This window comes from Flaviaestuariibacter amylovorans (assembly GCF_039541815.1).
GTDB lineage: Bacteria > Bacteroidota > Bacteroidia > Chitinophagales > Chitinophagaceae > Flavisolibacter > Flavisolibacter amylovorans.
The window spans coordinates 229,902-271,150 of sequence record NZ_BAABGY010000005.1 but is presented as its reverse complement, the minus strand read 5'-3'; the positions used below and the strand labels follow the sequence as shown (position 1 = coordinate 271,150).

Annotated in this window: 29 protein-coding genes (1 of these 29 only partly in view); 18 read left to right on the top strand and 11 right to left on the bottom strand. The window is 59.4% G+C overall.

All coding sequences use genetic code 11. The annotated features are described in order from the left end of the window. Positions 1-245: 245 nt before the first annotated feature. From ABD937_RS06380 to ABD937_RS06370, 3 genes are all read right to left on the bottom strand, one after another. Positions 246-1,397: an alpha/beta hydrolase gene (locus ABD937_RS06380; protein WP_345254367.1), complete on the bottom strand. Its 1,152-nt coding sequence runs from the start codon at positions 1,395-1,397 to the stop codon at positions 246-248. Next, positions 1,390-2,292: a 4-hydroxy-tetrahydrodipicolinate synthase gene (dapA, locus tag ABD937_RS06375; protein ID WP_345254365.1), complete on the bottom strand. Its 903-nt coding sequence runs from the start codon at positions 2,290-2,292 to the stop codon at positions 1,390-1,392. Before dapA ends, ABD937_RS06380 begins: the two co-directional genes overlap by 8 nt. 124 nt (positions 2,293-2,416) lie before the next feature. Beyond that, complete coding sequence (locus ABD937_RS06370) at positions 2,417-3,409, bottom strand: acetyl-CoA carboxylase carboxyltransferase subunit alpha (protein ID WP_345254363.1); 993 nt, start codon at positions 3,407-3,409, stop codon at positions 2,417-2,419. A gap of 386 nt (positions 3,410-3,795) precedes the next feature. Between ABD937_RS06370 and accD the strand changes: the two genes are divergently transcribed. The 3 genes from accD to ABD937_RS06355 all read left to right on the top strand — a co-directional run bounded on the left by accD (position 3,796) and on the right by ABD937_RS06355 (position 6,320). Further along, positions 3,796-4,710, top strand: a complete 915-nt coding sequence (gene accD, locus ABD937_RS06365; protein WP_345254361.1) for an acetyl-CoA carboxylase, carboxyltransferase subunit beta — start codon at positions 3,796-3,798, stop codon at positions 4,708-4,710. Between the two features lie 182 nt (positions 4,711-4,892). Next, complete coding sequence (smpB, locus tag ABD937_RS06360; protein WP_345254359.1) at positions 4,893-5,348, top strand: SsrA-binding protein SmpB; 456 nt, start codon at positions 4,893-4,895, stop codon at positions 5,346-5,348. Positions 5,349-5,375: 27 nt separating this feature from the next. Further along, a complete protein-coding gene (locus tag ABD937_RS06355) occupies positions 5,376-6,320 on the top strand; it encodes a hypothetical protein (RefSeq protein ID WP_345254357.1) in 945 nt (314 codons plus the stop codon). A gap of 41 nt (positions 6,321-6,361) precedes the next feature. On the opposite strand, the gene ABD937_RS06350 is transcribed toward ABD937_RS06355, so the two are convergent. Then, positions 6,362-7,099, bottom strand: a complete 738-nt coding sequence (locus tag ABD937_RS06350; RefSeq protein ID WP_345254355.1) for an XAC2610-related protein — start codon at positions 7,097-7,099, stop codon at positions 6,362-6,364. Between the two features lie 167 nt (positions 7,100-7,266). Here ABD937_RS06350 and ABD937_RS06345 point away from each other — a divergent pair, with 167 nt between their 5' ends. The 7 genes from ABD937_RS06345 (at position 7,267) to tsaA (ending at position 14,881) form a co-directional block, all read left to right on the top strand. After that, the gene (locus tag ABD937_RS06345; protein WP_345254353.1) at positions 7,267-8,115 is read left to right on the top strand and encodes a class I SAM-dependent methyltransferase; all 849 of its coding nucleotides are present in this window, start codon (positions 7,267-7,269) and stop codon (positions 8,113-8,115) included. A gap of 56 nt (positions 8,116-8,171) precedes the next feature. Then, entirely contained in the window at positions 8,172-8,789 is a 618-nt protein-coding gene (locus ABD937_RS06340) for an HD domain-containing protein (protein ID WP_345254351.1), read from the top strand. Between the two features lie 175 nt (positions 8,790-8,964). Beyond that, positions 8,965-9,948 (top strand): ABC transporter ATP-binding protein, encoded by a 984-nt coding sequence (locus tag ABD937_RS06335; RefSeq protein WP_345254349.1) that lies wholly within the window; start codon positions 8,965-8,967, stop codon positions 9,946-9,948. A gap of 70 nt (positions 9,949-10,018) precedes the next feature. Then, positions 10,019-10,885 (top strand): SDR family oxidoreductase, encoded by an 867-nt coding sequence (locus tag ABD937_RS06330; RefSeq protein WP_345254347.1) that lies wholly within the window; start codon positions 10,019-10,021, stop codon positions 10,883-10,885. Between the two features lie 163 nt (positions 10,886-11,048). Then, positions 11,049-12,197, top strand: a complete 1,149-nt coding sequence (locus ABD937_RS06325) for a hypothetical protein (protein WP_345254346.1) — start codon at positions 11,049-11,051, stop codon at positions 12,195-12,197. A 209-nt stretch (positions 12,198-12,406) separates the two neighbouring features. Then, entirely contained in the window at positions 12,407-14,332 is a 1,926-nt protein-coding gene (gene acs / locus ABD937_RS06320; protein WP_345254344.1) for an acetate--CoA ligase, read from the top strand. 90 nt (positions 14,333-14,422) lie between these two features. Beyond that, positions 14,423-14,881 carry a tRNA (N6-threonylcarbamoyladenosine(37)-N6)-methyltransferase TrmO gene (gene tsaA / locus ABD937_RS06315; protein ID WP_345254343.1) on the top strand — a complete coding sequence of 153 codons (459 nt, stop codon included), beginning with the start codon at positions 14,423-14,425 and terminating at the stop codon, positions 14,879-14,881. A gap of 70 nt (positions 14,882-14,951) precedes the next feature. Here tsaA and ABD937_RS06310 read toward each other — a convergent pair whose 3' ends face one another. From ABD937_RS06310 to ABD937_RS06295, 4 genes are all read right to left on the bottom strand, one after another. Next, positions 14,952-16,907, bottom strand: coding sequence for an alpha-L-fucosidase (locus ABD937_RS06310; RefSeq protein ID WP_345254342.1), 1,956 nt, complete (start codon positions 16,905-16,907; stop codon positions 14,952-14,954). 229 nt (positions 16,908-17,136) lie between these two features. Continuing rightward, positions 17,137-19,644, bottom strand: coding sequence for a DNA gyrase/topoisomerase IV subunit A (locus ABD937_RS06305; RefSeq protein WP_345254341.1), 2,508 nt, complete (start codon positions 19,642-19,644; stop codon positions 17,137-17,139). 99 nt (positions 19,645-19,743) lie between these two features. After that, the gene (locus ABD937_RS06300) at positions 19,744-20,619 is read right to left on the bottom strand and encodes a DUF1835 domain-containing protein (RefSeq protein ID WP_345254340.1); all 876 of its coding nucleotides are present in this window, start codon (positions 20,617-20,619) and stop codon (positions 19,744-19,746) included. 95 nt (positions 20,620-20,714) lie between these two features. Then, entirely contained in the window at positions 20,715-22,622 is a 1,908-nt protein-coding gene (locus ABD937_RS06295; RefSeq protein ID WP_345254337.1) for a DNA topoisomerase IV subunit B, read from the bottom strand. A 433-nt stretch (positions 22,623-23,055) separates the two neighbouring features. On the opposite strand from ABD937_RS06295, the gene ABD937_RS06290 reads away from it, so the two are divergent. Next, entirely contained in the window at positions 23,056-23,328 is a 273-nt protein-coding gene (locus ABD937_RS06290; protein ID WP_345254335.1) for a hypothetical protein, read from the top strand. A 319-nt stretch (positions 23,329-23,647) separates the two neighbouring features. Here ABD937_RS06290 and ABD937_RS06285 read toward each other — a convergent pair whose 3' ends face one another. Continuing rightward, positions 23,648-25,297, bottom strand: a complete 1,650-nt coding sequence (locus tag ABD937_RS06285; protein WP_345254333.1) for an ABC transporter substrate-binding protein — start codon at positions 25,295-25,297, stop codon at positions 23,648-23,650. A gap of 56 nt (positions 25,298-25,353) precedes the next feature. Between ABD937_RS06285 and ABD937_RS06280 the strand changes: the two genes are divergently transcribed. Together ABD937_RS06280 and ABD937_RS06275 are read left to right on the top strand one after the other, a co-directional pair. After that, a complete protein-coding gene (locus ABD937_RS06280; RefSeq protein WP_345254331.1) occupies positions 25,354-27,090 on the top strand; it encodes a M1 family metallopeptidase in 1,737 nt (578 codons plus the stop codon). Between the two features lie 298 nt (positions 27,091-27,388). Next, entirely contained in the window at positions 27,389-28,888 is a 1,500-nt protein-coding gene (locus tag ABD937_RS06275; protein ID WP_345254329.1) for a lipopolysaccharide biosynthesis protein, read from the top strand. A 230-nt stretch (positions 28,889-29,118) separates the two neighbouring features. Here ABD937_RS06275 and ABD937_RS06270 read toward each other — a convergent pair whose 3' ends face one another. Continuing rightward, positions 29,119-29,886, bottom strand: coding sequence for a C40 family peptidase (locus tag ABD937_RS06270; protein ID WP_345254327.1), 768 nt, complete (start codon positions 29,884-29,886; stop codon positions 29,119-29,121). A gap of 146 nt (positions 29,887-30,032) precedes the next feature. On the opposite strand from ABD937_RS06270, the gene dnaE reads away from it, so the two are divergent. From dnaE to ABD937_RS06250, 4 genes are all read left to right on the top strand, one after another. Further along, positions 30,033-33,659, top strand: a complete 3,627-nt coding sequence (gene dnaE / locus ABD937_RS06265) for a DNA polymerase III subunit alpha (protein WP_345254325.1) — start codon at positions 30,033-30,035, stop codon at positions 33,657-33,659. A 257-nt stretch (positions 33,660-33,916) separates the two neighbouring features. Then, positions 33,917-34,234, top strand: a complete 318-nt coding sequence (gene trxA / locus ABD937_RS06260; protein ID WP_345254323.1) for a thioredoxin — start codon at positions 33,917-33,919, stop codon at positions 34,232-34,234. A gap of 124 nt (positions 34,235-34,358) precedes the next feature. After that, on the top strand, positions 34,359-36,179 hold the full coding sequence (locus tag ABD937_RS06255; protein WP_345254321.1) for a carboxypeptidase-like regulatory domain-containing protein: 1,821 nt from the start codon (positions 34,359-34,361) through the stop codon (positions 36,177-36,179). 216 nt (positions 36,180-36,395) lie between these two features. Then, complete coding sequence (locus ABD937_RS06250) at positions 36,396-38,159, top strand: carboxypeptidase-like regulatory domain-containing protein (RefSeq protein ID WP_345254319.1); 1,764 nt, start codon at positions 36,396-36,398, stop codon at positions 38,157-38,159. Between the two features lie 180 nt (positions 38,160-38,339). Here ABD937_RS06250 and ABD937_RS06245 read toward each other — a convergent pair whose 3' ends face one another. Next, positions 38,340-39,707: a nucleoside permease gene (locus tag ABD937_RS06245; RefSeq protein WP_345254318.1), complete on the bottom strand. Its 1,368-nt coding sequence runs from the start codon at positions 39,705-39,707 to the stop codon at positions 38,340-38,342. Between the two features lie 122 nt (positions 39,708-39,829). Here ABD937_RS06245 and ABD937_RS06240 point away from each other — a divergent pair, with 122 nt between their 5' ends. Continuing rightward, on the top strand, positions 39,830-41,249 hold the 5' portion of the coding sequence (locus ABD937_RS06240; protein WP_345254317.1) for a T9SS-dependent choice-of-anchor J family protein. It continues 1,742 nt past the right edge of the window; the window shows 1,420 of its 3,162 coding nt (coding positions 1-1,420); the start codon lies at positions 39,830-39,832; the stop codon falls past the right edge of the window.

Sequence of the window (41,249 nt, the reverse complement as noted above, 5' to 3'; positions counted from 1 at the left end):
GCAAGACTGTAATCCTTACAAGTCCGCCTACGATAATCACTAACTCCTGTATCTAACATATAAGTCAACTTTTGTGTCAACCTATTTTAGGACGAGGCAAAGGCATAAGGTAGAAAGCCCCGACATCGTCGGGGCTTTCGTACAAAAGTGCTTTGAGAAAAGATCGATCCAGGTAAAGTTTGATCCACCTAAGTTCCCCCTTCGGGGGACAGGGGGCCGGGGACAGGGGGCCGGAGCGTGCGTGCTTAAAACTTCGGCATCGGGCGCACGGGCGGGCGCTTCATCAGCCATTGGTAAAAGAGCGGGAACTCACGGCGCCAATCGGCCTCGCGGTGCTGGCCCTCGGGGCGCACGACGGTAGCCATGGGTCCTTTCGAAAGCTGGCGCAGCAGCCGCGCGATGCGCTCCATGTCCGGAACCATCTCCTTGCTCTCTTTCTCCCCTGCGTAGAAATACAGCCGGCCGCGTACGCGGCTGCCCTGGCGCAACACGTCTTTCTGGATATCCGGGGCCACCCAGAAGGCAGGTGAAAACACCCCGGCGCCGCCGAACACATCGGGGTAGCGCAGGATGGCATACATCGAGATCAGGCCACCCATCGAGGAGCCGGCGGTATAGGTCTCGAGCGGACGCCGGCTCGTGCGGTAGCGGGCGTCGATCCAGGGCTTCAGCGTCTGCACCAGGAAGTCGACATACTGGGCACCTTCTCCCTTGCCGAAGCGCGCCATATCATAAGGGCTGTACTCGTTGATCCGCGTGGCGCCGCCGTGGTCGATGCCCACCACGATCGCTTCGCCGTACTTCCGGCCCAGCGTATCGAGCGCTTCGTCTACGCCCCACTCGCCGGAGAAGCCGGTGCTCTCGTCGAACAGGTTTTGCCCATCGTGCATATACAGTACCGGGTAGCTGGCGCGGCTCGTGGCATAGGAAGGCGGCAGGTAGATCCAGATGCGGCGGTGGCGGTTCAGCTGCGGAATATAAAAAGCGGTGTCGAGGATGCGCACATTGGCGGAGGCAGTGCTCACTTTGGGCTTCGGCGCAAAGCGGTGCTTCCACCCTTCCACCCGCAGCTCGACGAGTGTATCCCCGGCGATCAGGATCGTACGGTTGGGGCGGTCTTCACCTGCGGCGCCGGTTTCTACGCGGTCCCAGGAGCCGTTGGTAAGCTTGAAGCTCAGAGGCCCCGGAGGCAGGGTGAGCATGATCCCCTGCGATCCGCTGTCGACCTGCCGGAGCCGGTAGCGCTCGTCGGACGGGTTCCAGTTGTTCTGCGGACCGGCAAAGTAAACAGAGTCGCGGCTTTGCGCGGGCGTGGTCATGAGGCGGAGAAACACCTTGTGCTGGGCCGATGCGGAAAAGCTGCCGGCGAGCAGCAAGATGGAAAGAAGCTTATGCATGGATACCGGATTCACGGAGCGTGCCCAGATAGGTACGCACCTGTTGGTGAAGGCCCTGCGAGAGCGGTACTACCGGCAGGCGCAAATAGTTCTTGATGATGCCGAGCTCCGCCAGGAACGCCTTCACCCCTGCCGGGTTGTTCTCGGCAAAGAGCAGGTCGTAGCCCACGAGCAGGCGGTTGCTGAGGGTGCGCGCGGTAGCGAAGTCGTTGCCGAGCGCGAGGCTGATCATCCGGCTGAAGTCTTTCGGGAAGCAGTTGGCGGCCACCGAGATCACGCCGTCCATGCCGAGCGCCACCTGCGCCATCGCCAGGTTGTCGTCGCCGCTCACCACCATGAAATCGGCCGGTGCGTCGCGGAGGATCTGCATGCACTGGGCGAGGTTGCCGGAGGCTTCCTTGATGCCGTTGATATTGGCGAAGTCGCGTGCGAGCCGCACGGTGGTTTCGGCCGTCATATTGGAGCCGGTTCGGCCCGGTACGTTGTACAGGATGATGGGGCGCGTGGTGGATTCGGCAATGGCCTTATAGTGCTGGTAAATGCCTTCCTGCGAGGGCTTGTTGTAATAGGGCGATGCCGAAAGGATGGCAGCGGCCTTCTCCACCGGGAAGGAAGCGATCTCCTCGATCACATGGGGCGTATTGTTGCCACCGGCGCCGATCACTACCGGCACGCGGGCCGCCACCGAGGAAAAGGTGCACTGGATCACGTCGCGCTTCTCCTCCTTGCTGAGGGTCGGCGTTTCACCGGTCGTGCCGAGGGTCACCACGTAGTTGACGCCCCCGTCGATCACGAAATGAACAAGGCGCTCGAGGGCCTTGAAATCGACGGCGCCTTGCTCGTCGAAGGGCGTCACCAGGGCCACGCCTGTGCCGCGTAACAAATCTTTCAACATATAGAGGTCGTTTCTTGTTTCGAAGCGTACTAAATCAAAAGTCAAAATTCAAAAGTCAAAATGCACTCGCTGTACCGGCTTTTGACTTTTGAATTTTGACTTCCGTAGGTAAAGCAGTTAACTATCAGGACGAAGCCTCCTCCAAAGGAAGCTCTTCCCAGAAGCCCATCTTGCCGAACTTCTCGATGCGGTCGTCGATGCGCTTTTCCGGGTCGAGGTCGCGGATCTCGGAGAGGGTGGTCAGGATCTGCTGCTTGAGGAGCTGCGCCGCCTCGTCGTAGTCCCAGTGGGCGCCACCGGCGGGCTCGGGCACGATGGTATCGACAAGTCCGAAGGATTTCATGTAATCGGCCGTCAGCTTCAGCTGCTCGGCGGCGATCTCCTTCTGGGCCCAGGAGCGCCACAGGATGGTGGAGCAGTTCTCGGGGGAGATCACCGTATACCAGGCATTCTCCATCATCAGGATGCGGTCGCCGACACCGATGCCGAGGGCACCGCCGGAAGCGCCTTCGCCGATGATCACTACGATCACAGGCACCTTGAGGCGGATCATCTCGTAGATGTTGCGGGCGATGGCCTCGCCCTGGCCACGCTCCTCGGCCTCAAGGCCGGGGTAGGCACCGGGCGTATCGATGAGGGTCACGATCGGCTTGTTGAACTTCTCGGCGAGGCGCATGAGGCGCAGGGCCTTGCGGTAGCCTTCGGGGTTGGCCATCCCGAAGTTGCGCAGCTGGCGCGTCTTGGTGTTGGTTCCTTTCTGCTGGCCGATCATCATCACGGTCTGTCCCTCGATCTGGGCAAAGCCGCCCACCATCGCCTTGTCGTCCTTCACGTTGCGGTCGCCGAACAGCTCCACGAAGTTGGTGGTCATCTTCTCGATGTACTTTAAGGTGTAGGGACGGTCGGGGTGCCGGCTCAGTTGCACCTTTTGCCAGGAGGTGAGGCTCCGGGTGATGGCCGTTCTGCGCTCCAGGATCTGGGCCTCGAGCTTTACTATCTGTTCGGAATAGTCGATCTTTTTCTGTTCACCGGAATGTTTCAACTTCTCGATCTCGTCGATCAGGTCTTTGATCGGCTTCTCAAAATCGAGGAATTGGCGGTTCGCGTTCGTGGGCATAGTCGGAAAATATGGCGATAAAAGTAGGAAATGATCTCAGATCTGGGATCGCGGATCTCAGATGTGCCTGAATAAGGGTTTCTCCAGCTGCCTGCGCCAGGATAATTTCACGCAGCGGCGCGGCGGTGAACGGCGCAGCGAGCCTGGTGGGTCTGAATAGATGCCCGGTAGCGTCAATTGGGAGGCAGGTGCCTGATTTGATGGTCATCGACCGGTACCGTGACGGGCCTCGAGTGGCGGTGCGCAAAAAGAAATTGTCGCTGCGCCGCCGTGCCGTTGCGCCGCTGCGTGCAACAGTGAGCATAGCGAACGCTTCCTGCAGGCAGATCCCAGATCCGACATCCGAGATCTGAGATTCCCTTTATATTTGCCGCAAACGTTGGCTGATGTCCAAACAGATTGAAGACTTTGACGCGAACCTGGCCGGTGAGGAGGGCAAGACCGAGGAAACGAAGACCAGCTGGTTCAAGCGCCTGAAAAAAGGGATCACGACGCCCTCTTCCGAGAAAAAGGAAACCCCCGAAGGCCTCTGGACCAAATGCCCGGAGTGCAACTATATCAGTACGGTGAACGACCTGCACGAGCAGCTCTTCGTATGCCCGAAATGCAATTTCCACCACCGCATCGGGTCCGACGAATACTACGAGATCCTCTTCGACGAAGGCCAATATACCGAGCTATTCGAGAACATCCGCTCCAAGGACTTCCTCGGCTTTACCGACCTGAAGCCCTACCAGAAGCGCCTCGAGGAGACCTGGTCCAAAACCGCGCTCAAGGACTCCATGCGCGTCGCCACCGGCACCGTGGACGGGCAGGGGCTCGTGGTGGCCTGCATGGACTTCGAATTCATCGGCGGCTCGCTCGGCTCGGTAATGGGAGAAAAGTTCTCCCGCGCCGTCGACTATTGTATCGAGCACCGCCTGCCGTTTATGGTGATCTCCAAGAGCGGCGGCGCCCGCATGATGGAAAGCGCCTTTTCGCTGATGCAGCTCGCCAAGACCTCCGGCAAGCTCTCCCGCCTCTCCGACGCGAAGCTCCCTTATATCTCCCTCCTTACCGACCCCACCTTCGGCGGCATCTCGGCCTCCTTCGGCATGCTGGGCGACCTCAACATCGCCGAGCCCGGCGCCCTTATCGGCTTCGCCGGCCCCCGCGTGATCAAGGAAACCATCAAGAAGGACCTTCCCGAAGGCTTCCAGCGCTCCGAGTTCATCCTCGAGCACGGCTTCCTCGATTTCATCGTAGGGCGTAAGGAGCTCCGGCAGAAGCTATCGACCGTGCTGACGCTGTTCAACAACTAATCCCCGGACTTTTTCGGACGCAGGCTACGGCCTGCGTTTTTTTATCAGACCGGGGCAAAAGGCAGAGCTCTGGCACGGGCTTTGCCCCACCGCCCGTACCACCGATTTTTCTATCTCGCCGGATGCAGCTAATTTGGCCCCTTTTCAAAGGCGCCCGGTGACCCAAATCCGGCGATTTCCCAATGGCACGAAAGAACAAAGCAATCGAGATCCGCAACCGCTCGGCCTGGCACGAGTACTTCGTGGACGACACCTGGGTGGCGGGCGTAGCCCTGCTCGGTACCGAGGTGAAGTCGCTGCGCGCGGGAAAAGCCTCCTTCAACGACAGCTACTGTCTCTTCAATGATGGTGAGCTCTGGCTCAAAAGCCTGCACATCGCCGAATACGTTCACGGTACCGTCAACAACCACGACCCGCTGCGCGACCGCAAGCTGCTGCTAACGAAGCGGGAGCTCAAAAAGATGGAAGGCAAGCTGAAGGAGAAGGGGTATACCGTGATCCCGCTGCGGATCTTCACCAACGACAAAAGCCTCATCAAAATGGAGATCGGTCTCGCGCGCGGCAAGAAGCTGTACGACAAGCGCGAAAGCATCAAAGCACGCGACACCGACCGCGACCTCAAACGCTACCTGAAATAAAACACCCGGCAAACCGTTAGAAACACCATGATCCGTATCTGGCCCCTGCTCTTCCTGCTGTTCCTCTCCCTGCCCGGGCGCGCCCAGGACGTCAACGGCTATTGGTACGGCACCGGCAACGTCGAGAACGGCGGATCCTCCAACAACTATATGTTCGAGGTGCTGCTGGAGCAGAACGGCTCCTCGCTCAAAGCCATCGTCAACTATTATTTCAAGAATTCCTTCCGCTCCTTCCGCATCAACGGATCCTTCAACCGGCAAAGCCGGCAGGTGGAGCTGTTCAACATCCCCATTACTTACTTCAACTCACCGGTGCACCTCGAGGTCGACTGTCCCATGGACTTCGTAGGCCAGCTGCGCGTGTCGCAGGTAAGCTCCAACATCCGCGGCTCCTTCCAGGGCCGCAAGGGCTACCAGAACACCTGTCCGCCGATCGTCTTCGACCTGAAGCAGAACAAGGACGCCGGCAACCGCGACTCCGTGATCGCTGCCATCGCACAATACCGCGAGCAGCACCAGTTCTGGACACCCACTGCCTACGATACGCTTGTGGCCGCCACGGTGATCCAGCGACCGGTGGTCAACTACGTGGTGGCTAACGAGTTTCTGAAGCGGCAGACCGAAGTCGCGGGCCAGGCCGACGTGCAGCGCGACACCGTCTCCGTCGATTTCTACGACAACGGCGAAGTGGACGGCGACTCGATCTCCGTGTTCTTTAACGGGCAGCTCCTCACCTTCAACCGGCTTCTGGGTACCAAGGCCATCCACTTCGACCTCGTGCTCGACCCGAACCGCGAGGTAAACGAGATCTCGATGTTTGCCAACAACCTGGGGCGCTACCCGCCCAATACGGCGCTGATGGTGGTGTGGGACGGCAAGAAGCAGCACGAGATCCGGCTGGCCTCCTCGCTGGACCGTAATGCTACGGTGCGCATTAAGAAGAAACGAAAGCCGGATACGGCTCCTAAATAACAAGAAGCCCCGGCCGCTGCGGCCGGGGCTTCTTCGTGACCTCACTTGCAGATATCGTGGTAGCGATAAGCCTCCTTACGGTAGCTGCGGGTAGCCGGATGATAGCGGTACCGGTGCTCGCCCACGCCGCAGGCGCCGGCATGTCCGAAGGTGATGAGCCGCTTCCGGCGCGCGTCGATCGTGCCCGGAAAGAGAGAGACCGAGTCGGTCAGATAATCGCTCTTCTCGAATCGTCCGGTGCCGCCCTGCAGGAAATAAGTATAGTAGCTGCCGCTGGTGCCGCCCTCGTTGGTCTTCAGGGCTACATCCTCCCGGCCATCGAAATTGAGGTCGGCAACCACGAGGTCGCCGTAGTCGTTGTCGAGGGCTTCCTTCTCCTGATTGACTCCCGTTATGAAGGATCGGACATGGCCCGGCGTGGGTACGGTATCGTAAAACAGGGGCCCGGTACAGCGCTGTGTGAAGGAGTCGCGAAGTGCCCCCGTTCGCGCATCGTATACCGCGAGGCGCCATTCGTCGTCGGTATCCTCCGGGGAGCGCCGCGTCCGGTGGAAATACAATACGTAGCGGCAGACGTCCGAAAGATGGTCGTAGCGATAGGCACGCTCCAGCACCGGCCCTTCGGGCGCCGGGGCCGTAGCCCGCAGGGCCGGGTGCTCCGCCGGCGTACCGGCCTCCCCGCCTTGCTCATGGCACGAGCTCAGCACCGGCAGACCACCGCACAGGAATAAAAGAAGGCCGGTGGCACTTCGGGAAAACGACCGGAACATCATACCCATATATTCTTCGGAAAGGTAGCGTGCCGCCGATCGGCTCGGGCAGGCCGCTCGCTAAATCCGGGAAAATGGCACCGGCCGGCCCAACCCTTTTTGGCGCACCGCAGTATATAAAGTTACTGACGCAGGAAAACACCAATCCGGCGGCGACTCCTAACCCGACACTGCCTATGTTCGCCTTCCACCACGACCGTAAACGGTACTTCGACATGCAGTACCGCGTAAGCACAGAAAGTATCCTTCCGCTGATCGAGGGGAGCATGCGCCTGCGCCCCGGCTTCCGCGTGCTGGAAGTGGGTTGCGGCGAGGGCGGCGTGCTCAAGGCCTTCGCCCGCAGGGGCTGCAGCTGCGTGGGCGTAGATCCCGACGGCGCGCGTATTCGCAACGGACGGCGCTGGCTGCAGGCCGAAGGCGACCCCGTGCTGCTGTTGGAGCAGAATATCTTCGCCGTGTCGTTGGAGCAGCTTGGCGGCGCTTTCGACCTCATCCTCCTCAAAGACGTGCTCGGCGAGATCCGCGAAAAAGAGCGGCTCTTTGCAATGCTCAACACCCTGCTAAAGCCCTGGGGACAGGTCTTCGCCTCCTTTTCGCCCTGGCAAATGCCCTTTGGCGGGCAGCAGCAACTATGCAGCAGCGGACTTTCGCGCCTGCCCTGGCTGCACTTGCTTCCACGCGCCCTGTACCGATACCTGTTGCAAAAAAACGGGGAGCCCTGCGAATCCCTGCTCGCGCTCCGCGATGCCCGCATCAGCATTGAAGGGTTCCGGCAACTTGCCCGGCAGCACGGCTTTTCAAGCGTCCGCGAAGTGCCCTACCTGCTCAACCCGATGTATACGCAGAAGTTCGGCTGGCCCGGATGCCGGCAGCCCTGGCCGCTCAGGCACCTCCCCTACCTCCGCAACTTTCTGACTACGAGCGCGTATTTCGTGGTACGCAAGAACGTGGCCGCCGCACAGCCTGCAGCGCCGCGCGCCTGGAGCCGGGGGCTCTTCGAAAGGTATTGGCAGCTACCCGCGTAGGTCCGGGCAAACCGGCGCGCCCGGAAAGCCCGTAATTTACCGGGCAAACGCCGCCTATGTTCCGCACGCTCTTCTTCCGCACGCTCCCGGGCCTTTCGCTTCAGCCCGAATCACTCTGGCACGAGTTGGAGGCGGCCTACCAGGAGCCGCAGCGGCACTACCATACGCTGGCGCACCTGGATGCGCTGGCGGAGGTACTGGCACCGCTGTGGACAGAGGTCGACGATGCCGCGACGCTGGTGCTGGCCATCGCCTATCACGACGCCGTGTACGACCCGGCCCGGCCCGATAACGAGGAGCGCAGCGCCGAACTGGCGGCTGCGCGCACCGATGGTTTCCTGGCAGCGCCGCAACAGCAACGCCTGCGCCGCCATATCCTGGCCACGAAGGCCCACCAGCCTGCCGGAGACCCGGATACCGACTTGTTCACCGATGCAGACCTGTCGATCCTGGGCGCTCCTGCCGATAGCTACGACCGCTACGCCGCCGACGTGCGCGCCGAATACAGCATATACCCGGATGCCCTGTACCGGCCCGGGCGGGCCGCGGTGCTGCGCAGGTTCCTGGCGGCAGACCGCGTCTTCAAGACACCGTATTTCTACAATCAGTACGAAGCTTCGGCCCGGGCCAACCTGCAGCGTGAGCTAAGCCGACTGGAAGCACCTGATTCCTGAGCAACCATGGTGCAGGAACGAATCCACTCCTCCCGAGTACTTCGAATAGGACGCAACGCCGGGAAAAATTACCAGGAAGGAAAGCCTTCTTCCCTCCGGATACACCACGTCAACATTCGATATTCCTTGTTCGATATTCGATATTCATTATTCCCCCTCCGTACCTTGCGCCCCGATGCCCTTTCTTGAAGTAAACGGACTGACCAAAGCGATCGGAACTTCCTTCCGGCTGGAGCCGATCGACCTGGTGCAGGCAGCAGGACAGCGCCTGGCCATCGCGGGCGCCACGGGCTCCGGTAAAAGCACGCTCCTGAAGCTTATCGCCGGGCTCGCACAGCCCGACGCCGGCACGGTACACCTCGAGAGCGCCCGGGTGTTGGGCGCCGACGAAAAGCTGCTGCCCGGTCACCCGCGCATCGCCTATCTCTCCCAGCATTACGAGCTGCGCCACCATTACCGGGTGGAGGAACTGCTCGAGTACGCCAACAAGCTGCCCTACCGCGAAGCCCTCTGGATCTACGACGTCTGCCGCATCACGCACCTGCTGCAACGGAAAGAGCACGAGCTCTCCGGAGGCGAAAAGCAACGCGTGGCCACCGCCCGCCTGCTCATCCAGCAGCCGGCGCTGCTCCTCCTCGACGAGCCCTTCTCCAACCTCGACCGCGCCCACAAGACCGTGATGCAGCAGGTGCTGCATGATATCGGCTCGGAGCTGGGCATTACCTGCCTCCTCGTGACGCACGACCCGCTCGACTCGCTTTCCTGGGCAGAAGAAATACTGGTACTGCAGGAAGGCCGCCGGGTGCAGCAGGCGGCGCCGCAACTCCTTTACCGGCAGCCTGCCAACGAGTACGTGGCCGGTCTCTTTGGGCCGTACAATCTATTTTCGCCCGGCCTGGCCGATGCGTTTGCCGGTACGATGGCGCTTCCTGCAAGCGGCCGCAAGGCCTTGCTCCGCCCCGAGCACCTGCGCCTCGCCCCGGTGTCGGAGCCGGGGGCCCGCGGTATCATCCAACGCCTCCGCTATTTCGGCGCACACTGGGAAGCCGACGTGCTGGTGGGAAACGCCACCCTAACGGTTCATTGTGCCCAGGAGCAATGGCGCACGGGCGACGAAGTAAGCGTGGTGCCGCAACCGGATACGTTGTGGTTTCTGTAGCCTGAACTGCGTCTTTCATGTCCTGGGCCACCGGCCAGCAGGAGTACCTTTGGGGCTGCAAAAGATCGTTATGAAAAACATTCTGCTCGCCGGCGCTACGGGTCATACCGGGCGCGCCATCGCTACCGAGCTGCACCGCCGGGGCCTTCCTTTCACCGCACTCGTTCGCAACAGCAGCCGCGCAGCGCTGCTCAGGGGTCTTACCGACAGCTTCCGCTATGCCGAGGCCACCGACCCGAACGCATTCACCGGTATTTCTACGGGACACGAAGTGGTGATCTCCGCACTGGGCAAATCGGTATCGCCTTTCGACCGGAGCAAACCTACTTTCGACCAGGTTGACCTCGCCGCCAACCGTGCGCTCATCAACGACGCGGCGCAGCAGGGTGTGCGCAAGTTTGTATATGTCTCGGCCTTCGGCGCGCAGAAGCACCCGGGGCTCCGGTACTTCCGCGTGCATCAGCAGGTGGAGGAGCAACTAAAAACTTCCGGGCTCGATTGGAGCATCGTGCGCCCGCCGGCACTGTTCAGCGCCTTCACCGACCTGCTGACGATGGCCCGTAAGGGACGCTTGATGCACCTGGGTGCCGGCGACAGGCAGACCAACCCGATCTGGGAGGGCGACCTCGCGCGGATCGTGGCCGACAGCATCGACACCCCTTCTTTCGAATGCGACCCCGGCGGTCCCGAGGTACTGACGCGGCGCGCCATCAACGAGCTGATCCAGCGGGTGGCAGCACCCCACAAAAAAATCCGGCAAGCGCCCCTGGGACTCATTAAGGCACTGCTGCCCCTGGTGAAACTAACGGACCGCAACAGCTACGACAAGCTGGCGTTCTTCACCGAAGTATACGGGGCCGATAATATTGCAACGCCGGTCGGGAGCAAACGGCTCGAGCAGTACCTGCGCGAGCAGGCCGCCGGCGCCGGCAGGTGAAGCCGGGCAAGCGCCGGTGGACAATGGGATCCTTTTGCGTGTTGCCTCCAACCATGCGCGGCACGGGGCCAGGGAACGCTGCTCCGGGCAGGATGAAAACGGACGCCGTGCAAAATTTTGCAGCGCGTTGCGGTAAACTTAGCTTTACGCAAACTGACTGATTATGAAATGGACGCGGCTTGTCTCCTGCGCTTTATTGTTCCTCGGCATGTCCGCGTGCTCGAAAAACAACAGTGGCGATCCCGACCCGGGCAGCGTTCCTACCGTGCAAACCAACCCCGTTCCTGCGCCCGCTACGGCCACGGTCAGCTTTTCCGGCACCGTCACCAGTGAAGGCACGAGCGCCGTCACGTCGCGGGGCTTTTGCGTGTCGCCCAGCCCCAACCCGACCATCAACGACATGACGGTGCCCGGCACGGGCGCCACCGACTTCGCGGGCAGCTCCGACAACTTTTCGCCGTCCACGCTGTACTACATGCGCGCTTACGCCACCAATGCCAGCGGTGTGGGCTATGGAGCCGTTCAGACCTTCACTACACCCACCGCCTGGACCGTTTCGAATACAGCAGCCTTCGAGATCCTGAGCACTACTGCCCGCATCCGCGGAACCTTCACGCCACTCTATCCCAATTCGGAAGCGCGGATGAACATCGTTTATGGCACGCAGCCGGGTCCTACGCCCGCAAACTTCAACTCGGTGATGAGCACGACCACGGCCGGCAACTTCGACTATGAGCTATCCCCGCTACAGCCGGCCACTACGTATTATGCGCGGGCAGTATTCACCCGCGCCGGGATCATCCAGGGATATGGACCCGAGATCAGCTTCAAGACGGCCGGGTGGACCAATACCACCGGCGGCATCGTGTTCTACGACAAGGGCGCCGCCAGCGATGGCTGGCGTTACCTCGAAGCAGCCCCGCAAGGCATCAATTTCGGCAGCAGCACCGGCGCGCAATGGGGTTGCTCCGGAACGCTGGTTTCGCAGACGCAACCCGAACTCGGCGCCGGCCCGGCCAATACGGCGCGCATTATGGCCCAATGCGCGGCTGCCGACTGCGCCGCGCGGCTCTGCGCAAATTATCAACTCAACGGCGTGAGCGGCTGGTTCCTCCCCTCGTCGGAAGAACTGCTCCGGATGTACAAGAGCCTTTCCCAGGCCCAACTGCACCCGGCCTACCATTGGTCGTCCACCGAACTCAATGGTATGAATGCGTATCTCGGCACCCTCGGCAGCGGCGGTAATAGTCCGGCCATCACCTCCACCGGGAAGTTCTCCAATGCACTCGTGCGGCCGGTACGGCGGTTCTGAGGCTAATTTTCGATTCCTCACGATCCGGTAGCGGTACCAATCCGCGAACAGTTGTGAAGGCCGTTCCCATGATGCAGCGGTGATGTCGATAACCACGGACGCTTCTGAAAAGGGGGGCTCCTGTATCACCGTGCAGCTGTAAGCGGTAGCGCATGCCGTCAAAAACATGCAATCCCCTAACTTCAACGCCAAACCCAAATTGCAGCGCCATGCACTACCCCTACCAGATCACCTCTCTTGAGCAATACCACCGCGACTACCGGCGCAGCACTGAGGATCCCGAGGGATTCTGGTCGGAAGTAGCGGAGCAGTTTCAGTGGCGCCGGAAGTGGGACCGCGTGCTGCAGTGGAACTTCCGTGAGCCGAAAGTGGAATGGTTCGGCGGGGCACAGCTCAATATCACCGAGAACTGTATTGACCGGCACCTCTCCGGCAAAGGGGAGCAGCCGGCTTTTATCTGGGAGCCTAACAACCCCGAGGACCGTGTGCGCGTGGTGACCTACAACCGCCTGCACAAGCGGGTGTGCCAGTTTGCACAGGTGCTGACGAACCTGGGCGTTAAAAAAGGCGACCGGGTGTGCATTTATATGGGCATGGTGCCCGAGCTCGCCTATGCCGTGCTGGGCTGCGCGCGCATCGGGGCCATCCACTCCGTGATCTTCGGTGGTTTCTCGGCGCAAAGCATCGCCGACCGCCTCGAGGATGCGCAGGCCGAGTATATCGTAACGGCCGATGGCGCTTACCGCGGCGAAAAAGTGATCCCGCTTAAAAGCGTGATCGACGATGCGCTCATCGGCAACCGCACCGTGAAGAAGGTGATCGTATATACGCGCACACGTACGCCGGTGTCGATGATCAAGGGCCGCGATGTGTGGTGGGAAGACGAGATGGAGTATGCCGAGTCACAGGTGGAGAAAGACGGGATCGTATCCTTCCCCGCGGTGGCCACCGACGCCGAAGACCCGCTGTTCATCCTGTATACCTCCGGCTCCACCGGCAAGCCCAAGGGCGTTGTGCACAGCACGGCCGGGTATATGGTATGGACCAACTATACCTTCGTCAATACCTTCCAGTATAAACCCGGGCAGGTGCATTTCTGCACGGCCGACATCGGCTGGATCACCGGGCACAGCTATATCGTGTACGGACCGTTGAGTGCCGGCGCCACTTCGCTGATGTTTGAAGGCATCCCTACCTGGCCCGACGCCGGCCGCTTTTGGGACATTGTGCAGAAGCATAAAGTCAACATTCTCTACACCGCCCCTACCGCCATCCGCTCGCTCATGGGCTTTGGGCTGGAGCCGCTTAAGGACAAGGACCTTTCTTCCCTGCAGGTGCTCGGCACCGTCGGCGAACCCATCAACGAGGAAGCCTGGCATTGGTACGACGAGCACGTCGGCCACAAGCAAAGCCCGATCGTGGATACCTGGTGGCAGACGGAGACGGGCGGCGTCCTGATCTCCAACCTCGCCGGTGTGACGCCTGCCATCCCCAGCTGGGCCTCGCTGCCGATGCCCGGTGTGCAGCCGCTGCTGGTAGACGAGAACGGCGCCGAGATCACCGGCAACCCGGCCTCCGGCAACCTCTGCATCCGGGCGCCCTGGCCGTCCATCCTGCGCACTACCTGGGGCGACCACGAGCGCTGCCGGCAGACGTATTTCTCGACGTACGAAGGACTTTATTTTACCGGCGACGGCGCCCTGCGCGATGAGCACGGCAACTACCGCATCACCGGCCGAGTGGACGATGTGCTCAACGTGAGCGGACACCGCATCGGTACGGCCGAAGTGGAAAACGCCATCAACATGCATTCCGATGTAGTGGAGAGTGCCGTGGTAGGCTACCCGCACGACATCAAGGGCCAGGGCATCTATGCCTACGTGATCTGCACCAACCTGCGCGGCAGCGAGGAAGACACCCGCAAGAACATCATCCAGACCGTTTCGCGCATCATCGGCCCCATTGCGAAACCCGACAGGATCCAGTTCGTAAGCGGCCTCCCCAAGACCCGCAGCGGCAAGATCATGCGCCGCATCCTCCGCAAGATCGCCGAGGGCGAAACGGCCAACCTGGGTGATACCACGACCCTGCTCGACCCGGGTGTGGTGGAAGAGATCAAGAACGGGAAGCTCTGATCCGAACCAAGTCAAAAGGCTACATTCAAAAAGCAGACGGAACTCTTTTTGACTTTTGCTTTGTGCTTTTTGACTCCTAATACGCGCAGCATGACCATCGAAATGAAGCCGATCGCGTTTGTGCGGAATGACCGCACAGCGCCGGTCGACGATAACTGGGGCGGAATCATTTCCCGCATAGAGCTAGCTGATGAACTGCCGGAGGAGGCCTTTAACGGCATCGAGGCCTTTTCACACCTTGAGATCATTTACTGCTTCAACCAGGTGGCCGACACCGATTTTCCGTATGCCCGCCACCCGCGCGGGAATACGGCGCTTCCGCGCGTCGGCATTTTTGCGCAGCGCAACAAGGACCGGCCGAACCGTATCGGACTCGTTACCGTAGAATTACTGGAGCGCACCCATCGCTCGCTTCGCGTGCGGCGGCTTGATGCGCTCGACGGTACGCCCGTGCTCGATATCAAACCCGTATTCCGGGAGTTCGGTCCGCAGGGCGAGGTGTGCCAGCCCGATTGGGTGAGCGAGATCGTGAAGGATTACTGGAAATAATATTTGCCGGTCGACGCACACCCGCCGCCTCATCAGCTAAAGCAGCACGTCCTACGGGTTCACTCTCTGATCATGGATATACAGGCTCCGTAAGGGTGATCTCCAGGATCGTCGTTGCCGGACTCCGGCTGTAATCAACACCACTGATGGTGATCGTCCTGTTCGTATTCTTAGTCCAGCGCAGTGGTTTTCCATCGAACAGATTCACCACCTTGGCTACTTTCTTATTGCCTAACGACTGTGTGGTAAAGGTGCCGGAACTGAAAGCGCGGTATCCTTTATAAATGTGGCAGTAGATCTTATTATCTCGGAATGTAAACCCATACTCGCCGAAAAGTGGCTGCCAAGGCCCGCCCGTAGTGCCATAAATCGCTTTCCCCATTTTCGACAGCCAGTCACCTGTTTTCAGCAGCACGTCTTGTTGATTTTTCGGTATCACCCCTTCCCGGTCGGGTGCTACATTCAGGAGCAGGTTGATGTTCCGGACAACGCAATTCGACAAAAAGACCACCACTTCCTCGAAGGGGTATACCTCCCTGTTCGGGCGGTAGCCCCAACCTCCCTTCTGTAGGCTCACACACTTTTCCCCGTATTGCAGAAAGCGGATGTCGCCCGACGTAGCGCTGCCTCCTTCCTCGGCGTGTACATCACCCACCCAGGCAAAGCGCTCGTTCACCACCAGGTCGGGCTGAAGTTTGCGCACCAATCCCATGATGCCAAGCGGCTTGCCGGTGCCGGGCTCCCTGGTGACATACTTTTCCCGTACGGGCCACTCGCTGGCGGGGTTCTGGTATCGACCGGGATCCCAGAACGCCTTCTCCAACGAGTCATTTACGATCTGGCCCAGCCAGCCGCCGTCCCAGAACATATAATCGATGTTGCCATAGTCCTTCAGGATCGTCGTCACCTGCTCATACACTTCTTCCTTCATGTCGCGTGCATCCGCGTTGTGCCATGCCGCCGTTGTGTATCCCCACACATTGGGCTTACAGTCCCTGCCCGTTACATCGTAATAACCCGGGTACCGCCAGCTCATCGGGGAGTAATACAGGCCCAGGCGAAGCCCCGAAGCACGCACCGCAACGGTATACTCCCTGATCAGGTCCCTGCCCAGGTCCTTCTTGCTGGTCCAGCCAGACGGGTGCTTGCTGTCGAACAACGCATACCCATCGTGATGCCGGGTCGTGAGCACCATATATTTCATCCCGGCCTTCTTTGCGAGGGCGGCCCACTCATTCGGGTCATACCGGGCGGCCGTAAAGCCGGTCTCCGGATCTCTTGCTCTTCGTTGATAATATTCGTGGCCCCATTTCTCCTGGTGGCGTACCCACTCGTTGCCTTCGGGCATTGAAGCATACACCCCCCAATGAATGAACATGCCGAACTTATCCTGCTGAAACCAGTTCATCTTCCCGTTCGGCAACTGCAAAACGCCACCGTCTTCCTTCTGTATTCTTATGGGTATCTGCACAAACTCCTGAAGTTTCGGCTCCGGTGCTTCGCCCAGGTATTTAAGTTCGACCCCGTCGGCATAAGCGCTGCCCTTCCCGGAGGGATGGGTGAACGAGATCAGGAGTTTTTCCGTGCTGTAGGCGGTTTCAAAGTCGATACTGACCTGTGTATAACTCGTGAGGGCGCTGGATACCGATCTTGCGGTGCCGCCAAAGTCACTGACCATGAACTGCACTTCTTCGGCGCCCGACTCCACTTTTACAAAGGCGGAAATCCGGTACCGGCTGTTGGACCGCACCTTGGTCTCCTGTACGCAGAAGCCACTTTCCGGACCGATCTTCACCGCGAATTCCCCGGAATGCGCATCGCTGGTGATGGCGGCGCTTTTCGTCTTCCAGTGCTTCCACCCGGCAAGATCGCCTGACTCAAAATCCGCATTCACAATGAAGCGGGTGCCATCCGGTGCAGGCTGCGCAAGAAGCGCACCGGGCAGCAACAACGAGCCAATGTAGTATAGACAGAAGTAGATCCTGAACTTGCTCGCCCACAGGCGGCGGTCGCGACGAATGTGCATGGAATGAATGTAGCAGATTCCGCTGCCCCGTAACCGCCTGCGCGGATCAGATTAGACGGTCAAATCATTCAGGTTCTGCCGGCTGCAAGCGGCGATCAGCCACCTCGTACACCGGATTGCCGCAGCACCGGCTGCATTCCTGTTGCTATAAAAAAGAAAGCCGCACTTGGTGCGGCTTTCGAAAATCTACTTTGCTTTGGTGGCGTAGGTTGCGCCTTCGCGGGATCCTTTAAAACAGGCCAGCCTGTTTTGCCGGCTCTTCCTTCACCTCCCACTCCAGGAGCGTGTTCTTGGCAAAGTCCACCAGCTTGGCGCCGACTGCTTTCCAGCCCATGACCTCTACGAGGTTGGCCACCTTGTAGCGGCTTTTGCGCACCTGCGTGCCTTTGCCAACATGCACCACGAGTACCGGGTCGGCCTCCGTGGAAACGCACTCCAGCACGTTGTTCTTGCCTTCCTTGATGAAGAGGAACTTCGTTTTGAGGGTCGTGGTCTCGATCCGGAAGCGCTTCACGTTGTATTGCAGCTTGTCGTTGTCGAGGTAGGCCGCGGTAATGACACGGTCCGGGGCGAATTTCTCCACCAGCATCACCTCCTCGGGGTTAAAGCGCTGCGTGAGCTCCTGGTCCACGATCTCGTAGTGCCCGTCGGTGTAGATCACGAGGATGCGGTCCTCCGCGTCGAAGTCACCGAGCTCGATGCCCTTGCCCTCGTGGTTGAGGCGCCCGAAGCGGTCATCGAACCAGAGCTTGATGGAGCCAAGCGTAGCCACACCGGCCTCCTTGAACTTCACCTGGCGCACCGGGTACTTCGTTACCTGGTTGCCGATGGAGGAGCGGCTCTTGATCTCGAGCTCCTCGAAAAAGAAGTCGAGCTCCTTTTTCTTGGCCGAGCAGTTCGGGCTCAGCAGGATGCGCACCACCTCCGCTTCACCGTTGGGGTTCACCGAGAAGTAATGGACCTTGCTCTTGTCGTGTCCTTTCGTGAGGTCGTATTCCTTGTCGCGGGTAATACCGGTTACGTTGAAGCGCTTGGCGAACGTGGTTCCCGATTCACCGTCTGTATACATCATGTTGTAGGTCGTGCGCTCGTCGCCCTTGCGGAATACAGCGGCATGAATAATGTCCTTACCGATGAACACCTTGTCGGCAACCTTCACCACTTTCATCGCGCCACGCTTCGTAAAGGCGATGATGTCGTCGAGGTCGGAGCATTCCACCAGGAACTCGTCCTTCTTCAGCGAAGTGCCGATAAAGCCCTCGGCGCGGTTGATGTAGATGCGGGTGTTGGCGATCGCTACGTGCTTGGCTTCGATCACCTCGAACACCTTGAGCTCCGTTTTGCGCTCGCGGCCCTTACCGTATTTCTTCAGCAGGTTCTCGTAGTAGGTGATGGCGAAATCGTTGAGGTTGGCCAGGTCGTGGTTCACCTGCTTGATCTCGGCTTCGAGGCCACGGATCTGCTCGTTGAGCTCGTCGATGTCGAGCTTGTAGATGCGGCGCACCGGCTTCTCGGTCAGCTTCAGGATGTCTTCGCGGGTGATGGCCCGGCGAAACAGCTTTGCAAAGGGCTGGAACGCCTTGTCGATCGCCAGGATCACTTTATCCCAGGTCTCGTGCTTCTTCTCCAGTTCCTTGTAGATCTTCTCCTCGAAGAAGATCTTTTCGAGCGAGGTATAGTGCCACTTTTCCTGCAGCTCGCCGAGGCGGATCTCGAGCTCTTTCTGCAGCAGGTCCTTCGTGCGGTCTACCGAAAGGCGGAGGAGCTCCTGTACGCCGAGAAACACGGGCTTCTGGTCCACGATCACACACGCGTTGGTGGCTACCGACACTTCGCAGTCGGTGAACTTATAGAGCGCGTCGATGGTGATGTCGGGAGAGATGCCGGGTGCAAGGTCCACCTGGATCTCCACTTCGGCGGCCGTGTTGTCGGTCACCTTCTTGATCTTGATCTTTCCGGCGTCGTTGGCCTTCACGATGGAATCCATCAGCGAAGACGTGGTGACACCAAAGGGCACGCTCTTGATCAGCAGTGTCTTCTTGTCCAGCTCCTCGATGTGGGCGCGCACTTTCACGCGGCCGCCGCGGAGGCCCTGGTTATAGTCGGTCACGTCGGCCATGGCGCCGGTGAGGAAGTCGGGATAGAGGTCGAACTTGCGGCCCTTGAGGTACTTGATGGCGGCCTCGCAGAGCTCGCAGAAATTGTGCGGCAGGATCTTGGTGGCGAGGCCTACAGCGATGCCTTCGGCGCCGTGCGCAAGCAGCAGCGGGAACTTCACGGGAAGCGTCACCGGCTCGTTCTTACGGCCGTCGTACGACAGCTGCCAGTTGGTGGTCTTCGGGTTGAAGACGATCTCCAGCGCCAGCTTGGAGAGGCGCGCCTCGATGTAGCGGGATGCCGCGGCGTCGTCGCCGGTACGCACGTCGCCCCAGTTGCCCTGGGTCTCGATGAGGAGGCCTTTCTGGCCCATGTTCACGAGGGCATCGCCGATGGAGGCGTCGCCGTGCGGGTGGTACTGCATCGACTGGCCGATGATGTTGGCCACCTTGTTGAAGCGCCCGTCGTCCATTTCTTTCATGGCGTGGAGGATGCGGCGCTGCACGGGCTTGAGCCCGTCTTCCACGGCGGGTACGGCACGTTCCAGGATCACGTAGGAAGCGTAATCGAGGAACCAGGTCTTGTACTGGCCGTTGATGCCGTGGTCGGACTGCACGTGTTCGAAATTCTTGTTCTTCATAGTCTGTATCGTAGTACTCGTTTATTGGTCTATTAGTCTATAGGTTGAGACGCATCATGATGCGTCTTTACGATCGCTCACTTATAGAGCGTCGCGTCGTTACGGAGTATCCGGCGTGGAACCCTCTTCGCCCCCCGCCCCTTCAGCGGCTACTGCTACGGGGCCGCCGGGCAGGCGTACGTCGAAGTCCTTCCAGCCCTTGGTTGTGTCGCCGGTGATGACGAGGTCGCCCATCTCGGCGAGGTGGCGCATGCGCCAGAGCAGGAACACGTCGCCGGTCTTGATCTTCATCTTCGAGAGGATATCGAACATCACTTTGTTGCCTTTTCTCGGCTCCTTGGTGAGCGCCTTCAGGATATCGGCGTCGTAGTGGTTATCCGGCTTGCTGGCGATCTTCTTCCCCCCTTCCAGGATGCGCACCTTCGCGCCTTCGGCGCAGAGGCGCTTCCATTCGTCGGGGTCGACTTCCATTTCCGACAGCGTCACCTTGCGGCACAGCTTCTTGGCCTTGCGGTATTCGGCCGGCTGGATCTCGAAGAGGTACACCGGGTAAAAGATGCCGCCCTTTTCGTTGATGAAAGGCAGGTTGTTCATATAGAGCACGAACACGCGCCCCTGGTAGGATTGCATCTGGGAGATGAGCCAGTAGTAGCCGCAGACGTCGTGGCCGTTCTGTCCCATCCAGATCCAGAGTTCCTCTTTCGGGTGCTCGTCGAGGGTTCGCTTCAGGTTGTGGAGGGTCATCTTGTCGTCCACCATCGGCAGGTTCTCGGTAGCCACGTAGGGCGAGGCCTCCCAGAGTTCCTTCCACCAGTCGCGGCGCTGCTGCCAGGTCTCGGCGTCGTCCGACACATAGAGCGGGCCTACGGCGTAGTCGTCCTTTATTTCAACAATATCTCCCTGCAGGGTCTCATCCAGCTCCATGGCCTTCCGGAGGGTGTCCGCGTCAGCCGGCTGGAATACTAAGTGAATCATCTGTTCTGGTTGTTTAATCGGGATGCAAAGATGCAGGTTTCGGCGGTCGCGGGCGAAAACGGGAGCAGCGCGCCGGGCGCCCCGCTCCATTTTCCTTATACGGCGGCCACGGCTTCGGCATCCTCCACCACGTCGAGCTCCACGCGCAGGTTGTTGATGATGAACTCCTGGCGCTCCTGGGTATTCTTGCCCATGTAATACTCGAGGAGGTGCTGGATGTGATCGCCATGCTCGAGGATGACCGGGTCGAGACGGATCTCGTCGCCGATAAAGCGGCCGAACTCGTCGGGCGAGATCTCGCCGAGACCCTTGAAGCGGGTGATCTCGGGCTTGCCGCCCAGCTTCTTCACGGCCTTCTGCTTCTCGGCCTCCGAGTAGCAGTAGTGCGTCTCCTGCTTGTTGCGCACGCGGAACAGCGGCGTCTGCAGGATGTATACGTGGTTGTTCTTGACGAGGTCAGGGAAGAACTGGAGGAAGAAGGTCATGATCAGCAGGCGGATGTGCATGCCGTCCACGTCGGCGTCGGTCGCGATCACGATGCGGTTGTAGCGCAGCCCGTCGAGGCCTTCTTCGATGTTGAGGGCATGCTGCAGCAGGTTCAGCTCCTCGTTCTCGTACACGATCTTCTTGCTCATGCCGAAGCAGTTGAGCGGCTTGCCCCGGAGCGAGAACACGGCCTGCGTTTCTACGTTGCGGGCCTTGGTGATGGATCCGGAAGCGGAGTCACCCTCGGTGATGAAGATGGTCGTATTCTGCTTCACGATGTGAAACTCGGGCTTTGCCTTCGGCGGCGTCTCGTCGTTGAAGTGGGCACGGCAGTCGCGGAGCTTCTTGTTGTGCAGGTTAGCCTTCTTGGCGCGCTCGTTGGCGAGCTTCTTAATGCCGGCGAGGTCCTTGCGCTCGCGCTCGCTCTGCTCGATCCGCTTCTTGAGCGCGTCGGCCACGGCGGTGTTCTTGTGCAGGAAGTTGTCGAGCTGCTTCGAGAGGAAGTCGTTCATGAACTGGCGCATCGACGGGCCGCCCTCGTCCACGTTGAGGGAGCCGAGCTTGGTCTTTGTCTGCGACTCGAACACGGGCTCCACCACGCGCACCGACACGGCGGCCACGATGGATTGGCGGATGTCGGAGGCATCGTAGTCTTTTTTGAAGAACTCGCGGATCACCTTTACGAAGGCCTCGCGGAAAGCGGCCTGGTGGGTGCCGCCCTGGGTGGTGTGCTGGCCGTTGACGAAGCTGTAGTAGTCTTCGCCGTAGTCGTTGTTGTGAGTGATCGCCACCTCGATGTCCTCCCCTTTGAGGTGGATGATCGGGTAGCGGAGCTCGTCGGCATTGGTGTTACGCTCGAGCAGGTCGAGCAGGCCGTTGCGGCTGATGTAGTTCTTGCCGTTGAACTGGATCTTAAGGCCCGCGTTGAGGAAGCAATAGTTCCAGATCTGCTTCTCGAGGAACTCGGGGATATAATGGTAGTTCTTGAAGATGGTATCGTCGGGTGTAAAGGTCACGAAGGTGCCGTTGGCCTCGGTGGTGGCGGCTTCCTTGTGCTCCTTCACGAGGTTGCCCGCGTTGAACTCGGCGGTCTTCTGCTTGCCGTCGCGGAAGGCGGTGACCTTGAAATAAGAGGAAAGGGCGTTGACGGCCTTCGTACCGACGCCGTTGAGGCCGACGGATTTCTGGAAGACCTTGGAGTCGTACTTGGCGCCGGTGTTGATCTTGGACACCACGTCCACGACCTTACCCAGGGGAATGCCGCGGCCGTAGTCGCGCACGGATACCAGTTTTTCGTTGATGGAGATCTCCACGGCCTTGCCGTAGCCCATCGTGTATTCGTCGATACAGTTGTCGATCACTTCCTTCACCAGCACGTAGATGCCGTCGTCGGGACTCGAGCCGTCGCCCAGCTTGCCGATATACATGCCCGGGCGGAGACGGATGTGCTCCTTCCAGTCGAGCGATCGGATGCTGTCTTCGGTATACTCGAAGCCGGTTTTCTTAGGTTCTGCCATCTCTTGGTCCATTCACTTTTTTGGTAAAAATAAAGGTTACGGCCGTATCCTGCCGGCCACCGGCTCCGGAGGCCCCAAATGGGCGCTGAAGGGCGCAAAAAGGACGGGGAATGCGGTGACAGGGGTGGGAAGAGCGGTCCGTAAATCAGCTCCCAAATATACAGCTAAATTTCGTTATTTGTGCTAAAAAGTTTAGTTTTGAAGCGCGGCCACCAAGGCAGCTCTGGCTTTATAACTGATTGATTAACAACATTTTAAAAACGTTTCCTTGATACTGCAAATTTTTATGAATTCAAAAATTATTTCCTCCCGAAAGATGCTAATTTTGACCCCGAGAAGCGCCTGCTAACCCCCTGACGCGACCCGCCCCATTAGATTCGTTTCGTACTTACTAACCCATACATCGTGTGAACATTAAAAAGGAGAAGAGCGTATGTATTCGTATGGCTTATTGGAACCCGGCTGCTATTACCTCGTGCAGGAAAAGAAGGATGATTCCATCAAACTGATCAAGGTCGCCACCGAGACCGACCACTGTCTGTATGTCTTTTATTACGAGGACCAGCTCGTCACGGGCTGGCGGAAGAAGGGCGATCCCATCCACGACATCGTGGAGTGCCTGACCGACGACCACGTGGCGTCCTGGGAAAAGGCGTATAACGACAACCAGGAGCAGGACTCCTACCAGGAAGAGGATGAGGAATAGGCCCCCGGCTCCGGCCCCCTGCTCCCCGTAGGGGGAACTTAGGTCGGACTTTTCTTCTGGTAGGGAACCTGTTGAAAGCATTAGGCAAAGGCCGCAGCTGTGCTGCGGCCTTTGCTGTCGAATGTTCGATACTCAATTTTCAGGCAGGCCCGGATTTGACCTTTGAGTATGGAACATTGAAAATTGAACATTTTAAATAGAAAGCCCCCGCGATGCGGGGGCTTTCGTATGAAGTGCTTTGAAAAAGGTCCAGGAAAGAAAAGCTTGACCTGCCTAAGTTCCCCTACCGGGGGACAGGGGGCCGGGCTTCGCCATTTCCTTATTCCCTGTTCCTTATTCCCTGTTCCCTGTTCAGAACGGTTCTCCGCAGCTCCAGCAGGTTCAGCGCATTGGCCGGGAAGTTCCGGATGCCGGGCTGTACGAGGCGCACGGCCATATCGTACCAGAGCGGCACGATGGGGGCGTCCCGGAGCATGATGCGGTCGGCCTCGCGGTAGAGGCGGTAGCGGAGCGAGTCGTTGGTCTCGGCCAGCGCCCGCTCGAACACGGCGTCGAACTCGGGGCTGTTGTAGCGGGTATAGTTGGGCGGGGCCGGGTTCTTCGAATAAAATACCGACAGGTAATTCTCCGCGTCCGGGTAGTCGGCGATCCAGGAGCCGCGAAAAAAGAGGGTCTTGCTGTTGGCCGTGAGGTCGAGCAGGAGCGATTTCTGCACGACGTCTACCTGCACCGGGATGCCCACCTCGCCCAGCTGCCGCGCGATGTAGTTGCCGATCTCCGCATATACCGGGATCGTCTGCAGCTTGATGGGCGGCAGCGGCCTGCCCTCGAAACCGGCTTCTTTCAGGAGCGCCCGCGCCTTTGCCGGGTCATAGCTGTAGCCTTTCACTTCCTCCGCGCTGAACGAGGGCAGCCCCGCGGGCACGAAGCCGCTCTCGGCCGGGATGCCGAGCGAATTGCGGAGGTAAAGCACCAGCTTGCGCCGGTCGAAGGCCCAGTTGATGGCCTGCCGCACAAGCCGCTGCCGCGTCGGCGACGCCTTCAGCAAGGCATTGGTGGTATCGACCAAGAGCCCGAGGTACTCCGTATTCAGATAAGGATGCGTAATGAGCTGCACCCTTCCCTCCCACTCTTTCCGCAACGTGCCTTTGCGCGAGAGCACCTCGTCTTTGAAAGAGGCGTCGATATCGTTCAGGAAATCGAGCTTGCCCTGGCGGAACAGTAGAAATTCGGTCGCCTTTGAATCGTAGAAAGATACGCGGATGCCCTCGAGATAAGGTAGGGCCTTGCCTGCGGCATCACGTTCATGGTAGCGCCCATGGCGCTGCAGGATCAGGGCCTGTCCTTCTTCCCAAGCTACGAAGCGGAACGGGCCCGTGCCCACCGGATGCCGGCGGAAGTCTGCGCCATATTTTTCGACGGCTTCCCGCGGCACGATGGAGCAATACTGCATCGAGAGGATGCCGATCACCGGCTGGTAGGGCTGGCGCAGGTGCAGTTCGAAGGTGGTATCGTTCACCGCCACGAACGGGCGCAGCGAATCCACCTTGTCCTGGAAGATCCAGGCGCCGGGCGAGGCCGTGCGCTCGGCTATGATCCTTGAAAAGCTGTAGACGGCGTCGTGGGCGGTCATCCTCCGGCCCTGTCCACCCGGGAAGCAGGGATCATCGTGGAAATACACGTCGCTGCGTAACGTGAAGGTATAGGTGCGGCGGTCGGGCGACACGGCCCAGCGCGTGGCCAGCGAAGGCACGAGGTGCAGGGCCGAGTCCACTTCCACGAGGGTGCCGTACAACTGATGAACGGCCCACATGATGCTCTGGTTCTTGGCAAAGGCCGGGTCGAGCGAGGCGATGCCCGTGGCCTCGTTATACCGGAACACGTTATCGGCATCCTTCCGCTCGTGGTAGCAGCCGGCGGCCAGCAGGCAAATGCCAACAAAAAGGCAATATTTCGATAAGCGGAACATGGGGTTGGTAAAAGGAGTCTAAATTAGACACTTCAAGACGAAAACGGCATACCTGAATGAAACAAGCTCCTTGCCTCCTCTTAGCCGCAGCGCTGCTGGCCACGGCCACCGCGAGCGCGCAGCCCCTGCAACGCAAACGCAACTTCACCCACCAGGACACCCTCCGCGGCACCGTCAACGAGCACCGCGCCTGGTGGGACGTACAGCGCTACGACGTATCCGTAACGCCCGACTTCACCACCCGCACGGTCAAAGGCCACGTCGATCTTTACTTCCGTACCAAGACCGCTCCGGGGAGCAACTTCCTGCAGATCGACCTGCAGCAGCCGATGCAGATCGACACCGCGGTGCTGCACCCGGCAATGGGTGCAAATTTGCCGAAACCCGGAGGGTCCAAAAAAGCCGACTACCGGCTTGTTGCCGTCACCGGCGGAGACCTGCTTCCCGACCAAACCTTCCGCCGCGAGGGCAATGCCTACTTCATCGCCCCCGGTAAGCTGGAGGCCAACAAAACCTACCGCCTTCGCCTCTCCTACAGCGGCGTGCCGCGCCCCGCGGTGAACCCGCCCTGGGACGGCGGCTGGATCTGGAAGAAAGACCGTCAGGGCAACGCCTGGATGTCGGTAGCCTGCCAGGGCCTGGGCGCCTCGGTCTGGTACCCCTGTAAAGACCACCAGAGCGACGAGCCCGACCTCGGCGCCTCCCTGTCGATGACGGTTCCCGACACGATGAGGGCCATCGCCAACGGCCGGCCCACGGGCGAGCGGAGCAACGCTGATTACAAGCTGCGCACCTATAGCTGGGAGGTCAACAGCCCGATCAACTCCTACAACATCGTGCCCTATATCGGCAAGTACGTCACCTTCTCCGACACGCTGATGGGCGAAGGCGGCAAGCTCGATCTCAACTACTGGGTACTCGAGGCCAACCTCGAAAAGGCGAAGAAGCAGTTCGAGCAGGTAAAGCCGATGATGCGCGCCTTCGAATACTGGTTCGGCGCCTATCCCTTCTACGAGGACGGCTTCAAGCTCGTGGAGTCGCCACACCTGGGCATGGAGCACCAGAGCGCCGTGGCCTACGGCAACCAGTATAAGAACGGCTACCTCGGCATGGACCGCTCCGGCTCGGGACACGGTAAGGATTGGGATTACATCATCGTACACGAGAGCGGGCACGAGTGGTTCGCCAACAATATTACCACGAAAGACATTGCCGATATGTGGGTGCACGAGGGCTTTACCACCTACTCGGAGGCACTGTTCATCGAGTACTTCAAGGGCAAGGAAGCGGCCGACGCCTATGTGCAGGGCCTGCGGCGCAACATTTCCAACGACAGGCCCATCATTGGCTATTACGGCGTGAACCAGGAAGGCTCCGGTGATATGTACGACAAAGGCGCCAACATGATCCACACGATCCGCACCGTGATCAACGACGACAAGCTGTTCCGCGAGATCCTGCGCGGCATGAACAAGGATTTCCACCACGGCACCGTCACCACGCAGCAGGTGGAACAGTACATCTCCAAAAAAAGCGGCAAAGACCTCTCGAAGATCTTTGACCAGTACCTGCGCACCACGCAGATCCCCGAACTGGAGCTGAAGGCCGATGGCGACAAGGTGAAGTTCCGCTGGGTCAACTGCATCGATGGCTTCAATATGCCCGTACGTCTCTCGAACGGACAGTGGATCAAGCCCACCACCGCCGAGGGCAAGCTGAAACTCGAAGGCGCCAACTTCGACGGCGTTACCGTAGATAAGAACTTCTACATTCAGGTGGCGAAGGGATCGTGAGCCCATCTCCCAACCCAGCGCTACGCGCGCCACCTTCGCCTTCGCTCGGTTGTCCGAAGGGAAAGGGAGTGAGAATCGAATATATCAAAAGCCCCTCTTCATCGAGGGGCTTTTGATTATCGCTGGCGCACGAATTACGGCGGGGATACCGCGCACGAGAGGGCCGGGCTCCGGTACCGACAGCTGCACAGAAGCGACCCTTGTACCGGCGCTCCGGCCGGTATCCCGACAAGCTTCGCTTCGTCGGGACCAATAAACCAATAGATCAATAAACCAATAGACGTTTACCTTCGCCGCCATGAGCACCATCCGGAAACAAAGCCTCATTTCATCGGTCATCGTGTACCTCGGCTTCGCCCTGGGCATGGTGAACGTATGGCTTTTTACACGGGTGGGCGGCTTTACCAAGGAGCAGTTCGGGGTAACGGCTACCTTCCTTGCTTTTTCGTCGGTGCTGTTCTCGCTTTCCTCGCTGGGCTCGCTGACCTATGTTACCAAGTTCTTTCCGTACTACAACGCCCACCTCGATCGCAAAAAGAACGACCAATTCACCTGGGCGCTCCTCTTCCCGGTCATCGGGTTCGCCGTCGTCACACTCGCCGGCATCCTGTTCAAGGACCTTTTTGTACGGGTGTTCAACAATTCGCCGCAGCTCGTTCGCTACTATTATTGGCTGTACCCGTTCTCGTTCGGGTACACCGTGTTCATGGTACTCGAGGGCTTCGCCTGGTTTCACGGCAAATCGGTGCTCAGCAACTTTTACAAGGAAGTGCTGTTCCGCTTGCTGCTCACCGTCATCATTGTACTCACCACCTGGAAGATCATCCCCTCTTTCGACGATTTCGTGCGGTGCTATGCTTTTCTCTACGGCATCCTCGCGCTGTTGCTGGCAACGGTTCTATGGCGACGTGGCGTGGTGCATTTCCAGTTCCGGCCCAGTAAGGTCACCCGGCGGCTGCGCAGGCGGATCGTCGCGCTCGTATCCTTCAGCTGGGGCTCTTCCTTCCTGCTGAACCTGGCGCAGGTCATCGACACCATCATCATCGCGGCGATCCTTCCGAACGGGGTGGCCATGGCCGGTCTCTATAGTCTCGGCGCCACCTTGTCCGGGTTTATACAGGCCCCGCAGCGCGCCGTGGTATCGGCGTCCGTGAGCCACCTCTCCGAGGCCTGGCGGGCCAAGGACGAAGGCCGCATCCTGCGCATCTACCAACGCTCCGCGATCAATCAGCTGATCTTCGCCACGGCCATGTTCTGCCTCATCTGGCTGAACTTCCGGGACGCGCTGCTCACCTTCAACATTCAGAGCGACTTTCTCGTATCCTCCTGGGTCTTCTTTTTCATGGGGCTGCGCTGCGTGGTGGATATGGGAACCGGTGTTTCGTCACAGATCATCGCTACCTCCACCCACTGGCGGTTTGAATTCACCACAGGACTCGTGCTGGTAGCCGTCGCCATCCCGCTCAACGTGCTCCTGACCATGCGGCTGGGCATCTACGGGCCGGCGCTCTCGAGCCTCCTCTCCTACATCGTATACAACACCATCCGCTACTTCTTTCTCTGGCGGCGCTTCCGCATGCAGCCCTTTTCGGCAGCTACCGTGCACACCCTGCTGCTCGCAGGAGCCGCCTACGCCGTATGCTACTTTGCATTTCGTAATCTCTCCGGCTTCTGGGGCATGACCGCGCGCAGCGCCGCCTACCTGGTCCTTTTCGCTTCCGGCACCTTGCTGCTGCGCCTCTCGCCCGACGTGCTGCCGGTGTGGGAAACGGCGAAAAAGCGGATGGGGCTTCGGTAAGGTTTCACGCAAAGTGCGCCACTGCAGGACCTGTTTACCAAAGCATTCCTTTCTATTGCAGCGCATTCATCGGGGTTTGTGCACGCTGTTCATCGCGAAGCGAAAGGTCGGATCGACAGAGCTGCTGCATATCGTACATAAGAAAACAGCCGCACAGAATGCGGCTGTTTTCTTATGTATCTGCGCGTTCGGCGCTCTTTATGTCGTTGCGTGAGCTCCTGCGTAAAAAATCAGGGGCGCGAAGTACCTGTATTTGCCGGGGCGCCAGGCTCATACCGGCCTGCCCCGGCAAAGCGGGCCTGCCAGTAGCGGTCGTTGAGGTCGGAGATGGTGACGCCCTCCGAGGTAGAGGCATGCACGAATTTGTTGTTCTGCAGGTAAAAGCCCACATGCGACACCGTGCCGCCGTTGGCGAAGAACACGAGGTCGCCCTCCTTTAGCTCGTTCGGATCCACAGCGGGCAGGTACTGGAACTGCTCGCGCGCGGTGCGGGGCAGCTGCTTGCCGTAAAGGCTGTTGAACAGGAGGCAGGTGAACCCGGAGCAATCGATGCCGCTGCGGTCGTTTCCGCCAAGGCGGTACCGGGTGCCCCACCAGTCGTCCATCAGCACCAGCAGGTTGAGCGCCGGAACGGTTTCTACTTCGGTGTTGAGCAGCAGGGCATATTTCAGGTGCAGGGTGCCGGCCGCTTCGATGTCGACGGTGCGCACCGGCGGGATAGCCGGCTTGCCGGTGCGGGAAGCCACGGTGCTGCTGTAGGCGTAGGTGGGCGAAGAGGCGGTGGTAGGCGTTGTGGCCGTGCGTGGTGCGGCGGTTTGCGCAGCCGGTGCCGCCTTTGTAGAGCCTGCGTTGGAAGCAGTAGTGGTGCCGAAGCCCACTTCGATGTCCTCCAGGAACTTGACCTCTTTGGCCGCAGACGCGGACCTGGGGCCTCCCTGGGCAGCGGCCGCAATGCCCGTGGTCGCGAGCAGGGCCAGCAGGATGATGTGCCGGGTCATAGGAATCGGTTTAGGTGGACAACGAAAGTAGGGAATTTTTCCACAACCGCTGTGGATGAAAAGGCCGGTTAAAGTGCCCCCGCATCCCCGCTTTTCGGTGTAACTTGCCCGCCTGTCCCGGCGCTACGGCCGGGATCCTGCGCACCATGAAATTCTCCCACTTACACGTCCATACCCAGTACTCGCTCCTCGACGGCGCCGCCTCGATCGGATCCCTCTATAAAAAGGCCATCGCCGACGGCATGCCCGCCCTCGCCATCTCCGACCACGGCAACATGTTCGGAGTGTTCGAGTTCGTATCGCAGGCCTACAAGCACACCGACGCCGACGGCAAGCCCAAGGTAAAGCCAATCGTCGGCTGCGAGTTCTACCTCGTGGAGAACCGCTTTGCCAAGACCTTTACCAAGGAGGTGAAGGACCGCCGCTTTCACCAGATCCTGCTCGCCAAGAACGAGGAAGGCTACAAGAACCTCGTGAAGCTCACCTCGCTCGGTTTTATCGAGGGCATGTACTCCAAGTACCCGCGTATCGACAAGGAGCTCATTCTGAAATACCACAAGGGCCTCATCGCCACTACCTGCTGCCTTGGCGCCTCGGTGCCGCAGGCCATCATGAACAAGACCGAAGCGGAGGCCGAGCAGGAATTCAAGTGGTGGCTCGACCTGTTTGGCGACGACTTCTACGTGGAGTTCCAGCGCCACGGCATGGCCGAACAGGAAAAGGTGAACCAGGTGCTGATCAAGTTCGCGAAGAAGCACAACGTGAAGGTGATCGCCTCCAACGACTCGCACTATACCGACGTGGAGGACTTCAACGCCCACGACATCCTGCTCTGCATCAACACCGGCGAAAAGGTGGCCACGCCCGCACTGCGCGAGTTTAACGACGACGACGTGAACACGAAGAACATGCGCTTTGCGTTCCCCAACGACCAGTTCTACTTCAAGAAGACCGACGAGATGATCAAGGTCTTCCAGGACCTGCCGGAGGCCATCGACAATACCAACGAGATCGTGGATAAGGTGGAGCTGCTCAACCTGAAGCGCGACATCCTCCTCCCCGCCTTCCCGCTGCCCAAGGAGTTCCAGGTGCACGACGACTCGAACCTGAACCAGTGGGAATACCTGCACCACCTGACGTACGAAGGCGCCCGCGCGCGCTACTCCGAGATCACCGAAGAAATACGGGAGCGCCTCGACTTCGAGCTGTTCACCATCAAGACGATGGGCTTCGCCGGCTACTTCCTTATCGTATCCGACTTTATCAAAGCGGGCCGCGACCTCGGCGTGTTCATCGGCCCCGGCCGCGGATCGGCGGCGGGATCGGCCGTGGCGTATTGCATCGGCATCACCAACATCGACCCGATCAAGTACAAGCTCCTGTTCGAACGCTTCCTGAACCCCGATCGTAAATCGATGCCGGATATCGATACGGACTTCGACGACGAAGGCCGCCAGAAGGTGATCGACTACGTGGTGCAGAAATACGGGCAGAACCAGGTGGCCCAGATCGTGACCTATGGCACGATGGCTGCCCGCTCCTCCATCAAGGACGTGGCCCGCGTGATGGACCTGCCGCTCGCCGAGTCCAACGCACTCGCGAAGCTCATTCCGGAAAAGCCCGGCACCAAGCTCTATCGCGTGCTGCATGCGCCGTTCACGGCCAAGGAAGGCGACAAGCCGCTCGAGGACGAATACGGACAGGACGATATCGAGAATATCAGGAAGGTGCGCGATATGTATAACGGCAAGGACATGCTCGCCGACGTGCTCCGCATCGCCGAAAAGCTCGAAGGCTCCGTGCGCAACACGGGCATCCACGCCGCCGGCATCATCATCGCCCCGAAAGACCTCACCGAGCTCATCCCGGTATTTACAGCGAAGGACTCCGACCTGTTCATCACCCAGATCGAAGGCTCCATCATCGAGGATGCAGGTGTGATCAAGATGGACTTCCTCGGTCTGAAGACCCTCTCCATCATCCGCGACGCTCTGATCATGATCAAGGAGAATCACGGCGTGGACATCGTGATCGACGACATTCCGCTCGACGACGCCAAGACCTATGAGCTGTACCAGCGCGGCGATACGATCGCGACGTTCCAGTTTGAAAGTCCCGGTATGCAGAAATACCTCAAGGAGCTGAAGCCAGACCAGTTCGCCGACCTCATTGCCATGAACGCCCTGTACCGCCCGGGCCCGATGGCCTACATCCCGCAGTACGTGGACCGCAAGCACGGGCGCGAGGAAGTGGTGTACGATCTCGAAGAGATGGCCGAATACCTCGAGGAGACCTACGGCATCACGGTGTACCAGGAACAGGTGATGCTGCTGGCCCAGAAGATCGCCGGCTTCTCCAAGGGCGACGCCGACGTACTCCGCAAGGCCATGGGTAAGAAGGACCGGAAGACGCTCGACAAGATGAAGAGCAAATTCGTGGACGGCGCCGTGGCCAAAGGGCACAATGCCAAGGTACTCGAGAAGGTCTGGACCGACTGGGAGGCCTTCGCGCAATACGCCTTCAACAAATCGCACTCCACCTGCTATGCCTTCGTAGCGTACCAAACCGCTTATCTCAAAGCACATTACCCGGGCGAATACATGTCGGCGGTGCTGAACCATGCCAACGCGCTCGACAAGCTCACCTTCTTCATGGAGGAATGCAAGCGCATGGGCCTCAAGGTACTCGGACCCGACATCAACGAATCGAAGAAGGGCTTTGCCGTGAACGAGCAGGGCGATATCCGCTTCGGCCTCGGCGGCCTGAAGGGTGTGGGTGAGAACGCGGTGGAAAACATCATCGCCGAGCGCAGGAAGGACGGCCGCTACAGCGACCCTTTCGACTTCATGAAGCGGATCAACAGCCGCACGGTGAACAAGCGCACGCTCGAATGCCTCGTGTACGCCGGCGCCTTCGACTCCTTTACGCAACTGCACCGCGCACAATACATCTGCGTCCCCGACGGTGAATCGCAGAACGGTCTCGAGAAGATGATCAAGTACGGGCAGGTGGTGCAGGCGCAAAGCATCAATACCGCCAACACGCTCTTCGGCGACCTGCCGACGGTGCTCGACATCAAGCCGCCGGTGATCCCGCCCTGTCCGCCCTGGACGTTGACGGAGCAACTCGAAAAGGAAAAAGAAGTGGCGGGCATCTACCTGAGCGGCCACCCGCTGGACCACTACCGCTTCGAGATGCGTCATTATGGCATTACGGCAATCTCCGATTATAACGAGGCCAAGGACTCGAAGATCCTCGCGGCGCAGGGGCGCAATTACAAGATCCTTTGCCTCGTGACGGGCGCGCAGCAGCGCATCTCGCGGCAGGGCAACAAGTTCGGCTCCTACGTGATCGAGGACTATACCGGCAAGACCGAGCTCGTGCTCTTCGGCGACGACTATGTGCGCTTCTCGCCCTACCTGCAGGCCGGGCAGGCGGTGCTGCTCACGGGCTCGTTTCAGAAGCACCGCTTCCGCGACGAGTACGAGTTCAAGCTCGGCTCCATCAACCTCGCGGAGAACGCGAAACGCCTGGTGAAGCAGGTGCTGCTCGAGATCGACGTGCGGCATCTCAGCGAGGAGTTCATCGGGTTCCTGGAAGAGAATATCCAGCGCTTCCCGGGCTCTACCGGGCTTAAAGTGACGGTACTGGAGCCGAAGGAGCAGCTCAAAGCAGGCCTTTCGACCCTCGGCACCGGCTTCGAGATGAACTACGACCTCATTCAGTACCTGGAGGGCAAGCCGGAGATCGAGGTGAAGGTCGTGCCGGCATAAGGCGGGATCTCAGATCGGAGATCTTGGATCTGTGATCTCAATTGGTACAGACATCCTGGTTAAGGCACCCCCTGCGTGAAGAGTGAAACAGAAAAGCTGTGAGAAATGGCCGACCAGGAACAGATCTGACATCCGAGATCACCGATCTGAGATCCCTGGTTCTGTCATTTCGGCCGGACAATAGTGCCGGAATTTGTCCCGGACTTAAATTTGTTGTCCCGACAGGGAAATTGAAAAACTTATAAAACTCAAGTATTATGGCACAAGCGTATACGGACGCCAATTTTCAGACGGAAGTGCTGAACTCAGATAAACTGACCGTAGTGGATTTCTGGGCGGAGTGGTGCGGTCCCTGCCGCGCGATCGGCCCGGTGATCGACGAGCTCTCGAAAGAGTATGCCGGCCGCGTGAACGTGGGCAAGGTGGACGTCGACAACAACCCGCAGGTCAGCATGAACTACGGCATCACCTCGATTCCCGCCATCCTGTTCATCAAGAACGGCGAGGTGGTCGACAAGCTGGTGGGCGCACAACCGAAGTCAAACTTCGTGAAGAAGATCGAAGCGCATATCTGATGGTGGCACATAAGAAATCGGAAACCTCCCGTGTTCGGGAGGTTTTTTTATGGCTAACCGAAAACATCGGTTTGTACCGTATATTTAACAGACCTGTCGAAGGCACCACCAAAAACCAACGCTTATGCACAAACGCAACAACCGGTGGCCCGCCCTTGCCTTCCTCTTCCTACTCGCACTTACGGTGACCTGCCGGCGCGCCGACGTTCAGACACCTGCGCCGACCGACACCAATGGACCAACCCTTGGTGCACATGAAGTTTCCGTTACGGGCATCGTGCTCGACAATACCGGGCAACCGGTTGTGGATGCAACCGTTCGGGTAGGCGAGAAAACGACCGTTTCCGACGCCGGCGGCTATTTCGAGGTGACCGGCGCCCATGTAGACGACGAGGTCTATGTGCGGATCGACAAGGCTGGTTACTTTCCCGGGTCGCGGACGATGATCCGACGCCCGGAGAGCGTCTACGAAGCCACGGTGCGGCTTCTTCCGAAAAACGTTTCCGGCACCTTCGATGCCGCCGGCGGCGGCACCGTGCCCACCGCGCAGGGCGGCAGTATCGAGTTCAGCGCCGGCTCGGTCGTCACCAGTTCCGGTACGCCCTATACGGGCACCGTGGAAGTTGCGACCTACGTGTTCAACCCAACTAGTGTCTTCTTTGCCGAGCAAATGCCCGGCGACCTCCGGGGACTTCGTGCCAATGGTGAGCGCACGCTGATCGAATCCTTCGGCATGATGGCCGTGGAGCTGATGGGCAGCGGCGGACAAAAGCTGCAGCTCGCGGCGGGCAAACCGGCGACCATCCAGTTCCCCGTGCCGGCCGCATTGCGCGCCACCGCCCCCGCGACCATACCGCTCTGGTATTTCGACGAGGCGAAAGGAATCTGGAAAGAAGAAGGCCAGGCCCAGTTCAATGGCACCCGGTACCAGGGCAGTGTGCGTCATTTCTCGTTCTGGAACTGCGACATCGCGGTGCCCTCGGTGCTCTTTGACATTACCGTGCATGCAGCCAATGCCGGCCCGGTAGCGGGCGCGCTGGTGGAGCTCCGGGGCATGGCCACCGATTCGATCCGGACGGTCGGCGGATTCACCAATGGACAGGGTTTCGTGCAAGGCCTGGTTCCGGCCAACCGGCAACTGCGGATGCGCATCCTGGACCGTTGCGGCACCGTGCTGCATTCGGCGGTCATCGGGCCGTTCGCCGTCAATACGAGCTACGGAACGGTCAGCCTGACGAACTACAACTTTGCAGGCGCCTACATCTTAAAAGGTACGGTTACGGCGTGCAACGGGCAGCCGATGCCGCGCGGCCGGATCGACTTCCAGTTCCCGGTAACACCGGCACACATCGTCGTTTACGGCGCGCAGATCGTGAACGGCCAGTACAGCAAGGTGATCCTGCCCTGCGGCCGCGTGTTCACAACACCGATCACCGCTCGGGTGTACGATTCCAGCGGCGGATGGCGCAGCATGACCGATACGATCCGCCCGGTGCTGGGCACCCCGCTTACCTATAACACCAGTGTATGCACGCCCTTCAGCACGCAAAACCTGTCCTTCGTATCGGGCGCAACGCTGGAGCGCACGCGTCAAACCGGGGCCGGAAACGACCTGGGGGGTGCCTGGAATGCAGGCACCGGTGCGTTGCATGGCTGGTCGACAACGGCGGCAAGCGGCCGGCAACTCTCCTTCGACGTGGTGGCGGCGCCGGGTACCGTGTCCGGCAACGGACGCGGAACCCGAGCCCTTTCGATGCGCTACCAATGGCCTTCGGCCAACGGAACGCGCGTGCTCCTGGCCGACAGCGCCTACGTTCACTTCCGGAAGTTCGGCGCCGTGGGCGACTTTATCACGGCTTCCTACACCGGTCATTTCCGCGATTCGGTCAACCCGGGCCAGCGCTTTTACCTCTACGGCGATTTCTACGTAAAAAGAACCCAGTGACGGAGACTTCATTATAAAAAGACCCGCGTTGCGCGGGTCTTTTTAACATCGTTCGCCGGAACAGGCCCGCGATACGTACAAGATCGCCCTGTAGATTCCCGGGTGCGCCTACCCGGTAAATTGTATTATTACAAGCAGCGCGTTTGCGCTTTTCGTTGTCTTGGTACAGACGCTCCCATTCCCCTTCTGGCTTCAGCCGACACAAAACCAACCTGCATGCGACTAAAACGTCTTCTCCCGGTGCTGCTTCTCGCCGCATCCTGCACCACCTTCGGCATCATTGCCTGCCGCAAATCCGACAGCATTTCCCTCCCGGGCGCAAGCGCTACCGTCACCACTACCCTCACCGGCCGGATCGTGGACGAGAACCGCAACCCCGTGAGCGGGGCCGTCGTAAAAGCCGGCGCCGGAAGCGCTACCACCGACGTGAACGGCGAGTTCACGCTTTCGAATGTGTCGCTATCCGCCTCGGCTGCTTTTGTGAAAGTGGACAAGGAAGGCTACTTCACCGGCTCCCGCACCCTCTCGGTAAGCGCCGGCACCGTGCATTATGTCTCCATCGAGCTGGCGCCCCGCCGCATCGTGGCCACGTTCAGCGCGTCGTCGGGCGGAACGGTACCCCTCGACGCGGGCGGATCGCTGCAATTCGGACCCAACGCCATCATGGTGGATGCGGGCGGCGCGCCGTACAATGGCACCGTGCGCGTGGCCGCGTACACCTACGACCCCACTGCCGCCAATTTCAACGAGGTGATGCCGGGTGCGCTGCGCGCGATCAACAACAGCAACGAGGAGCGCCTCCTGAAATCGTATGCGATGTCGAATATCGAGTTGCTGGGTACGGGCGGCGAAAAGCTGCAGCTCGCGCCGGGGAAAACGGCTACGCTTACGCTCGCCATCCCTGCCGGTTTGCAAAACACGGCCCCGGCCACCATACCGCTCTGGTATTTCGATGAGACCAAAGGCTTCTGGATCGAGGAAGGCAGCGGCACCAGGCAAGGAAATACCTACGTAGGTACCGTGTCGCACTTTACCCCGTGGAACTACGATGTTCCGATACCGATGATCAACCTTGACCTGACTGTCGTAGGTGTGGCGGGAACCACCACGCTGACCGGCCCGATACCGGGCGCCCGGGTAGATTTCCGCAGCAGCGTAGTGAACGGAACCGTCTTTACCAATAGCAACGGCAAGGCACGGGTGCAGCTAGCTGCAAACGACCCGATCGAAATCCGCGTCTACGACCGGTGCGGACAGGTCATCCACACCGCCACGATCGGACCGTACACGGCAAACGCCACCCATACCGCGTCGATCAATAACTATAGCGGCCCTTCCACGGCCACCTTCACGGGCATCGTCCGCAATTGCAATGGCCAGCCGGTCGTAAATGGCTATGTCAACGTCCTGATCAACGGAACAACGCAGCGCGCCGTCATCAGCAACGGGTCCTTCAGCTTCCGCCAAAGCACCTGCGGCACATCGGTTCAGGCGCTGCTCACCCCGGTAGACCTGACCGCGAACGTCCAGGGCGCCGCTGTAAGTGCAACCGCCGCACCGGGCGGCAGCACCAGCACGACACTCTCCGCCTGCGGACCATCCAGCACCCAGTTCATGCAATTCCTGTTCAACAACCAGGTGGTACGTTTTCAGCCCCCGGCCGACAGCCTTGCCGCCTGGACGTATGCTTCTTCCCAGGAAACCTTTTTGTTTGCCGTACCGGATACCGGATCCGCCCAACAGCATGCCATCGGGCTTCAGCTGCGTGGTGCCTTCGTGTCCGGCACGCACCTGGTGCATGCGCTGGACCTTATGTACAACCATAACCCATACAGCATGAACAGCGCTTCCGCTCAGATCAGCTCCTTTGGCCCGGTCAACGGGTTCATCGAGGGATATTTCAGCGGCACGGTACGCGACTCGCTCGGCCTCAACACCTACCCGGTGTCGGGTTCGTTCAAGATCCGGCGCGATAACTGACGAAGGGAAAACGATTTGGAAAGGCCTCCCTCGGGAGGCTTTTTTTATGGCAAAAGCCGGTAACAATCAGGGTCGTGATTCCGTAAGGACACCGTATGCATCACGCCCCCGGGCCGTATCGAAATAAAAAAAGTCCCCGGCGGATTGCCGGGGACGATGTCTTTTCGGATTCGGTCTTGATCAATGAGCCGCCGCGGGCAGTGCGTTCCGGTCGTGCTTATGGCGGAAAAGTACCAGGAACAGAATGGCGACCACCAGCGCATACCCGGCAAACGACAGCCAGATTCCGTGCCAGTCGCGACTGCCATCAGCAGCTACAAAATACTTGTCGATTACATACCCGCTGATCTTGCTGCCTAACCAGGCTCCAACGCCGTTGGTCATCATCATGAAAAGCCCCTGAGCACTGGAACGTATTTCCGGACCTGTCGTTGTTTCAACAAACAACGAGCCCGAAATATTGAAGAAGTCGAACGCCATGCCGTATACAATACAAGAAAATATGATCATCACCGTACCTACCGGGCTGGGATCGCTGTATGCGAAAAGGCCAAAGCGCAACACCCAGGCGAGCATAGAGAAGAGCATCACCTGCTTGATGCCGAAGCGGCGCAGGAAGTACGGGATCGTGAGGATGAACAAGGTCTCCGACATTTGGGATATCGACAGGATAATGGTCGAATATTCTACCACGAAAGAGTTCTTGTAAGCCGGCACGGCCTCGAAGCCGCTCAGGAACGAGTCGCCATACATATTAGTCAGCTGTAGCGCGCCGCCCAGCAGCATGGAGAACAGAAAGAAGAGCGCCATCTTATAATTCGCGAATAACTTGAAGGCCTTGAACCCGAGTTGTTCAATAAGGTCGGCATCCTTCGCTATGTTGCGCGGCGGAGGGCATTTGGGCAGTGTGAAAGAGAAGATTCCCAGCAGGATGGCAGCCACGGCCCCGATGATGAACTGGTTCGCATTTTCCTTGGAGCCAGTGAGGTTGGTGGCCCACATGGCGGCAATAAAGCCGATGGTACCCCAAACGCGGATGGGCGGGAAAACCTTCACGACGTCGTAACCTTCCCGCTTTAGAATCGTGTAGGAAATGGCGTTGGAAAGCGAGATCGTAGGCATATAGCAGATCATTGCACCGAGGATCACGTAATACAGGGTATCCGGATCGTTGACCTGCGGCACATAAAACAAGACCGCCCCGTAGAGGATATGGAGCACACCATAAAGCTTTTCCGCGTTGACCCATTTGTCGGCGATAATCCCAGTGAGGGCAGGCATGAAAAGGGACGCGAGGGCGAGGGTGGAAAAGATGGCCCCGAACTGCGGGAAAGTCCAGTGCTTAGTGTTGAGACAATAGGTACCGATCGTGATCAGCCACGCTCCCCAGACAAAAAACTGCAGAAAACTCATGAGCGTGAGCCGGAACTTAATATTCATCAGCAAGGTTTTGATTGCGCCCCAAGATAAAGATTTTCGGATATGCGGCTCCCCTGCTGCCGCCATGGAAAGGCCTTCGTCATATTGTGCAGGTAATAACGAAGCCAATGCGGGCAACTTTTTACAGGATCACGCGTATCAACCCTTTGAACGAAAATTGGGTAGATATCCTGAGATTTCTCTAATTTTAGGGGGCTACTACCTGTTCTGCTAACAAAAAACTTTCTGCTTTGAAAAATTTTACCCTCCTGTTTTTGGGATTGAGTCTCATGGGCATCACGATGGCGCATGCCCAGAAAAAGGAGCCTTCGGCCGCTACCGTACACCGCTGCGGCACCATGGAGGCTATTGAAGAACGCCTGCAACACGATGCCGCCTTCCGCGCCCAGTGGGAAGCAAAGCAGCGCGAAGCTGCCCGCACCCGCCCCACTTCCGGCCGCACCGCCCGCATTTCGAACCTCACCGCACCGGTCAACATCCCCGTGATCGTGCACGTAGTGCTGCCCAACCCGAGCTTCATCACCGAGGCGCATGTGGACGCACTGCTCAACCAGCTGAACCTGGACTTCTCCGGCCTCAACCCGGACAGCACCAACGGCGCCCCGTTCTACAACGTACGTGGCCACTCCCAGATCCGCTTCGTGCGCGCCCGCCGCGACCCCTCGGGTAACCTCACCAACGGCATCCAGCGCCGCGTGGGCAACCCGGGCATCGCCGGCGCCACCTACCAGCGCATCAAGCACTTCTCCGAAGGCGGCCTCGACCCCTGGGATGTCACCAAATACTACAATATCTGGGTAGGCGACTCCGGCCCTTCCGGTCTCCTCGGCATCGCGCCGGGCATCGGCGTGGGTGGCCAGACCGAGACGCCCGCCTCCTCCACCGGTATTGACGGTGTGTGCGTAGACTACCGTGGCTTCTCCAACGGCTGCTACTCCTTCCCCCAGTTTGCTCGCGGCCGTACCGTGGTGCATGAGATCGGCCACAACTTCGGACTGTACCACACCTTCCAGGGCGGTTGCAACAGCCAGGATTTCAACCAGCTGACGCCCGCCGGCCAGACGCTACCTGCCACGATGCTCGCTGCCGGTGACGATACCCCCTCGCAGAGCAATGCCACTTCGGGCTGCCCCACCGGTACCCCCGCCAGCGGCTGTGCCGGTGTTGCCACCCGTATGTACCAGAACTACATGGACTACACGGACGACAACTGCTACTCCATGTTCACCAACGGCCAGGTAGCCCGCATGGAATACGTGCTGGAGAACTTCCGCCCCGGCTACCTCACCACCAACGGTGCTACGCCCCCCTCGAACGTGCCTGCACTCGACATCACGCCCAACGTGCTCGTGAGCCCCGGCGGCAGCGAGTTCAACAACGCTACCTGCAGCTCCGTAGCCTATCCCACGCCCAACTGCCCCACCGGTATCGTACCGCGCGTACAAGTGCGCAACCAGGGCAGCACCACCATCACCTCGCTCACGGTGAGCGTAAGCGTGAACGGCGGCACCCCGGTTACCTCCACGGTTACCGGCCTCAACATCCTCACCGGCTATTCCGCTACGGTGGCCCTGCCTTCGGTGAACCTCGTTGAGGGCACCAACACGCTGACCTTTACCACTTCGGCCCCCAACGGCGGCACCGACGAAG

Coding starts and splice junctions, on each gene's coding strand:
- ABD937_RS06380 (WP_345254367.1), bottom strand. CDS start 1,397: ATGCATAAGCTTCTTTCCATCTTGCTGCTCGCCGGCAGCTTTTCCGCA.
- dapA (WP_345254365.1), bottom strand. CDS start 2,292: ATGTTGAAAGATTTGTTACGCGGCACAGGCGTGGCCCTGGTGACGCCC.
- ABD937_RS06370 (WP_345254363.1), bottom strand. CDS start 3,409: ATGCCCACGAACGCGAACCGCCAATTCCTCGATTTTGAGAAGCCGATC.
- accD (WP_345254361.1), top strand. CDS start 3,796: ATGTCCAAACAGATTGAAGACTTTGACGCGAACCTGGCCGGTGAGGAG.
- smpB (WP_345254359.1), top strand. CDS start 4,893: ATGGCACGAAAGAACAAAGCAATCGAGATCCGCAACCGCTCGGCCTGG.
- ABD937_RS06355 (WP_345254357.1), top strand. CDS start 5,376: ATGATCCGTATCTGGCCCCTGCTCTTCCTGCTGTTCCTCTCCCTGCCC.
- ABD937_RS06350 (WP_345254355.1), bottom strand. CDS start 7,099: ATGGGTATGATGTTCCGGTCGTTTTCCCGAAGTGCCACCGGCCTTCTT.
- ABD937_RS06345 (WP_345254353.1), top strand. CDS start 7,267: ATGTTCGCCTTCCACCACGACCGTAAACGGTACTTCGACATGCAGTAC.
- ABD937_RS06340 (WP_345254351.1), top strand. CDS start 8,172: ATGTTCCGCACGCTCTTCTTCCGCACGCTCCCGGGCCTTTCGCTTCAG.
- ABD937_RS06335 (WP_345254349.1), top strand. CDS start 8,965: ATGCCCTTTCTTGAAGTAAACGGACTGACCAAAGCGATCGGAACTTCC.
- ABD937_RS06330 (WP_345254347.1), top strand. CDS start 10,019: ATGAAAAACATTCTGCTCGCCGGCGCTACGGGTCATACCGGGCGCGCC.
- ABD937_RS06325 (WP_345254346.1), top strand. CDS start 11,049: ATGAAATGGACGCGGCTTGTCTCCTGCGCTTTATTGTTCCTCGGCATG.
- acs (WP_345254344.1), top strand. CDS start 12,407: ATGCACTACCCCTACCAGATCACCTCTCTTGAGCAATACCACCGCGAC.
- tsaA (WP_345254343.1), top strand. CDS start 14,423: ATGACCATCGAAATGAAGCCGATCGCGTTTGTGCGGAATGACCGCACA.
- ABD937_RS06310 (WP_345254342.1), bottom strand. CDS start 16,907: ATGCACATTCGTCGCGACCGCCGCCTGTGGGCGAGCAAGTTCAGGATC.
- ABD937_RS06305 (WP_345254341.1), bottom strand. CDS start 19,644: ATGAAGAACAAGAATTTCGAACACGTGCAGTCCGACCACGGCATCAAC.
- ABD937_RS06300 (WP_345254340.1), bottom strand. CDS start 20,619: ATGATTCACTTAGTATTCCAGCCGGCTGACGCGGACACCCTCCGGAAG.
- ABD937_RS06295 (WP_345254337.1), bottom strand. CDS start 22,622: ATGGCAGAACCTAAGAAAACCGGCTTCGAGTATACCGAAGACAGCATC.
- ABD937_RS06290 (WP_345254335.1), top strand. CDS start 23,056: ATGTATTCGTATGGCTTATTGGAACCCGGCTGCTATTACCTCGTGCAG.
- ABD937_RS06285 (WP_345254333.1), bottom strand. CDS start 25,297: ATGTTCCGCTTATCGAAATATTGCCTTTTTGTTGGCATTTGCCTGCTG.
- ABD937_RS06280 (WP_345254331.1), top strand. CDS start 25,354: ATGAAACAAGCTCCTTGCCTCCTCTTAGCCGCAGCGCTGCTGGCCACG.
- ABD937_RS06275 (WP_345254329.1), top strand. CDS start 27,389: ATGAGCACCATCCGGAAACAAAGCCTCATTTCATCGGTCATCGTGTAC.
- ABD937_RS06270 (WP_345254327.1), bottom strand. CDS start 29,886: ATGACCCGGCACATCATCCTGCTGGCCCTGCTCGCGACCACGGGCATT.
- dnaE (WP_345254325.1), top strand. CDS start 30,033: ATGAAATTCTCCCACTTACACGTCCATACCCAGTACTCGCTCCTCGAC.
- trxA (WP_345254323.1), top strand. CDS start 33,917: ATGGCACAAGCGTATACGGACGCCAATTTTCAGACGGAAGTGCTGAAC.
- ABD937_RS06255 (WP_345254321.1), top strand. CDS start 34,359: ATGCACAAACGCAACAACCGGTGGCCCGCCCTTGCCTTCCTCTTCCTA.
- ABD937_RS06250 (WP_345254319.1), top strand. CDS start 36,396: ATGCGACTAAAACGTCTTCTCCCGGTGCTGCTTCTCGCCGCATCCTGC.